General features: G+C 59.7%; 56 protein-coding genes (2 of these 56 only partly in view). 29 read left to right on the top strand and 27 right to left on the bottom strand.

Translation table 11 applies throughout. From position 1 onward, the window contains the following. A protein-coding gene (locus tag BM254_RS08025; protein ID WP_092001406.1) for a DUF3750 domain-containing protein crosses the window boundary here: on the bottom strand, positions 1 to 642 show its 5' portion. It extends 195 nt beyond the left edge of the window; the window shows 642 of its 837 coding nt (coding positions 1–642); its start codon is at positions 640 to 642; the stop codon falls past the left edge of the window. A gap of 86 nt (positions 643 to 728) precedes the next feature. Here BM254_RS08025 and BM254_RS08020 point away from each other — a divergent pair, with 86 nt between their 5' ends. From BM254_RS08020 to BM254_RS08010, 3 genes are read left to right on the top strand one after another with little or no spacing between them, the layout of a single operon-like run. After that, positions 729 to 944, top strand: a complete 216-nt coding sequence (locus tag BM254_RS08020; RefSeq protein WP_092001404.1) for a dodecin — start codon at positions 729 to 731, stop codon at positions 942 to 944. A gap of 53 nt (positions 945 to 997) precedes the next feature. Beyond that, positions 998 to 1,546 (top strand): isochorismatase family protein, encoded by a 549-nt coding sequence (locus BM254_RS08015; protein WP_092001401.1) that lies wholly within the window; start codon positions 998 to 1,000, stop codon positions 1,544 to 1,546. A 17-nt stretch (positions 1,547 to 1,563) separates the two neighbouring features. Further along, entirely contained in the window at positions 1,564 to 2,901 is a 1,338-nt protein-coding gene (locus tag BM254_RS08010) for a nicotinate phosphoribosyltransferase (protein WP_175497222.1), read from the top strand. 18 nt (positions 2,902 to 2,919) lie between these two features. On the opposite strand, the gene BM254_RS08005 is transcribed toward BM254_RS08010, so the two are convergent. From BM254_RS08005 to BM254_RS07995, 3 genes are read right to left on the bottom strand one after another with little or no spacing between them, the layout of a single operon-like run. Beyond that, positions 2,920 to 3,585: a hypothetical protein gene (locus BM254_RS08005; protein ID WP_092001395.1), complete on the bottom strand. Its 666-nt coding sequence runs from the start codon at positions 3,583 to 3,585 to the stop codon at positions 2,920 to 2,922. A gap of 55 nt (positions 3,586 to 3,640) precedes the next feature. Continuing rightward, positions 3,641 to 4,801: a GNAT family N-acetyltransferase gene (locus BM254_RS08000; RefSeq protein WP_092002194.1), complete on the bottom strand. Its 1,161-nt coding sequence runs from the start codon at positions 4,799 to 4,801 to the stop codon at positions 3,641 to 3,643. A 57-nt stretch (positions 4,802 to 4,858) separates the two neighbouring features. Further along, entirely contained in the window at positions 4,859 to 5,281 is a 423-nt protein-coding gene (locus BM254_RS07995; protein WP_245777397.1) for a hypothetical protein, read from the bottom strand. 124 nt (positions 5,282 to 5,405) lie between these two features. Between BM254_RS07995 and BM254_RS07990 the strand changes: the two genes are divergently transcribed. The 8 genes from BM254_RS07990 to BM254_RS07955 all read left to right on the top strand — a co-directional run bounded on the left by BM254_RS07990 (position 5,406) and on the right by BM254_RS07955 (position 13,868). Continuing rightward, on the top strand, positions 5,406 to 6,092 hold the full coding sequence (locus BM254_RS07990; protein ID WP_092001392.1) for a response regulator transcription factor: 687 nt from the start codon (positions 5,406 to 5,408) through the stop codon (positions 6,090 to 6,092). A gap of 8 nt (positions 6,093 to 6,100) precedes the next feature. Further along, positions 6,101 to 7,414 (top strand): sensor histidine kinase, encoded by a 1,314-nt coding sequence (locus tag BM254_RS07985; protein ID WP_245777396.1) that lies wholly within the window; start codon positions 6,101 to 6,103, stop codon positions 7,412 to 7,414. 13 nt (positions 7,415 to 7,427) lie between these two features. After that, positions 7,428 to 8,033: a YigZ family protein gene (locus BM254_RS07980; protein ID WP_092001385.1), complete on the top strand. Its 606-nt coding sequence runs from the start codon at positions 7,428 to 7,430 to the stop codon at positions 8,031 to 8,033. Between the two features lie 86 nt (positions 8,034 to 8,119). Next, positions 8,120 to 8,647 (top strand): DUF4136 domain-containing protein, encoded by a 528-nt coding sequence (locus BM254_RS07975; RefSeq protein ID WP_175497238.1) that lies wholly within the window; start codon positions 8,120 to 8,122, stop codon positions 8,645 to 8,647. Between the two features lie 24 nt (positions 8,648 to 8,671). Then, the gene (locus BM254_RS07970) at positions 8,672 to 9,025 is read left to right on the top strand and encodes a translation initiation factor Sui1 (RefSeq protein WP_092001380.1); all 354 of its coding nucleotides are present in this window, start codon (positions 8,672 to 8,674) and stop codon (positions 9,023 to 9,025) included. A 135-nt stretch (positions 9,026 to 9,160) separates the two neighbouring features. Beyond that, positions 9,161 to 10,414 carry a D-amino acid dehydrogenase gene (locus BM254_RS07965; RefSeq protein ID WP_092001377.1) on the top strand — a complete coding sequence of 418 codons (1,254 nt, stop codon included), beginning with the start codon at positions 9,161 to 9,163 and terminating at the stop codon, positions 10,412 to 10,414. Positions 10,415 to 10,694: 280 nt separating this feature from the next. Continuing rightward, positions 10,695 to 12,425 (top strand): alkaline phosphatase D family protein, encoded by a 1,731-nt coding sequence (locus BM254_RS07960; RefSeq protein ID WP_092001374.1) that lies wholly within the window; start codon positions 10,695 to 10,697, stop codon positions 12,423 to 12,425. Positions 12,426 to 12,437: 12 nt separating this feature from the next. Further along, a complete protein-coding gene (locus BM254_RS07955) occupies positions 12,438 to 13,868 on the top strand; it encodes an alkaline phosphatase PhoX (RefSeq protein WP_092001372.1) in 1,431 nt (476 codons plus the stop codon). Positions 13,869 to 14,051: 183 nt separating this feature from the next. On the opposite strand, the gene BM254_RS07950 is transcribed toward BM254_RS07955, so the two are convergent. From BM254_RS07950 to BM254_RS07915, 8 genes are all read right to left on the bottom strand, one after another. Further along, positions 14,052 to 15,695, bottom strand: coding sequence for a fatty acid--CoA ligase (locus BM254_RS07950; protein ID WP_092001369.1), 1,644 nt, complete (start codon positions 15,693 to 15,695; stop codon positions 14,052 to 14,054). A gap of 153 nt (positions 15,696 to 15,848) precedes the next feature. After that, a complete protein-coding gene (gene ppnP, locus BM254_RS07945; protein ID WP_092001367.1) occupies positions 15,849 to 16,130 on the bottom strand; it encodes a pyrimidine/purine nucleoside phosphorylase in 282 nt (93 codons plus the stop codon). Positions 16,131 to 16,221: 91 nt separating this feature from the next. Next, positions 16,222 to 16,554, bottom strand: a complete 333-nt coding sequence (locus BM254_RS07940) for a Na+/H+ antiporter subunit G (protein ID WP_092001364.1) — start codon at positions 16,552 to 16,554, stop codon at positions 16,222 to 16,224. Positions 16,555 to 16,563: 9 nt separating this feature from the next. Then, positions 16,564 to 16,833 (bottom strand): K+/H+ antiporter subunit F, encoded by a 270-nt coding sequence (locus BM254_RS07935; RefSeq protein ID WP_092001360.1) that lies wholly within the window; start codon positions 16,831 to 16,833, stop codon positions 16,564 to 16,566. Continuing rightward, positions 16,830 to 17,318: a Na+/H+ antiporter subunit E gene (locus BM254_RS07930; RefSeq protein ID WP_092001357.1), complete on the bottom strand. Its 489-nt coding sequence runs from the start codon at positions 17,316 to 17,318 to the stop codon at positions 16,830 to 16,832. The genes BM254_RS07935 and BM254_RS07930 overlap by 4 nt, the downstream gene beginning before the upstream one ends. Beyond that, the gene (locus BM254_RS07925) at positions 17,318 to 18,835 is read right to left on the bottom strand and encodes a monovalent cation/H+ antiporter subunit D (protein ID WP_092001355.1); all 1,518 of its coding nucleotides are present in this window, start codon (positions 18,833 to 18,835) and stop codon (positions 17,318 to 17,320) included. The genes BM254_RS07930 and BM254_RS07925 overlap by 1 nt, the downstream gene beginning before the upstream one ends. Beyond that, complete coding sequence (locus BM254_RS07920; protein ID WP_092001352.1) at positions 18,832 to 19,203, bottom strand: Na+/H+ antiporter subunit C; 372 nt, start codon at positions 19,201 to 19,203, stop codon at positions 18,832 to 18,834. Before BM254_RS07920 ends, BM254_RS07925 begins: the two co-directional genes overlap by 4 nt. Beyond that, a complete protein-coding gene (locus BM254_RS07915; RefSeq protein ID WP_092001349.1) occupies positions 19,203 to 22,004 on the bottom strand; it encodes a monovalent cation/H+ antiporter subunit A in 2,802 nt (933 codons plus the stop codon). The genes BM254_RS07920 and BM254_RS07915 overlap by 1 nt, the downstream gene beginning before the upstream one ends. 403 nt (positions 22,005 to 22,407) lie before the next feature. Here BM254_RS07915 and BM254_RS07910 point away from each other — a divergent pair, with 403 nt between their 5' ends. Further along, positions 22,408 to 23,427 (top strand): CNNM domain-containing protein, encoded by a 1,020-nt coding sequence (locus tag BM254_RS07910; RefSeq protein ID WP_092001346.1) that lies wholly within the window; start codon positions 22,408 to 22,410, stop codon positions 23,425 to 23,427. A gap of 18 nt (positions 23,428 to 23,445) precedes the next feature. On the opposite strand, the gene BM254_RS17755 is transcribed toward BM254_RS07910, so the two are convergent. Next, the gene (locus BM254_RS17755) at positions 23,446 to 23,610 is read right to left on the bottom strand and encodes a hypothetical protein (protein ID WP_175497221.1); all 165 of its coding nucleotides are present in this window, start codon (positions 23,608 to 23,610) and stop codon (positions 23,446 to 23,448) included. Positions 23,611 to 23,724: 114 nt separating this feature from the next. After that, the gene (locus BM254_RS07905) at positions 23,725 to 24,717 is read right to left on the bottom strand and encodes a GlxA family transcriptional regulator (RefSeq protein WP_092001343.1); all 993 of its coding nucleotides are present in this window, start codon (positions 24,715 to 24,717) and stop codon (positions 23,725 to 23,727) included. A 239-nt stretch (positions 24,718 to 24,956) separates the two neighbouring features. Between BM254_RS07905 and BM254_RS07900 the strand changes: the two genes are divergently transcribed. Continuing rightward, positions 24,957 to 26,762 carry an acyl-CoA dehydrogenase gene (locus tag BM254_RS07900; protein ID WP_092001339.1) on the top strand — a complete coding sequence of 602 codons (1,806 nt, stop codon included), beginning with the start codon at positions 24,957 to 24,959 and terminating at the stop codon, positions 26,760 to 26,762. A gap of 195 nt (positions 26,763 to 26,957) precedes the next feature. On the opposite strand, the gene BM254_RS07895 is transcribed toward BM254_RS07900, so the two are convergent. Next, complete coding sequence (locus BM254_RS07895; RefSeq protein ID WP_092001335.1) at positions 26,958 to 28,226, bottom strand: alkane 1-monooxygenase; 1,269 nt, start codon at positions 28,224 to 28,226, stop codon at positions 26,958 to 26,960. Between the two features lie 200 nt (positions 28,227 to 28,426). Here BM254_RS07895 and BM254_RS07890 point away from each other — a divergent pair, with 200 nt between their 5' ends. From BM254_RS07890 to BM254_RS07875, 4 genes are all read left to right on the top strand, one after another. Next, positions 28,427 to 28,684 carry a hypothetical protein gene (locus BM254_RS07890; RefSeq protein ID WP_092001332.1) on the top strand — a complete coding sequence of 86 codons (258 nt, stop codon included), beginning with the start codon at positions 28,427 to 28,429 and terminating at the stop codon, positions 28,682 to 28,684. A gap of 90 nt (positions 28,685 to 28,774) precedes the next feature. Beyond that, positions 28,775 to 29,080 (top strand): hypothetical protein, encoded by a 306-nt coding sequence (locus BM254_RS07885; RefSeq protein WP_092001328.1) that lies wholly within the window; start codon positions 28,775 to 28,777, stop codon positions 29,078 to 29,080. A gap of 154 nt (positions 29,081 to 29,234) precedes the next feature. Further along, positions 29,235 to 31,274 carry a PhoX family protein gene (locus BM254_RS07880; RefSeq protein ID WP_092001324.1) on the top strand — a complete coding sequence of 680 codons (2,040 nt, stop codon included), beginning with the start codon at positions 29,235 to 29,237 and terminating at the stop codon, positions 31,272 to 31,274. Between the two features lie 154 nt (positions 31,275 to 31,428). After that, on the top strand, positions 31,429 to 31,791 hold the full coding sequence (locus BM254_RS07875) for a DUF4870 family protein (RefSeq protein WP_092001321.1): 363 nt from the start codon (positions 31,429 to 31,431) through the stop codon (positions 31,789 to 31,791). 8 nt (positions 31,792 to 31,799) lie between these two features. Here BM254_RS07875 and BM254_RS07870 read toward each other — a convergent pair whose 3' ends face one another. After that, positions 31,800 to 32,180, bottom strand: a complete 381-nt coding sequence (locus BM254_RS07870) for a DUF6316 family protein (protein WP_139227043.1) — start codon at positions 32,178 to 32,180, stop codon at positions 31,800 to 31,802. Positions 32,181 to 32,601: 421 nt separating this feature from the next. On the opposite strand from BM254_RS07870, the gene BM254_RS07865 reads away from it, so the two are divergent. Further along, the gene (locus BM254_RS07865) at positions 32,602 to 33,660 is read left to right on the top strand and encodes an OmpA family protein (protein ID WP_092001315.1); all 1,059 of its coding nucleotides are present in this window, start codon (positions 32,602 to 32,604) and stop codon (positions 33,658 to 33,660) included. A 20-nt stretch (positions 33,661 to 33,680) separates the two neighbouring features. Next, positions 33,681 to 34,760: a thrombospondin type 3 repeat-containing protein gene (locus BM254_RS07860; RefSeq protein ID WP_217647744.1), complete on the top strand. Its 1,080-nt coding sequence runs from the start codon at positions 33,681 to 33,683 to the stop codon at positions 34,758 to 34,760. A 626-nt stretch (positions 34,761 to 35,386) separates the two neighbouring features. On the opposite strand, the gene BM254_RS07855 is transcribed toward BM254_RS07860, so the two are convergent. Together BM254_RS07855 and BM254_RS07850 are read right to left on the bottom strand one after the other, a co-directional pair. Further along, complete coding sequence (locus tag BM254_RS07855; RefSeq protein WP_092001309.1) at positions 35,387 to 35,677, bottom strand: hypothetical protein; 291 nt, start codon at positions 35,675 to 35,677, stop codon at positions 35,387 to 35,389. 130 nt (positions 35,678 to 35,807) lie between these two features. Next, the gene (locus BM254_RS07850) at positions 35,808 to 37,121 is read right to left on the bottom strand and encodes an MFS transporter (protein WP_092001307.1); all 1,314 of its coding nucleotides are present in this window, start codon (positions 37,119 to 37,121) and stop codon (positions 35,808 to 35,810) included. 171 nt (positions 37,122 to 37,292) lie between these two features. Between BM254_RS07850 and BM254_RS07845 the strand changes: the two genes are divergently transcribed. Genes BM254_RS07845 through BM254_RS07835 form a run of 3 tightly spaced genes read left to right on the top strand, consistent with a single transcriptional unit; the run spans position 37,293 to position 40,236 of the window. Further along, the gene (locus tag BM254_RS07845; RefSeq protein ID WP_092001305.1) at positions 37,293 to 38,129 is read left to right on the top strand and encodes a 23S rRNA (adenine(2030)-N(6))-methyltransferase RlmJ; all 837 of its coding nucleotides are present in this window, start codon (positions 37,293 to 37,295) and stop codon (positions 38,127 to 38,129) included. Between the two features lie 31 nt (positions 38,130 to 38,160). Further along, positions 38,161 to 39,417 carry a hypothetical protein gene (locus tag BM254_RS07840; protein ID WP_092001302.1) on the top strand — a complete coding sequence of 419 codons (1,257 nt, stop codon included), beginning with the start codon at positions 38,161 to 38,163 and terminating at the stop codon, positions 39,415 to 39,417. Positions 39,418 to 39,426: 9 nt separating this feature from the next. Next, the gene (locus tag BM254_RS07835; RefSeq protein WP_092001299.1) at positions 39,427 to 40,236 is read left to right on the top strand and encodes a mechanosensitive ion channel family protein; all 810 of its coding nucleotides are present in this window, start codon (positions 39,427 to 39,429) and stop codon (positions 40,234 to 40,236) included. Here BM254_RS07835 and dctP read toward each other — a convergent pair. Next, positions 40,210 to 41,304, bottom strand: a complete 1,095-nt coding sequence (dctP, locus tag BM254_RS07830; RefSeq protein ID WP_092002188.1) for a TRAP transporter substrate-binding protein DctP — start codon at positions 41,302 to 41,304, stop codon at positions 40,210 to 40,212. The genes BM254_RS07835 and dctP overlap by 27 nt on opposite strands. A 97-nt stretch (positions 41,305 to 41,401) precedes the next feature. On the opposite strand from dctP, the gene BM254_RS07825 reads away from it, so the two are divergent. Beyond that, the gene (locus BM254_RS07825; RefSeq protein WP_092001296.1) at positions 41,402 to 42,310 is read left to right on the top strand and encodes a DMT family transporter; all 909 of its coding nucleotides are present in this window, start codon (positions 41,402 to 41,404) and stop codon (positions 42,308 to 42,310) included. After that, positions 42,300 to 42,578 (top strand): GIY-YIG nuclease family protein, encoded by a 279-nt coding sequence (locus BM254_RS07820; RefSeq protein WP_092001293.1) that lies wholly within the window; start codon positions 42,300 to 42,302, stop codon positions 42,576 to 42,578. The genes BM254_RS07825 and BM254_RS07820 overlap by 11 nt, the downstream gene beginning before the upstream one ends. On the opposite strand, the gene BM254_RS07815 is transcribed toward BM254_RS07820, so the two are convergent. After that, positions 42,556 to 43,449: an alpha/beta hydrolase gene (locus tag BM254_RS07815; RefSeq protein ID WP_092001290.1), complete on the bottom strand. Its 894-nt coding sequence runs from the start codon at positions 43,447 to 43,449 to the stop codon at positions 42,556 to 42,558. The two genes, BM254_RS07820 and BM254_RS07815, sit on opposite strands and share 23 nt — an antisense overlap. 102 nt (positions 43,450 to 43,551) lie before the next feature. On the opposite strand from BM254_RS07815, the gene BM254_RS07810 reads away from it, so the two are divergent. Together BM254_RS07810 and BM254_RS07805 are read left to right on the top strand one after the other, a co-directional pair. After that, on the top strand, positions 43,552 to 44,550 hold the full coding sequence (locus BM254_RS07810; protein WP_092001287.1) for an alpha/beta hydrolase: 999 nt from the start codon (positions 43,552 to 43,554) through the stop codon (positions 44,548 to 44,550). 54 nt (positions 44,551 to 44,604) lie between these two features. After that, positions 44,605 to 45,261 (top strand): YiaD family glycine zipper/OmpA-like lipoprotein, encoded by a 657-nt coding sequence (locus BM254_RS07805; protein WP_092002186.1) that lies wholly within the window; start codon positions 44,605 to 44,607, stop codon positions 45,259 to 45,261. Between the two features lie 61 nt (positions 45,262 to 45,322). Here BM254_RS07805 and BM254_RS07800 read toward each other — a convergent pair whose 3' ends face one another. Next, entirely contained in the window at positions 45,323 to 45,607 is a 285-nt protein-coding gene (locus BM254_RS07800; RefSeq protein WP_092001284.1) for a sll1863 family stress response protein, read from the bottom strand. A gap of 233 nt (positions 45,608 to 45,840) precedes the next feature. On the opposite strand from BM254_RS07800, the gene BM254_RS07795 reads away from it, so the two are divergent. Then, positions 45,841 to 47,121, top strand: a complete 1,281-nt coding sequence (locus BM254_RS07795; RefSeq protein ID WP_175497220.1) for a S8 family peptidase — start codon at positions 45,841 to 45,843, stop codon at positions 47,119 to 47,121. A 68-nt stretch (positions 47,122 to 47,189) separates the two neighbouring features. On the opposite strand, the gene serA is transcribed toward BM254_RS07795, so the two are convergent. Continuing rightward, complete coding sequence (gene serA, locus BM254_RS07790; RefSeq protein WP_092001281.1) at positions 47,190 to 48,419, bottom strand: phosphoglycerate dehydrogenase; 1,230 nt, start codon at positions 48,417 to 48,419, stop codon at positions 47,190 to 47,192. Positions 48,420 to 48,608: 189 nt separating this feature from the next. Here serA and BM254_RS07785 point away from each other — a divergent pair, with 189 nt between their 5' ends. Together BM254_RS07785 and BM254_RS07780 are read left to right on the top strand one after the other, a co-directional pair. Then, positions 48,609 to 50,012, top strand: a complete 1,404-nt coding sequence (locus tag BM254_RS07785) for an FAD-binding oxidoreductase (RefSeq protein ID WP_092001278.1) — start codon at positions 48,609 to 48,611, stop codon at positions 50,010 to 50,012. Then, positions 50,012 to 50,698, top strand: a complete 687-nt coding sequence (locus tag BM254_RS07780) for an SIR2 family NAD-dependent protein deacylase (protein ID WP_092001275.1) — start codon at positions 50,012 to 50,014, stop codon at positions 50,696 to 50,698. Before BM254_RS07785 ends, BM254_RS07780 begins: the two co-directional genes overlap by 1 nt. 129 nt (positions 50,699 to 50,827) lie before the next feature. Here the strand turns inward: BM254_RS07780 and BM254_RS07775 are convergent, their stop codons facing one another. The 5 genes from BM254_RS07775 to BM254_RS07755 all read right to left on the bottom strand — a co-directional run. Beyond that, a complete protein-coding gene (locus tag BM254_RS07775; protein ID WP_092001272.1) occupies positions 50,828 to 52,165 on the bottom strand; it encodes an ABC1 kinase family protein in 1,338 nt (445 codons plus the stop codon). Positions 52,166 to 52,226: 61 nt separating this feature from the next. Further along, a complete protein-coding gene (locus BM254_RS07770; RefSeq protein WP_092001269.1) occupies positions 52,227 to 52,889 on the bottom strand; it encodes a fumarylacetoacetate hydrolase family protein in 663 nt (220 codons plus the stop codon). 23 nt (positions 52,890 to 52,912) lie between these two features. Next, positions 52,913 to 53,455, bottom strand: a complete 543-nt coding sequence (locus tag BM254_RS07765) for an adenine phosphoribosyltransferase (RefSeq protein WP_092001266.1) — start codon at positions 53,453 to 53,455, stop codon at positions 52,913 to 52,915. A 30-nt stretch (positions 53,456 to 53,485) separates the two neighbouring features. Beyond that, positions 53,486 to 54,784, bottom strand: a complete 1,299-nt coding sequence (locus BM254_RS07760; RefSeq protein ID WP_092001263.1) for an NCS2 family permease — start codon at positions 54,782 to 54,784, stop codon at positions 53,486 to 53,488. Positions 54,785 to 54,935: 151 nt separating this feature from the next. Beyond that, a protein-coding gene (locus BM254_RS07755; RefSeq protein WP_092001259.1) for a trimeric intracellular cation channel family protein crosses the window boundary here: on the bottom strand, positions 54,936 to 55,418 show its 3' portion. The gene runs 135 nt beyond the window's last position; the window shows 483 of its 618 coding nt (coding positions 136–618); its start codon lies beyond the right edge, outside the window; it ends in the stop codon at positions 54,936 to 54,938.

The following is a 55,418-nucleotide window of genomic DNA, read 5'->3' as shown; positions in this document are numbered from 1 at the left end:
GCGAACACCGGCCAGCACGCCGAAGTAGCCGCCCAGGGACAACTGGTAGCCGGTCCCGCCAGGGACCTCCGCCACGACACCGTTGCCCAGGTAATCCTTGCCAATGGCATGGTTGGGCAGGGCGACATCCAGCCCCGGTACCTGCCGGATCACCCAGGCCGTGAAGGTATTGCTGTTCGGCCCGGGCCAGGCGCCATATTCCATAGGGTAGGGATAGTCCTCGACGGCCCGGTAAATCTGTGGAATCAGCTCGGCGGCCTTATCGCCACGGATATCGGCATAGAGTTCCGGCTCCGCCCCGTACCACCGGCGGTCGGGTATGGACGGGCGCGAGTTCACTACGTACCGACGCCAGCCGGTAACTTCATGAACCCGGTACTGACTGGCACCGGCTTCCTTGGTGGCGATCCAGGTGTGCACGGCAAAATACCCACGCCAGCTCCAGGCACGGGCACCGTAGACCTGGACGATAGCCCCTTCGTGCTGCTCGGGCTTCGGGGCAATCCCGGTGCTGTCCCGGCTGGCGGTCTGCCAGCTTTCCGCGCCCTGGAGCGAACCGCTGGCGGCCATGAGGGCCGGTCCTGCCAGCAAGGTGAGCAGGCTGGCGAAAATCCAGGCGGCACTGTGTTTCAGTCTTCTCATACGGGTCATTCTCCGGCCGTCATTTGCTGGCCTCGGGCTTGTCTTCTAATCTCAAAGTACAACGTTTATGTACTGGGAGATAGCCAATGTCCGATCACCATGTCTACAAAAAAGTGGAAATAGTCGGCTCCTCGAAGAAAAGCATCGAGGATGCGATCGAGAATGCCCTGGCCGAGTGTGGCAAGAGTGTCCGCAACATGGAGTGGTTCGAGGTAACTGAAACCCGCGGCCACATCGTGGACGGCAAGGTTGGCCATTACCAGGTGGCGCTGAAGATCGGCTTCCGGATTGCCGGGAGCTGATCCTCTTCTGAATCGCCCACACACTCTGGTGAGCGTGGCAGGAGGTGAGTGATATGACCACTGAAAACACAGCTCTGTTGTTGGTGGATATCCAGAATGACTTCTGTGAAGGCGGGTCACTGGCCGTAGAGGGCGCCAGTAACATCCTCCCGGTGGTGAACCGGATGATCTCGGAGGCGGAACAGGGCCGCCTGCTGATCATCGCCAGCCGGGACTGGCACACGGTGGATCACTGCAGTTTCCAGGACCGTGGCGGTCCCTGGCCGCCGCACTGCATCCAGGATACCCGGGGCGCGGCCTTCCATCCGGACATGGCGCTGCCGGACACTGCCGTTCGGGTCAGCAAGGGCACGGGATTTGATACCGATGCCTATTCCGCATTTGACGGAACCCAGCTGGAGAGCTTCCTCAGGCGCCACGATATAACCACGCTACGCATCGCCGGCCTGGCCCTGGATGTGTGCGTCCGGGCAACGGTGCTGGATGCGCTGAAACACGGCTTTCAGGTGGAGCTGGTGAGCGACGGCTGCAGGGCCGTGGATCAACAGAAGGCGCCGGAGGTGCTGGACGAACTGCGGGCTGCCGGCGCGACCATTTCATGATACCAGGAGGCCATTCATTGATTCGGGAACAGGATCTGCCCCTGCTGGTTGATCTTTACGAACTGGCCATGGCCCAGGCCTACTGGTCCGAAGGCATGCAGGAACGGGCCGTGTTCAGTCTGTTTTTCCGCGACATGCCCGAGCACCGCAATTTTGTACTCGCCTGTGGCCAGCGCAATATCTGCGAGGTGCTGGAAAACCTCCGGTTCACCGATGATCACATCTCCCGGCTAAGACAACTGAACCGGTTCCAGGAGGGATTTCTGGAATGGCTGAGAGGCTTCCGTTTCAGTGGCACCGTGCGTGCAATGCCGGAGGGCACACCGGTGTTCCCCCAGGAACCGCTGCTTGAAATCGAAGCCCCCATCGCCGAGGCGCAGCTGCTGGAAAGCCTGGTGATGAACTATGTACACCTGGAGTCCGTGCTGGCCTCCAAGGCGGTGCGGGTGGCGCTGGCAGCCCGGGGCCGCTCGGTGGCGGACTTCGGGTTGCGCCGGATGCATGGTGTCGATGCCGGGCACCGGAGTGCCCGCGCCTATCGCCTGGCAGGGCTGTCAGCCACCAGCAATGTCCTGGCAGGCCTGGATTTCGGCCTGGAAGTGACCGGCACCATGGCCCACAGCTTCGTACAGGCCTATCCACGGGAGCTTGAGGCCTTCCAGGTCTACGCCACGCTCTACCCGGGCACAACATTGCTGGTGGATACCTACGACAGCCGGCGGGCGGTCCGGCGTATTGTGGAATGGCTCAAAAGCGATCCTGATGCCCGTGTCGGAGCGATTCGCCTGGACTCCGGAGACCTGGGCGCCGAAGCGAAGGACTGCCGTAAAATCCTCGATGACGCCGGCTATCAGGACATCAAGATCGTCGCCAGCGGTGGCCTGGATGAGTACGGCATCGCCCGGTTACTGGAAGAGGGCGCCCCCATTGATGCCTTCGGCGTCGGCACCTCCATCGGCGTCGCCGTGGATGCCCCATCCCTGGAACTGGCCTACAAACTCACGCAGTACGCCGGGGAACCTAAGATGAAAAGCTCGTCGGGCAAGGTGTCCTACCCCGGTGCCAAACAGGTATTCCGACAGTTCGACAGCAGTGGTCGGGTCAGCGGAGACATTGTGGCCCTGAGTCATGAACAGCACGACGGCAAGCCGCTTCTGGAGGTGGTGATGGAAAATGGCCGGACAGTGGCAGGCGCGGTTCCGCCCCTCGACGAACAGGTCCGGCAAGCGGATGCCCGGTTGAAAGCCCTTCCGGAACGCCTGCTCGGAATCGAGCGGGCAGAACCGCTCAGAGTGACCATCAGCGAGGAGCTCAAGACGCTCCAGGCCGAGACACTCGCCCGGGTTTCAGTCTAGGTTTCAGGCCCCTGACGGTTAGCCGTTATTCAGGGTTCGTTTGCGGATGACCTGGACCAGCTGGGTCATCAATTCCCGCGCCTCGTGGTCGTGCAGGGCACTGCACTTATCCCTCATCACCCGGCGGTCATGGTCAGAGGGATGGCCTCCGGCGTCTTTCAGGTCATCCAGATATTGGCACGCGGTCAGGTGGGCCTTGATTTCCACATCAATCAGCTGGGTGATCAGGTGCTCGGCGGTATCGCAGCAGAAAGGGCGGTTGTTGTTGAGCCGCGCCCGGGCATCCAGGGCGGCATTGCGGGCATCAAGCCGCAGCTCGCCTGGCGGGTCTCCGGCTTCCACGGCCCGCAGGAAGGCGCCAACGCGGTCATACAGGTGCCAGATCTGTGGCCAGAGTCGGTCATAGGCCGCTTTTTCGGTGCGGTAGCGCGCGTCGCTGTTCTGTCCTTCGGGGCTTTCTGTCAGTACCGGTGGCTCGCTGTCGAACCCGGTCACTCTCATTTCATCCACTTCCCGCCAGAGGGTTGAGGTTTTCTCTTCCAGCAGTTCCACCCTTTCCTGGTAGGCATTCCGGATCCGGCCCGCCTGGAATACCGCGATAACCGCGATTACCAGGGCGGCCAGGGCGATAATCATCAGGCTGCTTTGCGAAAGGAGAATGTCAGGCAGGAGCTCACGAATCATGGCAGTGCATCCCGTTCAGACCCGAAAGTTGATTTAGTTCACACCAGTATAGAAGTTAATCCGACTCTTGTTGGCGATAGGGGAGGAGAGTGAGTGCTTCCCGGTAATAGGCCTGTACCTGCGCAGCTTCGTCTTCGGTAAATTCCTGGATGGCCTCCCGAAAACCGGGATGGGCGATACCGTGCCAGGAGTGGGTGAGGGTTGGTTCGAACCCTCTGACCAGCTTGTGCTCGCCCTGGGCACCGGCGTCAAAACGCCTGAGCCCGAGTTCTATGGCCAGTTCTATGCCCTGGTAGTAGCAGGTTTCGAAATGCAGGTGGTTGTACTCCTCCAGGCAGCCCCAGTAGCGGCCGTACAGGGTGTCCGCGCCACTGAGGAACAGCGCACCGGCGATCATCTGGCCATCCCGCACCGCCATGATGATGTGCAGATGTTCCGGCAGGCGCTCGCGCAGCAGGGTGAAGAAGGTTTTGTTCAGGTACGGGCGCTGGCCTCGTTTGAGGTAGGTGGCCTGGTAGAACACATAGAAGGCGGACAGCACGTGGTCGGGAATACCGGTTCCTGAAAATCGTTCGAAGCGGATGCCTTGTTCGGCCACCTGGCGCCGTTCCTTGCGGATGGATTTGCGTTTGCGGGAGGTGAGTTCGGCCAGGAAGTCGTCAAACTCCGAATAGTCCCGGTTGTGCCAGTGAAACTGGCAGCCGATCCGGTGCAGCTGGTCCGGGTGGCTGAGCAACGCCTGATCCCGCTCATCGGGAAACAGCAGGTGCCAGGAATGGGCTCCGAGTTGACCGATAAGACCGTCCAGTAACTCCGCCATGGTGCCGCCCGACAGGTTGACCCTGAGACTGTCCTCGAGCAACAGGCGAGGCCCCCGGGAAGGGGTAAACGGGACGGCAATCAGTAGCTTGGGGTAGTAGTCCTGGCCATAACGCTGATAGGCATCCGCCCAGGCCCAGTCAAACACATACTCACCCATGGAATGGCTTTTGAGGTAGCCGGGGGCAACGCCAACGATGACGCTGCCTCGCCGGAATACCAGGTGGCACGGTTGCCAGCCGGTTTCTGCGGTGGTGCATCCGGATTCTTCCAGGCTCTGGAAGAATTCATAACGCAGGAACGGATTGGTGCGACCTGCCAGGCGTTCCCAGTCTTCCTGAGGAATGTCGGTGATGCTTGTGCAGGTCTGCAGGGTCAGCGGTGCGGATTCGGCCATGGTTCGGATACATTGTTGATGCGTACCCGATACCATACGCCAGAACCCGCCGACTGATCACTCCTGTTTGGCGGCGCAGCGCTCTGCCATTTTCTCCTGCCACCTGGCGGCACGCTGTTCGTGTTTCTCACGACGCTCCTGACGGATCTCGTCCCAGACCTTTCGCTGCTCCCCGGTCAGTTCGAGCCGGTCAGCCATGGCCGCGTGGCGCTTGTCGGCCTCGGCGCGGCGCTCTTCCATCCGGGCCTTCCGGTTCTCGGGGCTGAATTTTCCCTTGCCCTCACGGAACTGCTCGCACAGTTCGGTCATATCGCCCTTGCCGTTGTAGTCCTTGCCGTGGTTACCGGCAAAAGCCTGGGGGCTGGAGGCCAGAAGGGCCGTTGCCAGGGCGCTGGCGGCAATCAGGGATACTCTGGATTTTTTCATGTTGGATCCTCTTCGTTTCAGCCGGGTATCGGCCAGTCGTTCAGTGATTGCCATGGTAAGGCCCCCTCGCGTCAACCGGTGTCAGGGCTCTGTAAAGGTTATGCAAAGGAATTTCCGCCAAATCAGCGCATTCCGGAGGCCGTGTTAGACTTCTTGCAGTTCAGTGGGAGGTACAGGAATGCAGAACAGGGTTTTGCTGGTTGAAGACGATCAGGAGCTGAGAGAGCTTCTCGCCCGCTACCTGGCCAATCAGGGCTTTACCGTGCGTGAGGCCGCCAATGGCCGCGACGGTCTTGCCCTGGCCCTCGGCCAGGATTGTGACATCGTGGTACTGGATATCATGCTGCCGGATATCAGCGGGCTGGATGTGTTGCGGGAGCTGCGCGCCCAGACCCACCTTCCAGTGGTGTTGCTCACTGCCCGGGGGGATGAGACCGATCGCATTGTCGGCTTCGAGGTCGGCGCGGATGATTACATTCCCAAGCCCTGCAACCCGAGGGAACTGGTGGCCCGACTGCAGGCCCTGCTCCGGCGCATCGCCTGGGACCAGAAGGCGGAGGTCAACGACAACCGGAAATATGGCGACCTGAGGGTGGAGCCCGCCCACCGTCGCATCTATCAGAACGACGAGCCTCTGGACCTGACGGCAACCGAATACGAGGTGCTTCAGGTCCTGCTGGCCCATGCCGGAAGTGTGGTACGCAAGACCGATCTCATGCAGTGGGCCCTCGGGCGTCGGCTTGAGGCCTATGACCGGACCCTCGACATGCACATCAGTAACCTTCGCAAGAAACTGGGTAATGACGACCCACCACGGATCGAAACCGTGCGCGGGCTTGGCTACAGCTATCGGGTGCCCGTGTGAAGAAACCCATGACGTTTCCGCTGTTCTGGCGGATTTTCCTGTCCATCTGGCTGGCCATGGCGGTCACCGTCGTTGCCAGTAACCTGGCCACCCGCTTCCTGCTGGATCGCGAGCGACAGGCCATTGAGCGCCAGGTGGGCCTTCGGGACCTGGGCATGGAAGCCATCGACATCCGGGAGCGCGAGGGCCGGGGCGATGCCTGGCGCTTCCTTCGCAGCCAGGGCGAGCGGCTGGATCTTCACCTTATCCTGATCGAACGGGATGAACAGGATGATCGTCTGCCTGAACCGATCCGGGAACGGATGCGGTCGAGCTGGAACCCCCAGAAACCGGCGGTGATCGATGTTTCCGAAAGCTATCGTCTGGTGGCCTGGCCCAGGGTCAGCGGGGAGGGGTGGCTGGATCCGGGGTTCTTCAAGTTCATAGAGTTTGCGCTGGCCGCGGTCCTGATAACGCTGGCCTGCTGGTGGATCGCCCGCCTGGTGTCCCGCCCGCTCAAACACATGGAAACCACGGCGCAGGCCATTGCGGCGGGCAAGAACTCGCTCCGGGTGAATGCAGACATTGCCGGTCGCCGTGATGAGGTGGGCCAGCTGGCAACCGCCTTCAATGCCATGACCGATCAATTGTGCAACCTGCTGGATCGCCAGACCCAGCTGCTCCGGGATATCTCCCACGACCTGCGCACGCCGCTGGCACGCCAGCGGGTGGCCATCGAGCTGGCCAGTGAAAGCGGTGCGGATGCGCCCCTGATGGCCAGCATCCTGCGCCAGAACGAGCGCCTGGAGGCCATGACCGGGCAGATCCTGACCCTTTACCGGATCACCGAACAGGGTGAGGAAATTGACCGGTTGCCGGTGGACCCGCTGCCGCTGGTAAACCGCGTTCTGGAAGATGCCGCCGACTACGCCAGGCACCGGCAGGTGGACTGCAAACTGGTTGCGGCTCCCGACGTTGCCAATGTCCGGATGCTCGGTGATGCGGGATTACTGCAGCGGGCAGTGGACAACATCCTGCAGAATGCGTTGGATCATACCCCCGGGGGCAAGTCGGTTCACTTGAGCCTCACAAAGTCTGCAAAACAGCTGGTTCTGGAAATTCGGGATGAGGGGCCCGGGGTACCGGAGGAAATGCTGGGCCAGTTATTTGAACCGTTCTTCCGGGCCGACAAGTCCCGGGGTGGCAAGGGCTGGGGCCTGGGGCTGGCCATTGCCCGGGATATCGTTGCGGCTCACGGTGGTACCATCTCCGCCGGCAACAGCGACGAGGGAGGTCTGAAAGTCACGATCCTCCTTCCTGCCCAGACGCCCGGAAAAGGATGAAACAGGATTCTGCATGAACAAAGATTACCCGGTACCCGCAGGCTATCTTGAGCGGGAGACCGAAGTTAAGAAGAGCCGATTCATAGCCCGTGTCGCCCCGGTGAGTTCCCGGGAAGAGGTCCATCAGTGGCTGGAACAGGCTCACAAGGACCACCCGGATGCCCGGCACATCTGCTGGGCTTACCAGATCGGGCGCCCCGGGTCGGCGGCGGAAGCGGCCATGAATGACGACGGTGAGCCCTCAGGCACGGCCGGCAAGCCCATCCTGAACGTGATACAGCACAAGGATATGGGCGATATACTGGTGATGGTGATCCGCTATTTCGGCGGCATCAAGCTCGGTGCCGGCGGCCTGGTGCGGGCCTATGCCGGGGCGGCGGAGAGCGTGTTGTCGGCGGTCGACCGGGTTGTCCAGCAGCCGGTGACTCCGGCCCGGGTAACCATGTCCTTTGCCGATGAGCAGCCGCTTCGGCATTGGTGCGAGGTGCATGGTGCCAGTGTCGATGGCATCGATTATGGAACCTCCGTTCTGGCCAGGCTGTCTGTGCCCATGGACAAGCTGGAGGCGTTTACGCAGTTCTGCAATGCCCAGAAGCTGGATTACGTTCTGGAAACCTGAGGATCGAAACGGCATCGGCATGCGTGTAGCAGGCGTATACTTAACTCAGTCACACTCCATACGAGCTGTGTAAGGAGCCAATCATGATGCGTTTTCTGACAATAGCGTTCACCGGGCTGCTGCTGGCCGGTTGCGCCGCCAATGTGGTCACCGATTACGATGATGCGGTGGTTTTCGGCAATTATTCCAGCTGGGCCTTTGCACCGAGTGCGGGTAATTCCTCCTTCGTCTCCCTGGATGGCAACCGGGTGCGCCAGGCGGTTGAGCGGGAGCTGAACCGAAAGGCCATGCGCCAGGTGGCCGAAGCCGAGGCCGATTTACTGGTCAGCTGGCAGATTGTCGAGGAGGAGCGCCTGGAACAGAGCGGTGTTGGCCTGGGATTTGGCTTTGGCACCGGTCATTTCGGCTGGGCGCTGGCGGCTCCGCCCCCCGTGCGTGAAATCCAGGAAGGCAAGCTGGTCATCGAGCTGGTGGATAACGAAACAGACCAGGTGGTCTGGCGCGCCGCCAGCCGTCGCTATCTCCGGGAGAGCCAGTCGCCGGAAACCCGCAGCGAGCTGATTGATGAGGTGGTGTCCGAGATGTTTTCGAAGTACCCTCCGGGCCTTGAGTAAACGGAGGAATCTCTCGGAGGCACCATGAAGAATCGGTCTGGCGGTCTGGTCTATTCCACAGAGCAGGGCAAGATGTGCCCGGAATGCCGGAATCCGGTCGATCAGTGTACCTGCGGCCAGCCCTCGCGACCGGCGGGTGACGGGGTTGTCCGGGTCAGTCGCGAAACCAAGGGGCGTAAAGGCAAAGGGGTGACCCTGATAACCGGCATTCCCCTCGATGACAAGGAACTGAAAGCTTTTGCCAAGGTTCTCAAGGCCAAATGCGGCACCGGCGGTACCATCAAGGATGGTGTGGTGGAGATCCAGGGGGATCACCGTGACCTTCTGGTACCCCTGCTGCAGCAGAAGGGGTGGACCGTCAAGAAAGCCGGTGGCTGATCGTCTGATACGCAATCTTTTTTCGCTCACGTTACAATAGTGCGTGATACAGCGTTTCCCCGAATTCTGAGCAATCAACGAAATCCCTCACTCCCGTAGCCGGGGGCTGAGGGATTTCTGTGACCGGAGGCAAGCATGCATATACTGGTTCTGGGTGCAGGTGTGGTGGGCACAACCACCGCCTGGTTTCTGCAAAAACAGGGACACCAGGTTACGGTGGTGGACCGGCAGAGTAGCGCCGGCCTGGAAACCAGTTATGCCAACGGCGGCCAGATTTCAGTATCCCATGCCGAACCCTGGGCCAATCCGTCGGCACCGCTGAAGGTTCTGAAATGGCTGTTCCAGTCCGATGCGCCGTTGCTGTTCCGGCCTCGGCTTGATCCGGCCCAGTGGCGCTGGGCGCTGGCCTTCCTGGCCGAGTGCACCTCCGCCAGGGCGGCCCATAACATCCGCCAGATGGTTAATCTCGGTACCTACAGCCGCAGCCAACTCCAGGCGTTGCGGAGAGAGCTGGGCCTGGATTACGACCAGCTGGAAAAGGGCATTCTCCACTTCTACACCAATCCCGAGGAATTCGATGGCGCTCTTGAGCCTACCCGCATCATGCAGGATCTGGGCTGTGATCGTCAGATCATCGACGCCAACCGGGCGGTGGAGCTGGAGCCTGCGCTGGCGCCGATCAAGGATCGCATTGCCGGTGCGACCTATACTTCCGAGGACGAGTCCGGAGACGCGCGCAAATTCACCCAGGCGCTGGCCAAACGGTGCGAAGAGGCCGGCGTCGAGTTCCGGTATGGCACCGATATTCTCGGCTTTGACCAGGCCGGCGACCGGATTCTCGGTGTCCAGACCCTGAGGGATGGCCACCACGAAACCCTGCGCGCCGACAGCTATGTGCTGTGCCTGGGAAGCTACAGTGCCATCCTGGCGCGGCAATTGGGTATCACCCTGAATATCTATCCGGCCAAGGGCTATTCCATCACGGTGCCGGTAAAGAACGAGGAAGCGGCGTTCAAGGTCAGCCTGACTGATGACGAATACAAACTGGTCTACTCCCGCCTGGGCGACCGGCTCCGGGTTGCCGGCACCGCTGAGCTCAGTGGCTACAGCCGAAAGCTTAATCTTACCCGCTGCCGCGCCATCGTCCGGCGCACCGCCGAAGTCATGCCGGAGGCGGGTGACTGGGACCGCGCCGAATTCTGGACCGGCCTGCGCCCGGCCACGCCTTCCAACGTTCCCTACATCGGCAAGAGCCACTTCGCTAACCTCTACCTCAACACCGGCCACGGCACCCTGGGCTGGACCCACTCCTGCGGCTCGGCCGCGGCGTTGGCGGATATCATTGCCCGCCGAAGGCCGGAGGTGGATTTCAGCTTCGCCGGCATGTGAAAACGGGGTCAGAAGAAAGCTTTCTTCTGACCCCAATCTCGTTCCCCCTGGGGTCTGATGAACGCCTTCATCTGACCCCGAGTTTGCCTTGATGTTCAGCCTAAAAAGGGGTCAGAAGAAGGCTTTCTTCTGACCCCAACTTAGACCCTATCTCCTCCCTTATGGCCCGAAATGCCGGGCAACTGTCACCAACTGGCAATAAACTCCTCCCAATCTGTGACCTCCTCACAACATCCGGCCGGTCTGGTTCCGGCCCAGGCAAACAACAACGGAGAGCAGAATGGACAGGCAACGTCGTGCGGTCGTCAAAGGGCTCGCTGCTACGTCTTTCACTGCACTGACCGCCTGTGGCGGCAGTAGCTCAAGTTCCTCGCCTTCAGCCGGTGAATCCGATTCCGGAGTCGTGAACGGTGACTCCGTCAGGGTCCCGGCGGTGGCTTTCAACCATGGCGTTGCCTCGGGAGATCCTCTCCCGGATCGCGTCATTCTCTGGACCCGTGTCACGCCCACCGATGCCTTGGCCCGGGACGTCGAAAACGTGCCGGTGCGGGTGACCGTTGCCCGGGACCGGGACATGCGGGAGCCGGTTGGCCAGATCAATACCTCCACCGGCCCTGACCGGGATTTCTGCGTCAAGGTGGACGTGACCGGGCTCCGGCCGGATACCTGGTACTACTACCAGTTCACCGTGGGCAACGCGAAATCGGGGGTCGGACGCACCAGGACCTTCCCGAACACCACGATGCCGGCGGAGCGTGCCCGGTTTGCCGTGGTGTCCTGCTCAAACTACGCCTACGGCCTGTTCTCCGTGTATAAGGCGGTCAGCGAACAGGCGGATCTGGATTTCATCCTGCATCTCGGTGATTACATCTACGAATACGGTCCCGGTGAGTACGGTGATTTCCCGGGGCGGGATCCGCTGCCTGCCTATGAAATCATCGAGCTGTCCGATTACCGTCAGCGTCATGCCCAGTACAAGACCGATGCCAACCTACAGGCGGTGCATCAGCAGTTTCCCATGATCTGTATCTGGGATGACCACGAGTCGGCCAATGACAGTTACCGTGACGGTGCCGAGAACCACGACGAGGCTACCGAGGGTGGCTGGAGTGAGCGCCGGGCAGCGGCAGTACAGGCCTATTTCGAATGGCTGCCCATACGGGAAATCGGTACCGAACGCGGACGGGTCTGGCGGAAATTCCAGTTCGGCAAACTGATCGATCTGTTCATGCTCGACACCCGTCTCGAGGGACGGGATATGCAGGTTTCATCGCCGGCGGATCCCGGCCGTTTTGATGACCAGCGACGGATCATGAGCGAAGAGCAGATGAGCTGGCTCACCCGGGGGCTGTCCGATTCCAGCGCCACCTGGCGGATGATCGGTCAGCAGGTGATGTTTGCCGAGCTGAACATTGTCCGCACCCTGGACGCAGCCCGTACTCTGGGCATGGAAGATACCTCCGCCTTCAACGGTCAGCTGCTGTCCCTGAACATGGACCAGTGGGACGGGTATGTGGCGGACCGGGAGAACATTCTCCAGACCCTGGCCGGAGAGCGCATCGGCAACACGGTGATCTTTACCGGTGATATCCATACCTCCTGGGCCAACGAGGTCTACGCGGACTCCGGCAACCTGCTGGAGAACAGCCTTACCGCGCCCCTGGCGGCAGAGTTTGTGACGCCGTCAGTCACCTCTCCGGGGTTCCCCGAACAAATAGCCGGAATCGCCGAGGCCGCGGTTCAGCTGGCCAACCCGCACATGAAGTATGTCGAACTAAAGTCTCCGGGTTTCATTCTCGTGGATGTGACCATGGAGCGCACCCAGGCCGAGTTCCTCTATGTGCAAAGTATTTCAAGTGCCGACAACCTGGGAATGATCAATCCGGACATGACCAAGGTTGTCGGTGTCGACAGCGGTAATAGCCGGATCTACGAGGATCGGCCGAGATCCGAGCCCCGGGCGGTTCGTACCGCGCTGTTTCATCCGCCAGTGCGCCAGGTTGTGAGTTAAGGAGGCCAATCGATGACACAATCACTGATCCCGGAGGGAAACCGTTGGAAACGGCGGGATGTTCTGCGGACCCTGTTCTTCACCGCCGGCGCGGTGGGCTCCGCCACCTGGCTGACCGGCTGCGGTGGATCAGGCTCCGATGGTGCCGTTCCACCGGTTGTAGCCGGTGACACGCCCGAGACCGGCGACCTCCCTGAAACGGTGGAAAAGCTGGTGGGCCGGTTCGCGGATATCGGGCCGTTGCGCGCCCCGGACGTTCACGCGGTCCGTACCCCGGAGGGCTTTGCCACCCGCGTTGTTGCGATCAATGGGGAGCTGCCTCAGCCACAGGGCATGGCAGTCAGTGGCCCCCAGACCGGTGGTATCGGTAATCGCCCCTGGCACATTTTTCCGGATGGCGCCGGCGTGGTGGCCAGGGACAACGGAGGCTGGATCTACATCAGTAACAGTGAGGTTCCGGGCGTTGGCAGTATCGGATTTACCTATCCGGAGCTGGCCGGGCTGACCAATATCGTCGAGGAGTTCACGCCGGGACTTGCCCAGGTGGGGACACTGGTGTTTGATCCTGATGGCACCATTGTCGATTCCTACACCATTCTCAGCGGCACCACCTTCAACTGCGCCGGTTGTGTGACACCCTGGAAAACCTGGCTTTCCTGTGAGGAATTCCCCAACGGCCAGGTCTGGGAGTGTGACCCCTTCCAGCCCGGCGAGGGACTGGCCAGGCCAACCCTTGGCTTTTTTTCCCATGAGGCCATTGCCATCGATCCGGGTGAACGCCTGCTGTACCTGACCGAGGATATGCCGGATGGCCGGTTCTACCGGTGGGTGCCAGACCCCTCTGACTGGCCCGAGGGCAGTGAGCGGGCCGCTTTGCAGTCCGGCCGGCTGCAGGTCCTGGCGGTCGGCGGTGATGGTGTCGAAGCGGCACTGGATTCGCCCCAGCCGATCGAATGGCTGGATGTTCAGAACCCCCATGAGCCCCAGCATGAAAACCGGTTGCCGGAATCGACGGTGTTCGACGGCGGCGAGGGCGTCTGGTTCTTCAACGGTATTGTCTACTTTGCCACCAAGGGCGACGACCGGATCTGGGCAGTGGACACCCTGGCCCAGACCATCGAGGTCATCTACGATCGCGCCACCGCGGTAGCTCCGAATGACACCCTCTCCGGCGTGGACAACCTGTTTGTGACCGATCAGGGGGACATTCTCGTGGCGGAAGATGGCGGTGATATGCAGGTGGTGGTGATTCTGCCGGACCGCACCCTGAAGCCGTTACTCCAGATAGTCGGGCAGGACATCTCCGAGATAGCCGGGATTGCGTTCTCGCCGGACGGGCGGAGGATGTACTTTACGTCGGATCGTGGGGGCAGGGATGGTTTTGGCGGGTTTACCAATGGATTGGGGATGGTTTATGAGCTGATCCTGCCGGAGGGGTTGTGAATGAAAACGGGGTCAGAAGAAGGCGTTCTTCTGACCCCAAGGTCAATCCCCGGGGATCTGATGCGCTCCCCAGGGGTCTGATGAAAGCCTTCATCTGACCCCAGGTTCGCCTTGAGTTAGCTTGAAAAAGGGGTCAGAAGAAAGCTTTCTTCTGACCCCGGCTTCACCTGACCCCGGGTCCACTTACTTCAACTGATCCCGGATCAGCTTCTTGTTGATCTTGCCAACACTGGTCTTGGGAATGTCATCCACAAAGTCCATCTGCTCCGGGATGGCCCACTTGTTGATGTCGCCACTGTCGACAAACTGTTGCAGATGCTTCTGGATGTCCTCCTGGCTGGCGGTTTCACCGGGCTTGAGGGTGACCAGTGCATAGGGGCGCTCGCCCCATTTCTCGTCGGGCACACCGACCACAGCGGCGCCGGCGACGGCCGGGTGCTGGCTGATCAGGTTTTCCAGGTCCAGGGAAGAGAGCCATTCGCCACCGGTCTTGATCACATCCTTGATACGGTCCTTGATGGTCAGGGTGTTGTCCGGCTCCATGCTGGCGACATCACCGGTGTGCAGCCAGCCGCCTTGCCAGAGTTCCTCGCCTTTCTCCGGTTCCTTGAAATAGCTCTGGGTCAGCCAGGGCGCGCGGGTAACCACTTCGCCCTTGGCCTCGCCATCGTGGGGAACCGGCTTGCCAGCAGGATCAACAATCTCGATCTCAACCATGGGCACAGCGATACCGGTCTTGACCCGTTTTTCGGTCTGCTGCTCCAGCGGGAGTTCCAGATCCTCGGGGTTGAGATGGGTCGCACTCAGCAGCGGGCAGGTCTCGGACATGCCGTAACCGGTGTACATGCGAATGCCGAGCTTGGCGCCGGCATCGCACAGGCCCTTGGTCAGGGCGCTGCCGCCGATCAGCACATGCCAGTTGCTCAGATCCGCGGTCTTGATGGATTCGGTGGCCATCATCATCTGCATGATGGTGGGAACACAGTGGGAGAAGGTGACCTTGTGCTCCTTGAGCAGGTCCACCAGCAGTTCCGGCTCATAGCGACCCGGGTAAACCTGCTTGATACCCATCATGGTGGCGGCATAGGGCACACCCCAGGCATGCACGTGGAACATGGGGGTGACCGGCATGTACACGGAGCTGGAACGCAGCAGCGGCATCTCATCGTAGGCTGCCAGGGAACCGGTCATGGCCAGGGTATGCAGAACCAGCTGTCGGTGGCTGAAATACACGCCTTTCGGGTTACCGGTGGTGCCGGTGGTGTAGAAAGTAGTGGCAACGCTGTTCTCGTCGAAATCCGGGAAATCGAACTCGGTTCCCGCCTGACTGAGCAGGGCCTCGTATTCACCGGCGGTGTCCAGGCTGGTGTCGGCGGCGGAGTCTGAGTCGGTCAGCTGGATGTAGGTCTTGACCGTCTCGATCTCGTTCTTCACGCCCTCGAGAATGGGCAGGAAGTCGTCGTGTACCAGCACCACGTCGTCTTCGGCGTGGTTCATGGTGTAGACAATCTGTTCTGGAGAGAGGCGTACGTTGATGGTGTGCAGGACAGCACCAATCATCGGGATGGCAAAGAAGCACTCCAGGTAACGGGGAGTATCCCAGTCCATGACTGCCACGGTGTCACCGGGCTTCACCCCGGCGTCGGTCAGGGCATTGGCCAGCCGGTGAATGCGCTCCACCAGGGTGGTGTAGGTGTACTTGCTGCGGTTGGCGTAATGGATTTCCTGGTCCGGGTTATAACGGGGGCCCGAGAGCAGGAGCTGTTTGATAAGCAGGGGGTACTGATAGGCGTTCTTGGCCGGAGACAGAATTCGGGTCTGTGCCATCTTGTGTTCCTCTTTCTCTGCTTGTGCTTGTTTTTACGATGAGAAAGATAAATCTGACACAGTTTGGGAAAAACGGGAACCGGTGAAAGTGAAAAAATTGCAGAACGTACGCGTCAATTTTGGTGCAACGGGTACGCTCTGCGAATCTGGATGTTACTGATAGGTGCAAAGATAGGCGGTATCGATATCGGCTTTCGCCTTGAAGCTGGCCTGGCCGGCCACGTCAAAGCTCTCGCCCGCGCCGTAGGTCATCCACTCTTCCATGCCCGGGAGCAGCACGGTCAGGGCACCGCTGATCACTGTCATGGTTTCCTTCTTGGTGGTACCAAACTCGTACTCACCGGGGCTGATCACGCCAACCGTCGCCGGCAGGGTGGCCGTCTGGAAGGCAATGGACTTGGCTTTGCCGTCGAAATACTCGTTTACTTTAAGCATACGCTGGCCTCCTGAAATGGATTGGGCCGACTACTATACGGCAAAACGTTACAACTCCAATGACATTTTTGAGGCTGTGAGGGAGGGCCAGTCACTGCTCCCAGGGCTTCCCCTCGGTGCCATCCATGGTCTTCACCCCGATATGCATCGCCGCCTTGGCCAGGATATTGGCGCTCACCGGCGCCGTCATGAACAGGAACACGGTAATCAGCACTTCGGAAATGCCGATCCCGTCCCCCCTTGCGGTGAAATAGATCACCGAGCTGAGCATAATGGCGCCCACTCCCAGGGTGGTGGCCTTGGTGGGGCCGTGCAGCCGGGTGAAGAAATCCGGCAGGCGGGCCAGGCCGATGGCGCCGATCAGGGTAAAGGCGCCCCCGAGCAGGAGCAGGAAAGCAATGGCGTATTCGGCAAACGGATTCATAAGGCTCTCCTATTCGATCACGCTGCCGCGCTTGAGGTACTTGGCCATGGCGACGGTACCGACGAAGCCCATGACCGCGATCAGCAGGGCCGACTCGAGATACATGCGGGTGCCCAGGGTAATGCCCAGCAGGATGATCAGCGCGATCGCATTGATGTAGAGGGTATCCAGCGCCAATACGCGGTCGGGCGCATCCGGCCCCCTGATCAGGCGATACACGTTCAGCAGGGCCGCCAGGGTAACCATGGCAATGGTGATGTAGAGGGCAATGGTGATCATTTGAACATCTCCAGCAGAGGCTGTTCATAGCGTTTTCGGATGGTGCTGATCACTTCCTGTTCATCCTCGGTGTCCAGGGCGTGAATCAGCAACAGGCGCTGGTCGTCACTGACGTCGGCACTGACCGTACCGGGCGTCAGGGAAATGGTGCTGGCCAGTATGGAAATGGCCAGGGGATGCTCCAGTTCCAGCGGGTAGCAGACGAACGCCGGGCGCGGCTTGCGCGGACTGATGATCAGTGCCGCAACCTCGAAGCTGGCAATGACAATGTCCTTGAGCACACGGGCCAGGTATTTCGGCATCAGCCAGAATCGCATGAACGAAGGACGTTCGGGCCAGAATCCCTGGGTCATCTGCGGGATGGCCCACGCCAGAATCAGGCCGAGCACGAGGCTGCCGCCGCTGATACCGTCACTCAGGAACTGCCAGGTGACAAACAGGATCAGGCTGAGCCAGGGCTGGGGAAAACTCAGTCGGTCAAGCATCAGTTCTCCTCCCCGACCATCGGAGTCTGCAGGATTTCCAGATAAGCCGCGCGGTTCTGCAGTTGCGCAGCAGTCGCGTCGGTGTATTCGTTGATCGGGCCGGCGAAGGCAACGATCACCAGGCTCAGGCCAATCAGGGCGCCGGTAGCAGCTCGCAGATTACCCCCGAGCGGCTTTGGCTCCTCGATATGGCCGTCAACGGTCCGCCAGAAGACAATGCTGCCGGCACGGCTGTAGGCGATGATGGTAAAGAAGCTGCCAATGATCAGCACTGACCAGAGCCACGCCATTTCGGGGCCCGAGGTCACGGAGTTGAGGATCAGCAGCTTGCCAAAGAAACCACTCAGGGGAGGCAGACCCGCGGCGGCCACTGCGCCGATAAGGAACAACACACTGATCAGTGTGCGGTTACGCATACGTGGCGCCGTCACAATCTTGTCCAGGGCACTGCCGCGTTGACTGGCCACCAGCTCCGCCACCAGGAAGAGCCCGGCGACGGTCCAGGTGGTGCTGAGCAGGTAGAACAGCGCGGCGGAGATGCCTTCCTCGGAACCCAGGGCAATGGGCGCCAGAAGGGTGCCGACGGAGATAATCACCTGCCAGGCCACCAGGGTCTTCAGGCTCTGGGCGCCCAGAGAACCCACTACGCCCATGGTCAGGGTGATCAGGGCCAGCGGGAACAGCCAGTCCATGCCCAGATTGGCCAGGGCCCCGGCATCGTCACCGAATATCAGCAGATAAACCCGGAGGATGGCGTAGATACCGACCTTGGTCATGACCGCAAACAGCGCCGCCACCGGTGCCGTGGCACGGGCGTAGGCTTTGGGGAGCCAGAAGCAGAGGGGCAGGAGCGCGGCCTTGAGGGCGAATACCACCAGCAGCATCATGCCGCCGGCCTTGACCAGTTCCAGTTCCTCACCGGAGAGCAACAGCACCCGGACGGCCAGATCGGCCATATTGAGCGTACCGGTAACACTGTAGATCATGCCGACACTGATCAGGAAGACGGCCGAACCCACCAGGTTGAGCACCACGTAATGCAGGCCCGGAACCGTCCGGGCAGTGCCGCCGCCGTGCATCAAGAGGCCGTAGGAGGCAATCAGCAACACCTCGAAGGCCACAAAGAGGTTGAACAGGTCCCCGGTCATGAAGGCGATATTCAGCCCCATCAGCTGGAACAGGAACAGGCCATGGAACTGACGGTTGCCCTCATCGGCACCACCGATGGAGAACAGGTGGGCGAACAGGGCCAGGACGGCCGTCATGACCAGCATCAACGCCGCCAACCGGTCCAGGACCAGGACAATACCGAACGGAGGCTCCCAGTTACCAAATGCGTACAGGCGATAGCTGCCATCATCGGCCATCACCAGCAGCACGATGGTGGAAACCAGCAGGAGTACCGTGGTGCCAAGCGCCAGGGTGCGCCGCAGGCTGATCGGGGCATAGCCCATGAACGCCTGCAGGACGCCCCCGAGCAGGGGAATCAGAATCGGAGCGATAAGCCAGTGGTTCATTGACTGCGTTCCTCCTCGCTCTTCTGCTCCGGTTTTTCCGGTCGTTCGCCCTGGCGGCCGTCCACGTGATCGTCCTCGTTATCCGCCAGGTTTCTCAGGGACAGCACAACCACAAAGGCGGTCATGGCAAAGCCGATCACGATAGCGGTCAGCACCAGTGCCTGGGGCAGGGGGTCGGAGTAGCTTTCCGTGCTGCCCAGGATGGGCTGTCCGCCGGTTGCCAGCCGTCCGCTGGAGAACAGGAACAGGTTGACGCCATAGGAGATCAGCGTCAGCCCCACCACCACCGGGAATGTGCGGGCCCGCAGCAACAGGTATACGCCCGAGGAGGTCAGGGCGCCGATGACAAGCGCGAAGACAAGCTCCATTACACACCCTCCTTCTTGGGCTTGATGGCGGAGTGGGGTGATAGCCGGCCAATGCTGACCAGGGCCAGCAGTGTGGCGCCGATAACCGTCAGGTAGACGCCCAGGTCAAACACCAGCGCCGAGGCCACCTCGAACTTGCCCACTACCGGCCAGGTGATGTAACCGAAGGTTGAGGTCAGGAACGGATAGCTGAAGGCCAGGCTGCCGGCACCGGCAATGATTGCGAACAACAGGCCCAGGCCGATCACGTTGTGGTACTTGATTCCGATCCGCTCCTGGGTCCAGACCATGCCACTGGCAATGTACTGGAGAATCAGGGCCACGGAGGTAATCAGGCCGGCGATAAAGCCACCACCCGGCAGGTTGTGGCCTCGCAGGAAGATGAACGCCGAAATCATCAGTGCCAGCGGCAGCATTGGCCGGGCAATCTGCCTGAGCATCATCGGATGCGCATCGCGGGTCCAGGGGTGGCCCATGCCATCACCCGGAGGCGGTGTCAGGGCAGTATCCTTGAGCATGGCGTAGATCCCCAGGGCGGCAATCGCCAGTACTGTGATCTCACCCAGGGTATCGAAGCCCCGGAAGTCCACCAGGATGACGTTCACCACGTTGGTGCCGCCCCCGCCGGTTTTGCTGTTTTCCAGGAAGAAGTCGGAAATCGAACTGAACGGCTGGGTCAGCATGGCCAGGGTGACCAGGGTCATGCCGACACCGGCAACCAGGGCAATCAGCGCGTCCCGGCCTCGCTGGCCGCGAGTGCTCTCCAGTGGCGTCCAGGATGGCATATAGAACAGTGCCAGCATGAGCAGCACGATGGTGACCACCTCCACGGACAACTGGGTCATGGCCAGATCCGGCGCCGAGAAACGGGCGAAGGCCAGAGCCACGATCAGACCCACTACGCTGAGCAGCACCAGGGCGTAGAAGCGCTCCCGGTGCAGGAATGCGGTCAGCAGCGCGCATACAATCAGTACTCCCGCCGCGATCGCGGTGGGAAGGTCAACGGGGCTCAGCCCCAGCTCGCCGACAAAGATGCCCACGTTCATCAGGGGCGCTGCGGCCACGGCAATGACGCTCAGTACCAGCAACAGGGCATAGCGTTGCAGGGAGCCGTTCTCGATACGGCCGGTCAGGTCGTGGGAGAAGGTCGCAAGCCGAGACACCACCGCTTCGAACACGGCTTTCTCATCAATTTCCTTGAACCGGGCATGGAAGTCGAAGAAGCGCTGACGCTGTGTGTACATCAGCAGGCCACCGAAGAAGGCGACAAAGCTCATCAGCAGCGGCAGGTTCAGGCCATGAACCACGGCGAGCTTGTAGTCGGGCACATCACCACCGAGGGTGGCTGAGGCTGCGGAATAGAGCAGCGGACCGACGGAAATCGCCGGGAACATGCCCACCATGACACAGGCAAACACCAGGATTTCCACCGGAATCTTCATGTAGCGGGGTGGTTCATGGGGTGGATACACGGGCAGGTCCACCGGCTTGCCATTGAAGAAGACGTCGTGGATGAAGCGCGCCGAATAGGCCACCGCGAAGATACCGGCCAGGGTCGCCACGATCGGGGGCAACCAGGCCCAGAGCCCGGGCAGGTTCAGCTCCAGCGACTCGGCAAAGAACATCTCCTTGCTCAGGAAGCCGTTCAGCAGCGGAACACCGGCCATCGAGGAGGCTGCCACCATGGCCAGGGTCGCGGTGTGGGGCATATAGCGCCAGAGCCCGTTGATCCTGCGCATGTCCCGGGTGCCGGTTTCATGGTCGATGATACCGGCCGCCATGAACAGCGAGGCCTTGAAAGTGGCGTGGTTGATTACGTGGAAGACCGCGGCTACGGCTGCCAGTTGGGTGCCCATGCCAAACAGCAGGGTGATCAGGCCCAGATGACTGACCGTGGAATAGGCCAGCAGACCCTTGAGATCGTGCTTGAACATGGCGATATAGGCACCGATCAGCAGGGTTGCCATCCCGGTGAAGCTCACCATGTAGAACCACTGTTCGGTACCCGCCAGCGCCGGGTACAACCGGGCCAACAGGAACACGCCTGCCTTTACCATGGTGGCCGAATGCAGGTACGCGGAGACCGGTGTCGGTGCCTGCATGGCGTGAGGCAGCCAGAAGTGGAACGGGAACTGGGCCGACTTGGTGAAGGCGCCAAGCAGCACCAGCGTCAGCGCCACCGGATACATGGCGTGGGCCTTGATCTGGTCGCCGGCAGCAAGAACGTCATCGAGCTCGAAGCTGCCGACGATGTTGCCGATGATCAGGATGCCGGCCAGCAGCGCCAGACCACCGCCCCCGGTAACCGCCAGAGCCATCCGGGCGCCGCGACGGGCGTCCTGCTTGTGGGTCCAGTAACTGATCAGAAGGAACGAGACCAGACTGGTGATCTCCCAGAAAATCAGCATCAGCAACAGGTTGCTCGACATCACGATGCCCAGCATCGAGCCCTTGAAGCAGAGCAGCAGCGCGTAGAACTTGGCGATGTTCTCCTTCGGCTTCAGGTAATAGCGGGCATACAAGATGATCAGCAGCCCGATGACCAGAATCAGCAAGGCAAACAGCAGCGCGAGGCCGTCCAGGCGAAAGCTGAGCGAGATGCCAAGGGCCGGCAGCCATTCCTGGTGGTACAGAACGTAGCCACCGTCGGCTAACACCTGCCAGTTCGGGTAGAGGGCGGCCAATGCGATCAGGGCCGGAACGGAAGAGGCAATGGCAATTGCCGTTCGCCCCCCCTGGGCGAACAGGGGCGCGGCAATCGCCCCCAGGAAAGGCAGTAAAACAACCAGCGGTAGCGACATCGCAACCTCGTTATCGGTTTTTTCTTCTAGTATGGAAAAAGGCGTGTGTGCAGAAGTCTAGCCTCCGGACGCGGACCCTGCATGGCATAAAAGGCAGCAGGAATACGGAGGAAGCCCGGGATCAGATGAAGGGCGGATCCGGGAAATAGGGCAGACGACCGCGATGGCGGGCGATATCAGCCGTTACAGGCGGGCGAATGGTCTGTTTGCAGCCGAAGGACCTTTCGGTCATTGGTTGCTCCGTCAGTCTAACTTGGAATCCGATGATACGTGCCCGAGGGGCTAGGTCAAGTCACATTGTGATTAATCAATTCTATTGATCCGTTCAGGTGGCCGATAAAGGTTGATGGAAAAATGGCTGCCTCGCTAGAATGTCGGTTCTGCATCTCTTTCCTGAGGTTCTATGACACTGCTGATCGCGTTTGCGGTTCTTTCCATCAGTTTTTCCTTTCTCTGTTCCATACTCGAGGCCTCATTGCTGTCGGTCACACCGAGCTACATAGCTTCACTGAAAAAGGACAATCACGCGCTTTTCCTGAAGCTTAGGAAACTCAAGAGCGATATCGACGATCCGCTGGCGGCCATACTCACGCTCAACACCATCGCCCATACTGCCGGTGCAACAGGTGTCGGTGCCCAGGTGGCGGTGGTTTTCGGAGAGGCCTGGCTCGGGGCGGCATCCGCTCTGATGACCCTTGCCATCCTGATCCTGTCCGAAATCATCCCGAAAACCATTGGTGCCAAATACTGGCGTGCCCTGGCGCCCAGGCTCCCGGCGGTACTCGGATTCCTGATGACCTCACTCAAGCCGTTCATCTGGCTGTCGAAGATGATCACCCGCCGCATCGCGGCGGGTGAAGATGACACCGACATTCGTGGTGAAATCAGCGCCCTGGCCGAGATTGGCCGGGACCAGCAGGCCCTGGATGAAGACGAGCGCCGGATCATCCAGAACGTACTGCGCTTCCATGAAATCAAGGTCAGTGGCGTCATGACGCCGCGGACGGTGTGCAAATTCATCTCACCGGAGACGACGGTGCCGGAATTCCGGGAGCAGGTGCGCAAATCCCCGTTCTCCCGTTACCCGGTCATCGACGAGGAAGGCGAAGCGCTGGGATACCTGCACCGATCCGACCTGATTTCACTTCCGGATGATGCCGACCTGATGGAGCACCTCCGTTCCATCAAGCGGGTCAAGGGCAATACCAATATCGAATATCTGTTCTCCGACATGCTGCGGGAGCGGCAGCACATTGCCATTGTTTACGACGAGCTGGGAACCTGGCTGGGAATAGTGACGCTGGAGGACATATTGGAGACGCTTTTGGGCACCGAGATCATGGACGAAACCGACAACGTCTCCAACCTTCGCCGGTATGCCAAGCAGCGCTGGAGCCGGCGATTGCGCAAAATGGGATCCTGAGGGACCCGCCGACCGGCGTCAGCGGATCGACTTCAGCGCCGAGAAGATCGCCTCGGCCTCGGCTTCAAGTACCTGACAGCGCAAGGGATTGCCCTGTTGCAGCGCCCGGGCGAGCTGCTTCTGTTTCATGTCATAGAGCCGGCTGAGGACATCTGCCCGACCCGGCTTGGCTGGTGCGTTCATGGAATGCTACCTCCCCACGTGAACACCCTGTGTCAATAATCTTTACGTTCTCCAATGCCTGATGGCCTTCACACAGACTAGATGCATAACACGGGCCAGTGTTACACCTGCCGCTCAACGTCCGAACCGTGCCCGGTAGGCCCCGGGCGCCAATCCGGTATGCTTCCGGAACAATCGGCTGAAAGAGCTGACATCCTCGTAGCCAACGCGCCGCACAACGCTCTCCACCGTCTCCCGGGAAGACTCCAGCAGCTCCCTGGCATTCTCGATCCGCAGAACCTGCAGATAACCGACCGGCGTCTCCCCGGTCGCCGCCTTGAAACGCCGCATCAGAGACCGCTCCGTCAGCCCCGCCCTGTTCGCCATTTCCTGCATTGTGATCATTTGATGAAAATGCCCGTCCAGCCAGTCCTGTAATTTCAGAATAGCCCCATCCGAATGATAACGCCGGGCCTGCAAAGCTCCGTACGGCGCCTGACTCGTCCTGCCAGCATCAATCACAAACGACTTCGCCAACTCCCGCGCCACCTGCGCCCCGGCAAAACGCTCGACCAGATACACCCCCAGATCCCACCAGGCCATTCCACCCCCGGCACAGGCTACCGGACCATCCACCGTCACCAGCTTCTCCGGATCCAGACCCACCCCGGGATACCGCTCACGAAACTTTCGACTGAACCCCCAATGCGTCGTCGCCTCCCGCCCCTCCAGAAGCCCGGCCTCGGCCAGAAAAAACGCACCGGTACAGTTGCTGGCAATACTGACCGTGCCCGAATCCCTGTCCCGGAACTGGCCAAGCCAGCTAATCAAAGCGGGGTTATCGGCCAGCACTTTCTCAATGGGGGCACCAATGGTAGGGATAATGACCAGATCGCTACCAATCGATGATGACCGATCATTCCAGGCGCCATCGCTGAGCAGGGTGAGGCCGTTAATGCATTTGCAGGGATCACCGTCGAAGGTCAGCAGTCGGGTTTTGAAGTAATGGTTGGGTTTTTCGCCATGAATTCGCGCCCAGGTTACGCCGGCCAAGCGGAACAAATCGATGACACCCGTAATTGCGCTGGCAAGCGCTCCGTCAAATCCGACTATAGAAACAGTTTGCATTCGGCCTCCGATGGAGGGGCTCGGTGGAAGGATCTCTCCTGAAACTGTGTGCAGCAAGGATGCTGCACTCAAGCCTACAGGGACGTATTCACGGCGTGTTTCAGGAGAGATCCTTCCAGCGAGACCCGAGCGGTCTTATAAGGCAGTTGGCGGTATTCGCCAAGAATATGTCAGAAATGCCGGTTCCAACACAACCACCGGTTATGCGAATCTAGGCAGCAATAAACAGGAGACCCAGAATGACCGACACCCTGATTGACCGCCGAGACCTGGCATTCCAACTCTACGAAGTACTCGACACCGAAAACCTGATCACCCGCGAGCGCTTCAGCGAACACAACAAAGACACCTTCGACGCCGTCATCGAAACCGCCGACAAGATGGCCCGCGAACAGTTCGCCACCCACAACAGCGCCGCCGACAAGAATGAACCCCGCTTCGAAGACGGCCAGGTCAAAATGCTGCCCCAGGTCAAACAGGCCTTCGACGCCTACGCCGAAGCCGGCTTCATCGCGGGCCGATACGATTACGAGCTTGGCGGCATGCAACTGCCCGAATCCGTCATGGCCGCCTGCAACGGCTTCTTCACCGCCGCCAATCCCGGCACCGCCGGCTACCCGTTCCTGACCACCGCGGCCGCCAACCTGATCCGCATCTTCGGAAACGACCAGCAGAAAACCACCTATCTGCCCCACATGCTCTCCGGCCGCTTCTCCGGCACCATGGCCCTGACCGAGCCACACGCCGGCTCAAGCCTCGCGGACATTCGCACCTCCGCCAGCCCGACCGACGAAGGTCACTACCTGATCAAAGGGGCCAAGATCTACATCTCCGGCGGCGAGCAGTCCATCACCGACAACATCGTCCACATGGTCCTGGCCAAGATCAAAGGCGCACCGGCAGGGGTGAAAGGCATCTCCCTGTTTATCGTGCCCAAGTTCCGGGTCGATGCCGAAGGCAACCCGGGCGAACGCAACGGCGTCAGCCTCGCCGGCCTGATCCACAAGCTTGGCTATCGCGGCACCACTTCCACAGCCCTGAGCTTTGGCGACGACGCCCCTTGCCACGGCTACCTGGTCGGCGAACCCCACCAGGGCCTCAAATACATGTTCCAGATGATGAACGAAGCCCGCCTGGGTGTGGGATTCGGTGCGGCAGTCATCGGCTACCGGGGCTACATGCACAGCCTCGAATACGCCAAGGACCGACTGCAGGGCCGCAAACCCTCCGAAAAGAACCTGGAAAGCCCGCAGGTACCCATCATCGAACACGCCGATGTACGCCGTATGCTGCTGGCGCAAAAAGCTTACAGCGAAGGCGGCCTGGCCCTGTGCCTCTATGGCGCCCGCCTGGTGGACGACCAAAACACCCATCCGGACGAGCAGAAACGCCTGGAAGCCGGCAAACTGCTCGACCTGCTGACCCCGGTCATGAAAGCCTGGCCGTCCGAATACGGCCCCAAGGCCAACGACCTGGCAATCCAGGTATACGGCGGCGCCGGCTACACCCGCGAATACCCGGTGGAGCAATGCTGGCGGGACAACCGCCTCAACCCCATCCACGAGGGCACCAACGGCATCCAGGCCCTGGACCTGCTTGGCCGCAAGATCTGGCAGGACCAGAGCCACGGCCTCCAGCTGCTGATGCAGGAAATGCAGACCGACCTCGAAGCTGCCACCACCGACCGTTGCCAGCAGTGGGCCCTGTCCCTGAGTGAAACTCTGCAGCAGGCCGTCAAAGTCACCCAGAGCCTGGGCAAAGCCCTGATGGGTGGCGGCAAGCCCGATAACGTCCTCGCCAACGCGGCCTGCTATCTGCACCTGTTCGGCCACATCACCGTGGCCTGGATGTGGCTGCGCCAGGCCAATGCCGCCGCCCATGCCCTAGGTTCGGCCAACAGCGATGACGAGCGCAACTTCTACCAGGGTAAGCTCCAGGCCGCCCAGTACTTCTTCCACTGGGAACTGCCCACCGTCGCCCAGGACCTGGTCCTGCTGCGCAACCAGGATGACACCTGCCTGAATATGAAAACGGAGTGGTTCTGAGGGAAGGGATTCAGTCTTTAATGGAGAGAAGATAGGCTGTTTTCAATGGAGGATAACCCCGCGTTCTGAGCGGGCGGCTGGCCCCTTCGCACGGGACTGTGTGCAGCAGGGATGCTGCACACAAGCCTACAGGGACGTATTCACGGCGTGTCCCGGGCGAAGGGGCCAGCCGTCCGCCGGCACCCAAGCCGATCCTCAGGCGGCTTCCTCCGAATCCGAGGACTCCCGCCGCGCCTTGACCTCAGCCGCCACCCTGGCAGCATAATCCGCATACTTGGCGGTCAATTCTTCCTTCCGATCCGGATCCCAGTTGATCTTGCTCAGATCGCCCTCGTAATGGTCAATCACCCGCTTGTCCATCTCCTCGTACCACCAGTTCGGCACGTAAGCAGGCAACAGCATTGACGCATAGCCACCCGGCAATTGTGGCGCCTTCTCGAAGTGACGCAGCGCCTGGAAACTCCGGGCCGGATGGGCATGATGATCAGAGTGCCGCTGCAGCTGATACAGGAACAGGTTGGTCACAATGTGATTGCTGTTCCAGCTGTGCTCCGGCTTCGTCCGCTCGTACTTGCCATTCTTGTCCTTCTGCCGCAGCAGACCATAGTGCTCGATGTAATTCACGCTCTCCAGCAGACTGGCGCCATACACCGCCTGCGCCGCCAGGAACGGAACCGCCCGTGGGCCACACACCAGTGTGGTAGCACCAAAGAACCCGGCACTCATGGCCCAGCCCTGCAGTAACTCGTTATCCAGGCTCCAGAAACTCTTACCCTTGCGAGCCAGACGCGCCTTCTCGATCTTGACCGACGACTTGATGCCCCCGATCACCGTGCGGGGCAGGAACTTCCAGAAACTTTCACCCATACGGCTGCTGGCCGGATCCTCCGGCGTGGCCACCCGCTTGTGATGACCGAAATTGTGTTCCACCACAAAGTGGGTGTACCCGGTGGGTGCCAGTGCCGCCATGGCCAGGATCTTGTTCAGCTTGTTGGACTTGTGCCCCAGCTCATGGGCCGTGTTGATGCCCACGCCGTTGATAGCACCGACCGTCAGGGTCAGCCCGATCTTGTCCTCGATGGGGGTCTTCTTCCGGCTGGCCAGCCAGGCACCCATGAAGGTCATCGCATACTGCGTCGGGATGAACGCCTTTACGATGCGATCGTAGTACTTGTCCTGCTCCAGGGTTCTGACCGCGGATTCCGGCGGGTTGCTCTGATCCTCACCGATGGCCCGGTCCAGGGCGGGGATGATTCCGTGTACCAGCGCCGGACCGGTCCAGGCCAGGGCTTTCAGCTTCTTCGGTGCGATGGCGTACCCGGTCAGGGCAGCCAGGCCGATGCCGGGCAGGGCGGGGCCCAGGAGCCACAGGTAACGTTTCGGATCTTTCCAGTCCTGGCCATTCTGAAGGGATGTATCCTTCTCTTCGTGCTTCTGTACCGCGTCGTTGACCTTGGCATTCATATCCGGATCTCCGTGTTGTTCATTGTTTGATCCAATTTATGTCGGACAATCTGGCAATTCAACAATTGTCGGACAATTTTGTCGGGTTGGCATGAAATGACAAGCAAAGAGGGGGTGGCGAATTTCCGGCAACTGAACCAAACTTTGTGCAAACAACAACAATCAGCTCGGCCGAACAGAGCGACAGGGATGATTCAGCCATGACACCTCAAGATACCCAGGGCGCCGTTGCCCATTGGTCCGTTCAGGATATGCTCCGGGAATACCTCACCACAGGCAGAATGGCAGAAGTCGTGTACCGGGATGGAGCCGGCCAGGTCTGTATTGCCCACGATATTATTCGCGACGTTTTCAGTCGCGCAGGCAAGGACTTTATCCTTCTCGGCAGGGGCGAGATGGTGGGTGTTGATCACGTCATCACTATCGATGGCAAGTTTCCCACCGTAAGTTGCTGCTAACCAAAGGGTAATGCCCCAGTAATTGTGTTATCCGAGGCCATGGGCGTAATCTCCTCCCCGTTGCGAATGATCTTCAACGGAGGGAACGTTATGAAAAAGCAAATGCTCGTAGCTATGGCACTGGCTGCTTCACTGGGCCTGGTTGCCTGCAGCTCAGAGGAAGAGGAAGCCAACCAGGGCGTGGACTTTGAACAGGCGGCTGACAACGCCGGTGATATGGTCGAAGAGGCCGGCGAATCCGCCCAGGACACCTACGAGGAAGCCACAGGCCAGGCTGATAGTGCCTGGGAAGAGACCAAGGACACGGCTAAAGAAGCCGGTGATGAAGTGAAAGATGCCGCAGAGGAAACTGCGGAAGCGGTAGAAGAGGGGTACAACGACGCGACCCAGCAGTAATAACGCCCGCGCCAGCCTCGCAAACGAGGCTGGCGTTTGCCTGTCAATAAACAGTCATGAACTTGTCTTCAAACAGTTCCCGTCCTGTCATATTTCCTGCCGAAACTGACCTCTCCAAAACAACTTCCCCTGACCGTTGTGAGAGAGGCAAGAAATGGCGAAGCACGATCTTGATCCGAACTACCTGGATCCGAACTACGAGCCGGTAGTCAACCATTCCGAAAACACCCCGTTCCACCAAGTTCTGGCTGCCCGCATGCAGCGCCGTACCGTTATGAAGGGCACCGTGGGTGCCGCGCTGGCCAGTGTTATGGGGCTGGGCCTGGCGGGTTGTGGTGGTGACAGCGACAGCAGCTCCACCACAAACACCAGTGATACTCCCGATGCGGATGTCCCGACCACAGAGCTGGGCTTTAAAGCCGTTCCGGTTTCAACCGCCAACGAGATCAAGGTTCCGGAGGGTTACTCCTCTCAGGCCTTCCTGCCCTGGGGCACCCCGATCACCGGTTCGTATCCCGAGTACAAGCCGGATGGCACTAACACTGGTGCTGACCAGGAGCAGCAGGTAGGCATGCACCATGATGGCATGCATTTCTTCCCGATCGATCTGAAGGCCGGTGGCAACAGCTCCACCGAAGGCCTGCTGGTGATGAACCACGAGTACATCAACCAGGGTGCTCTGCATGCCAGCGGTGCTACCTATAACAGTAACGGCAACCGTCCTACCGATGAAGTCCGGAAGGAAATCGCAGCTCATGGCGTTTCCGTCGTTCATATCAAACAGGACAGCAACGGAACCTGGGATATCGTATTCGGTAGTCCCTTCAACCGCCGCATTACCGGTGGTACCGAGATGGAAATCCGCGGCCCTGCTCGCGGTTACCACAAACTGTTCACCAAGTTCAGCCCGAACGGCAACCGCACCCGAGGCACCCTGAACAACTGTGCCATGGGGCCGACTCCGTGGGGCACTTATCTCGCAGCCGAGGAAAACTGGCATGGCTACTTCAAGACCAGTGCTGCCGAACGTCCCCGCGAGCAGGTTCGTCATGGTGTTGACGGTACCTCCCGCTATGATTGGGAGCTTGCCGAGAACCAGGCCGACGCATACGTGCGCTTTGACGTAACGCCTGGCGAAGGTTCAGCAACCGATGACTACCGGAATGAGGCCAATACCTTCGGCTACATGGTCGAGATTGACCCGTTCAACCCGGAAAGTGCTCCCCAGAAGCGCACAGCGCTGGGCCGTTTTGGCCACGAGGGTGTGATCTTTGCGCCGGTGAAAGAAGGTCAGCCAGTGGTCTGCTACTCAGGTGACGATTCTCGTTTTGAATACATCTACAAGTTTGTCTCGTCCAAGCCTTACTACGCTGCAACAGCTGGCGGCTATCTGCTGGACGAGGGCACTCTCTACGTGGCGCGGTTCAACGAGGACGGCACGGGCGAATGGTTGCCGCTGAATCTGAATGACGCTGATTTTGCTGCGAAAGTGGCACAGGCCGTCACGGATGGGGTTGTAGGCAGTATCCCGTTTGATGGCTTCGAGAATCAGGCAGACGTGCTGGTGAACACCCGACTGGCCGCAGACATCGCCGGCGCCACCACCATGGACCGTCCTGAGTGGGGCGCAGTGGACCCGAACAGCGGAGAAGTCTATTTCACTCTCACCAACAACTCCAATCGTGGCAAAGAAGGGTACGATGACGTAAACGCTGCCAACCCGATCGTTGAGAACCGGACAGGACATATCATCCGTTGGACGGAGGCAGGTAACGATCATACCGCTACTGCTTTCGAATGGGATATTTTCGTGTTCGCGGGCGAGCAGGGCACTGAAACCGTTGTCGATGATGAAGTGATTGTGTCTCTCACTGACGACAACATTTTCAACAGCCCGGACGGCCTTTGGTTCGATTACAACGGTCGTCTCTGGATCCAGACCGATGGCTCTGATGCTGCTCCGTACCAGAACAACATGATGCTGGCCGCCAACCCGGAAACCCGAGAGATCAAGCGTTTCTTCGTTGGCCCCGTCGGTTGTGAGGTAACCGGTGTTGTGACCACGCCGGACAGCAAGACCATGTTCGTCAATATCCAGCACCCGGACGGTAACTGGCCGGACTCCTCCGATCCGCGTCCCCGTGACGCAACCGTCATCGTCACCCGCGACGACGATGGTGTCATCGGCGCCTGATAGACTCAAATCAGGAATAAGCTGAATGAAAGGCCGGCTCCGGTTATTCGGGGTCGGCCTTTTCTTTTATTGCGCGGGTCCGCGAAAACCACGGGTCGGCTCCGGGAAAGGCTGTGTTAGACTTCGGAAAAACCGATTGTAAGGAGTAGTTACCTTGCCCGAACCGGAATACATTCCCGCAAACGACGACCCCATGCAGCGCCGCTCGGACTCCGGACGCAACCTGGCTGTGGCCGTCTACATCCTTCAGGCACTCTCGTTCTTCCTGGGCGGGATCACCGGTCTGGTGGGCGTGATTATCAATTACGTGAAACTGGATGATGTCCGAAACACCTGGATCGAGCGTCACTTCCGGTGGCAGATTCGGACCTTCTGGATCGGTTTGCTGTGGACGGTGATCGGCATTGTGACCACACCCCTGATCATCGGCTGGTTCATCCTGCTCGGCATCTCGATCTGGATCATCTACCGGATTGTGAAGGGCGCTCTGGCCCTGAACGAAGGCAAGGTGGTCTGATGCAAGTATCAGCCGGTCTGGCCTGACCGGGCCCAATAGCGAATCTCGGCGCAGAGTGCGCAGTGCTGTTTCTGGCAGGTTTCTTCGTCGTGGATCTGTATGCCGTGGAGCTGTAATGGCTGGTAGCGGCGCAGGGAATGTTTGTTGCCATGGCGCTTGAGGTAATCATCCAGGGCAGCACGGGCCTCTGCCTCTGATTCGAAGGGGCCCAGGTCCCGCGCCTCTCGCGTTCTCACGAACCAGCCCGCGGGCGTTTTCAGAAACCGGTTGCTCTTGACCGGACCATCCTCGATATGACCGGGATCTTCCGCCACCGATTCTACAAGTCCCTCGACTCTCTCCTTTTGTCGTGCCTGTTTTGACAGGCGCTTCAGTCCCTTTCTGATCATTCTGGTTCTCTCGTCGTTCCAAGCGTCGCCGGGCTCGAAGTAGCCCGGTGCAAAATATATCAGCTTTCGAAGTGGTTTGTGACGCAGTTCACAAAAAAGTCTAACCGCCAATAGGAAGACGGGGCAAAAGTGCGTTCAGAGGCGCTGTTTTTGTAAAAACCTGTAAAAAAACAGGGCAGATTGAGGGATGCACTTGTTGCCGGGTATTCATCAGCTGTATCTAAGTTTATGGTTCTAAAGATATATCGAGCGTGTCACAAAAAAGAACATTCCTGACAATTTGAATTGGTAAATTTGACGCAGGGCAATGCGGGTTAAGGCCAAGTAATGTTTTCCCCGTTTGGCCCAAACTGCCAATGTCGAAAAAACGATCACTGGTGTGGTCACAAGGAAAAATCCTACAAGAGAAAGGAGTGGTTGCATGATGAGATGGCGAGCATTGACCTCTGTAATTGCCGCAAGCAGCCTCGCGCTGGCCGCGCAGGTTGCCCAGGCTGAGACGGTCAAGCATGAGACCGAAGTATCACTGCTGGGCACCTACATTGAGCCCGACAGTGACCGCACCGATGAATACGGCTCTGCGGTGCGGGGCATGTTCAGTATCCGGATGGGCAAGCACTGGTGGGTGGAGCCTCAGTTCTACACGGGTGTCATCGAGACCGGCGTAGATGGCGGCACCGACTACTACCAGCAGGGCCTTGGTGCCGACCTCAGTTACCGCCTGTGGGAGAGCGATTCCTTCACGCCCTACGGCTCGCTCGGTGGTGGCGTCTCACGCAATGACGTGGCCAACAACTCAGCGAGCGAATTTGGCGGCTACGCCAACGCGGCGCTCGGCCTCATCAGCAGTCCCTTCACGCAGTCCGGTCTCAGGGTGCGTGCAGATGCCCGTTATGTTTATGACTCCTATGACGATGGCTTCTCTGACCTGCATTTCAGCCTGGGCGTAACCGTACCTATTGGCGCAACCCGTACCCGCATTGTCGAGAAAACCACCGTCATCGAGAAACCCGTGGTGGTTGAAAAAGACTTCGCCGACTCCGACAAGGACGGCGTGGTGGATGGTGTCGACCAGTGCCCGAACACCCTCGAGGGCCTGGAAGTCAATTCCGTGGGCTGTGTCGAGACCGATAAAGCCCAATCCGTGGTTCTCCAGGGCGTGACCTTCGAGTTCAACTCCGACCGCCTGACTGCCAACGCCCGGGACATCCTTATTCCGGCCGCTGACGCCCTTAAGGGACAGCCGGACCTGAAAGTGGAACTGGCCGGCCACACCGACAGCGTAGGCTCCGAAGCATACAACCAGCAGCTTTCGCAACGCCGTGCGGACTCGGTGCGCAATTACCTGCTGGATCTCGGTGTTGATCCCGACCAGCTGACCGCTGTCGGCTATGGCGAATCCAAACCGATTCGCAGCAACGACACCGAGGAAGGCCGCGAACGGAATCGTCGCGTTGAATTCAATGTTGTCTCCGAATGAGATGTAGAGGGAGTTTGAATATGAATCTCAAAAACTTTAACTGGCCCTTGATACTGCTGGTTACCGCGCTGCTTTCGCTGGCGGGGTGTAAGTCTGACAGTATGGTTGTCAGTGATGGTGGTGCAGTTGGCGGTGATCTTGCGCTGGCTGACGCCGATGGTGACGGCGTTCTGAATGGGGAAGATAACTGCCCCCTCGCACCGAACCCTGATCAATCTGACATCGACGGGGATGGCAAGGGTGACGCCTGCGATTCCGACATTGACGGTGATGGAACTGACAACTCGGTAGACCCCTGTCCGACTGACCCGAACAACGCGCCAAACTGCGAAACCAGTGCGGATTCGGATGGTGATGGTATACGTGATCTGGACGACAACTGCCCAACGGTCGCGAATCCCGGACAGGAAGACGCTGACGACGACGGAATTGGTGATGCCTGTGACAGCAATATCGATTCCGATGGTGATGGCGTTCAGGATGACGTAGATAATTGTCCAAATACTCCCAACCCGAATCAGGGTGACAGCGATAATGATGGCATTGGCAACGTCTGTGACCCGGTGCCCGATAGCGACCCAGAGACAGCCTATGCATGCGGGACTGCTACAAGCGCGACTTACAAGCCACTGCTGGAGCCTGCTGCAACGGCTATTGGTGATGATTCAACATGGTGCACACTTGGTTGTGTAACTAATCCCGAAAACGTTGTTGACAGTAACTTGCTTAACTCTGCCTCAATTCAGGTTCCGATTGGGCTTGGAACCCCGGTAAGTCTGACAGTTACGGATACGGTGAATAACTATCCGGGTACCAACAAGTTGGGTATTGCGATTGCAGACGCAGATCAACTGCTCAACGTGTCGCTATTGGGCAACATCTCCGTGCAAACAGCTCTGGATGGTGAGGCCAGGGAGACATTTGACTCAATTGAGCTGGCTGATCTTGATCTGCTTGGTGCACTGAATAGTGAGGAGGTGGGTTATCTGGTTTTCGATACCACTCAGGACTTTGATCAGGTGACAATAAGCGTTGGCGGAATCAACGTGCTCACTCAGGTTAATGTTTTGGCAGTTTGCGCAGAGCCAGCAAATAATTGAAATTGAGTAGTTCTCTGATGCAAAGAAAAGGGGTCGGTAAATACCGGCCCCTTTTTTTGAATTCAATCTTGTAGTGCTGAATAAGATCTTACGAGTTGACCAATGGATTACCTAGTGTTGGGACTGAAGGCGCGAGACTTGTCCGCTGAGTTAGCCGTTTGCTCATAGGGCGAAGCACTCCCCACCCAACTAACCGAAGCCAGCCCGGCGACAAATACCAGCACCGCAATTATCACCCGCTTACGTCGATGCCTTGGAACAAGGCTGGTCTCAACAGCGCTACCTTCAGTCATACCACTCATAACGACAACCTCACGAGCCTGGCGAAGGGTGCGAAGGATTGAACGGAATGTCGGTGGGAAGATTTCTTTGCGGAGTCGGGAGTTCCACCCGCGAGCGTTTGCTGGCCAGGGGGTAAGTCGGAAAAGCACCGGGCTTGTAACAGCTGCCCTTTTGTGTCGATTCGCATATTCAATCCTTCTTCGGGATCGGAAAACAACTACACGAAATGACACATCCCTGTCGGATCGGATCCATTGGATTGACTGTAGACCATCTGGTTGGTGTCAGTATAAAAACATATGAAATATGCGAATTTAATCTGAATCCACCACTCAAACCCCGGATCATGCGATGGCCTGAAAGCCTGCAAATGCCAGTGCCTCGGCACATCTCCCGCAGTTGTTCTTTGCACAGTTTTCCGGATCATGAACGGTGAACCCCGAATAGCGATCTTCAGGGTTGCGCCGATTAAGGCCTTTATGAAGCCGGATGTGATCCACCAGTGCGTTGGAGGCCTGTGATTTCGTCGGGAAGGGGCCCAGGTCGGAGGGCTCCCGGGTCAGGGCGTACCAGCCGAAGGGGGTGTGCACGAAGCGCGCGGGGTCGAACTGCGGGCCTGCTGTATCGGTTCTCATGTGCCATTCTCCAAGGCTCATACCGTCACGAAAAAAGCACATCCCTGTTCAGTAGCTTCCAAGCATTTAATTTATACCATTCAGGCGCAGACTGAATTGATGTTTGTGACGCAGTTCAAGGTTACTTGGGTCAGTCCTCCGTCACTTCCTTCAACCGAATCGCACTGAACATTCCTGCCAGCCCCATCAAACCCAGCACGATGATGACGGCCACCTCGGAGAACACCGAGATCGCGGCGGTCAGGCCACCGGTGACCAGTAACAGCACCCCGATCACGGTATTGCTCACAGCGGTGTAGTCGGTACGCTTGTTGCCACCGGCCATATCCACCAGGTAAGTCTTCCGACCGAGACGGACGCCGGCGTGGGCGATGCTGAGGGCAAAGAAGGCAACCGGGTAGAACCAGACACTGCCGATATCGGTACCAACAATCAGTGCGGTAATACCGACGGCCAGGCACACGAAGCTGGCCATGGCAGCGCCGCGGATCATCACCCGGCGGCTGGAGGTATCCGCCGCCCAGCCCCAGAAACTGGCGCTCAGGGAGCTGGCAAGACTGCTGGCGAGAAGGAAAACGCCGAGCATCCAGCCGATGTCGGATTCCTTCTGGGCCAGTACCACAAAGTAGGGTGAGGCAAGGGCAGAGCACAACAGCAGCGCCCGGGTGATCACGAAATGCCTGAACGGCGCATCGTCCCGCAGCAGCGAGAGGCTGTGAATGGCTTCGGTCAGGGCGTTACCGCCGCCGCCGGTTTCACCGGCGTATTCCTCGACATTGGCGAACAGGAAGCCGGCAATCACCCACAGTACTGCCGCCAATAGCAGAAGTGCCGTGTAGAAGGCCAGGGTGGGATCGCCACGGTCCCAGAACAGCAGGGCGGTCATGATAACGGTGGCGGTGCCGCCGATGGTTGTGGCCAGCCCGGACAGACGCCCCCGTCGGGTCTTGGGAATGCATTTGCCCTGTACATCCTTCATGGAGACGGAGCAGAAGCCCCGGGCCAGGGAGAACACAATCAGTGCTGCCACGATGCCTCCACCGGCGGCGTAGCCTTCCAGGAACCAGACGCTCGCGGCCATTGCGGCCACGCTGACGGCCTGGCCAAAACTGCCAAGGGTCCAGAACCATTTGCGCACCGCCTTGCGGCGAACCCAGGCAGCAATCACCATCTGCGGCACCATGGAGCCGGATTCCCGGATCGGCACCAGCCAGGCCACCAGCGCCGGGGCGCCCACCGCACTCATTAGCCAGGCCAGCACCGTCTTGGGGCTGATCAGCAGGTCGCCCAGTTTGGTGAGCACGTTGCTGGCGAGGATCAGGAAGAAATTGCGGGGTACCTCCCGGCAGGCTTCCTCGGGGATGTCCTTGCAGACCCGTGCGTCTTCCTCGTTGGCAATCAGGCTGTACAGCTGGTCGATGGTGTCCTGCTTGTTGGCTGGCAAGTGGCCGTCCTCCGGAAGAAATTTGGCAAGAGGATACCAGTATCGGCGGTATCTCTTAAGGGCGGAGTACGGCGGATGCCGTTAAACGGACCAGATGATGGCCCCAGCGCAGATCTTGCACATCCGGCGCCTGCTCGGGCTTAATGGGCGGCAAACCATGGAGCTTTATTGATGCTGAGCTATCTGCACGCCTTTCACGCCGGCAACTTTGCCGATATCCAGAAACACGCCGCGCTGACTCTCGTTTTATCCATGATGCACTCCAAGCCCTCGGGGATCGCCTGTTTCGATACCCATGCCGGCAGTGCCGTTTACGATCTGGGCAGCGAGCGGGCACGGAAAACCGGTGAGGCGGATGCCGGGGTGCAGAAGCTGTGGCAGTTGCGGGATAGCCTGAAATCACCTGACTGGCAGCCGGTACTGGAGCTGCTGGGCAGGCTGAATGCCGGAGATGGTCACCTGACTACCTACCCGGGTTCTCCGTTCTGGTTCCGCCAGTTTCTCCGGGCCGATGACGCACTGACGACATTCGAGCTGCACCCCTCCGAAAGTGAACAGCTGGCGGGCTGGGCTGGCCAGAAGGTCCGGGTGCTGCGGGAAGACGGGCTGAAGGGGCTGCTCGGGCAGCTGCCGCCGAAACAGCCCCGCCTGCTGGTGCTGATTGATCCTTCCTACGAAATCAAGGCGGATTACGGTGCGGTCGCCAAAACCCTGCAAAAGGCGTGGCAGAAGTGCCGCCATGGCGTCTATCTTATCTGGTACCCGGTGTTGACCTCCGGCCTGGAGAAGCAGCTCGCCGACGCCCTGCGTTCCGGGCCGCTCCGGAAAATTCTCCGCAGCGAGATACACCTCAACCATCCCCCGGAAAGAGGGATGACCGGTTCGGGCATGCTGGTGGTCAATCCGCCCTGGGGTTTTGATGAGCGCCTTGGTGCAATGATGGATGAGGTCGCCGGCGCCGACGGACTCGATGTCCGGCATGAGCTGGGCTGGCTCGTTCCGGAGTAGATTCCGGTCACAGATTGCAGGAGCTGTCTTTTTGAAGGAAGAAAACACGACCGAGCATTCTCCCTCGCTTCCCGGCGGTCTCATTTCAGTGGACCAGTGGAAACAGCCGGAAATGTCCGTGCAGCGGACACTCAAGGATGCCATTCGTCACCTTACTGCCCAGCTTCGTGCGGGCATGTCATCGGATGAGGAGCCTTTCCAGAGCCTGGATGATCTGCCCTCGCTGACTGACAAACAGATCCAGCATATTGCGCCCCATCCGGATTTTACCGCGCTGGCCGGAGCCCTTCTGGATTCCCTTGCAGAACTCAGGGAATCAGAAACCTTGCGCCGAGAGGTGGCGGTGGTGGCCGCACCGCCATTCTCCGGTGTCAGGGAGGCATTGGTCCGGCTTCCCGGCCTCGGGGCCGTGTCGGCGGATGCCGAATCCTGGCACCTGGTCGCCCCTCCGGACAACCTGCTGATGAATCGGCAAGATGCCTGCCGATGGTGGGATGAGCAGGACCTGACCGGGCCCTGGGTGATTCCCGAGCTGGCGGATTTCTGGCTTCGTCATACCTCCGGTTTTGCCCTGATCAGCGAGTTGTTTCAGCGTATGGTTTCTGGCCGGGTCGGGCCGGGGCTGGTGGGCTGTTCCAGCTGGTGCTGGCAATTCTGGGAGAGTTACCTGCCGGATGCCCACCTGGGCCCACTGACACCGGCTCCCCTGGATGCCGAGCGTCTGGGTCAGTGGCTGGAATATCTCGCCGCTTCCCGGGATGGTCGGGCGATCACCGCCCGAATGACAGACGATGGCCTTTACGTGTTGCCGGTGGAAAATCCCCCGGACGCGGAGAAACGCAAACATTCGGGCTTTCTGAGGGACCTTGCCACGGCCTCCCGGGGCATTCCCGGAGTCGCGCTTGCGATCTGGCAGCGCTCCCTGCGGGCACGGCCGGAGGACGAAATGGAAGAGGACCCGGATAGCCAGACACGGGGCCCCGGTGGCCGGAGCTGCTGGGTGGTTCCTCTGGATCAGCTCAGCCTGCCCTCCATGCCCCAGAGCAGCGACCGGTCTATCGGTTTTATCCTTCACGCCCTCCTGCTCCACGACGGCCTGGATGAAGAGCGGATTGCACTGGTAACGGGGGTTGGCGAGCCGGAACTGCAGCTGGCGCTGTCGCGGCTCGCCCGTGCAGACGTCGTGTATGAAGGTGAGGCGTCCGGGCGCTGGCATGTCACGCCTCTGGGGTACCCCACAGTGCGTCGGCATCTGCAAAGCTGGGGTTATCCGGTAGACGGATTCTGAGGAGGCGTTATGGGAGACATGGGGCAGGGATTGCAGCAGGCGTTTTCAGCCATCACCTGGGTCGCCCTGGTGGAGGCCGCCCTGGTGGTGGCCGCGGCGGTGCTGCTGATATTCGTTATCCAGAAACTGGTACCAGGGCTTGCCGGTAAGCTCGGTGGCAAGGCTCGCCTCTATTTGTTGGCTTCGGTGCCGTTGGCGCGACTGTTGATCATTGTCGTCACCATCATCGTGGTGGTGCCGATACTGGTGGAGCCGTCCTTCGAGAACATGGTCGCCATTTTCGGCGCCCTGGGCCTGGCGCTGGGTTTCGCGTTCAAGGACTACGCCAACAGCCTGATTGCCGGGATCGTAACCCTTTATGAAATGCCCTATCGGCCCGGTGACTGGATAGAGGTCGATGGCAAGTACGGAGAGGTGCGATCAATCGGGACCCGTGCCGCGGAGATCGTTACGCCGGATGATACCGTTATCATCATTCCCCATGGCAGGCTGTGGAACACACTCATTGCCAACGGTAACGACGGTTCCGACAACCTTATGTGCGTGGCGGAGTTCCACCTGGCCCCGAACCATGATGTCCGCCGGGTGATGGCGCTGCTGCGGGATGTGGGTTTTGCCTCGCCCTACACCAAGACCATGAAGCCGGTGGTGGTTGTGGTCGCCAACAAAACCTGGGGCATGACCTACCGCCTGAAGGCCTATCCCCTCGAGCCGAGGGACCAGTTCCGGTTCATCAGTGATCTGACCGCACGGGGATCGGAAGTGCTGGCCGCAGATGGGGTGCAGTTTGTGTCAGTCCCCGTTGCTGCCAGTGTTTGAGGCCTGCTGGTGTTCCAGATCCGTAATGATGTTGCGGAGTGACTCCAGGATCCGCTGGCCCCGCTCGCCGGTTTGCCGGAGGTAGAATTCCAGCGCAGGCTTGCTCGCCTCGCGAAATGCAGCGCGCTCCTGTTGGGACAGCCTGGTCACCGCGAGCTGGCCTTCCTCGAGCATGGTCTCCAGTCTGGTCTGGTTCAGTTCCTCCTGGATATCCCAGGCTTCCTTGCCAACCTCAATCAATGCCACTGCCAGCCAGTCCTGCTGCTGCTCCGGTAACTGGGCATACCATTCAGGGTTGGCCACAACGGATGAAACAAAATGGGCGGCCCGGGGCATGGTCAGGGTGTCTTGTACCTCATAGAAGTTCATTTCCTCGATGGCGAAGACCGGGTTGGTCTGGCCGTCAATCTGTTTCAACTGCAGATCGCTGTAGACCTGTGAGTAAGGTGTCTGGCGGGGATCGGCACCATAGCTCCGGAAGGCCTCCGCTGACATTTGTGAAGTCATGGTCCGGATTCTGAGGCCTTCAAAATCGGCGGGTGTCTTCAGTGGCTTGTTGGCCGTCCAGGCCATCCATCCTTCGGGCACAAACCCCAGGAGCGTCAGATGCTTTTCGTTATAAGCGGCGGAGAACAGCCGGGTCAGTTCGTTCCGGGCAAACAGGGCCCGGGTGACGTCTTCGTCGTCCGGCAAGACGTAGTGCAGCGTGAAAATCCCGGTTTCCGGAATAAGGTCGGCCAGGTGCCCGGGGGAGGCGAAGGCAAGATCAACAGAGCCGTTGCGTACCAGTTCTGTCAGTTGGGAAGATGTGCCCAGGGAACCGTAGGGAAAAATATCCAGCTCGACCTTCCCGTCAGAAGCCTCTTCAATACTGCTCTTTAGCGCCTCGGCATAGGCGTGTTGTACACTGCCCTCAATTTCTTCCAGGGCGAACCGCCAGGTGACGGGATATTCCGGTGGTGCCTGCTCGGATGAGTCGCTGGTCCTGGTGCTCTCGGTCTCCGAGCAACCTGTCATGATGAGGACCAGGCTGGTAACCAGGAACAACCAGAGGCGGTGTGCGCGCATGTCCATTTCTCCAGACCCTGAATTCGAAAATAACGGAATATTTCTAAGCTAACACATTCGGCAGGGTGCTTCCTGCCAGCGACAGGAGTCATTGTTCATGACCAACCAGAAACAGGCCATGATGTACGGCCTTGCCACGGTTCTGCTGTGGTCCACCGTTGCCACCGCGTTCAAGCTGGCGCTGCGGGATCTGGCACCGATGCAGATGCTGCTGATTGCCTGCATGGCTTCGATAGTTGTGATGGCGATTATTCTGAAACTCCAGGGGCGCTGGCATCTGGTGTTTTCCCTGTCTCGCCGTCAGTACGTGCAGTCCGTGGGGATGGGGCTGGTCAATCCCTGCCTGTATTATTTCGTGCTGTTCGGTGCCTTTGACCGGCTGCCTGCCCAGGAGGCTCAGCCTCTCAACTACACCTGGGCGCTGGTGCTCGCCTACCTGTCCGTGCCCTTTCTGGGCCAGCGGCTTCGGAAAGTTGATATCCTGGCCGGGCTGGTCTGCTATGCCGGCGTGGTCGTGATCGCCACCCGGGGGCAGGTCACCTCGCTGACCTTCTCTGATCCGCTGGGGGTCGGCTTCGCGCTGGGCAGTACCCTGGTCTGGGCGTCCTACTGGATCATTGCTACCCGCGATGAGCGCGATCCGGTGGTAGGCCTGTTCCTGAATTTCCTGTTCGGGTTGCCGGTGATTGCGGTGATCTGCGGGCTCACCGAGGGCTTCGATATGCCGTCCGGAACCTCCCTGGCCGCGGCCATTTACGTGGGGGTATTCGAGATGGGGGTGGCGTTTGTGCTTTGGTCCTACGCCATGAAGAAGGCGGAAAACACCTCGAAAGTCAGCAACCTGATCTTCATCTCGCCGTTTCTGTCACTGGTGTTCATCTATTTCATCCTGGGCGAGGTCATCCTGCCATCCACCTATATTGGCCTGGTGCTGATCATGGGTGGCTTGTGGCTGCAGCAGCTCAAGGTCAAGGCCCGGGAGGCGGAACTGGCCCGTGAGCAATGACTGGCATCTGTACCTGGTGCGAACCGCTTCCGGCGCACTGTATACCGGCATCTCCACGGATGTGGAGCGGCGCTTTGCCGAGCATCAGGCCGGTGCGCCAAAGGGCGCGCGCAGTCTGCGCGGCAAGGGCCCTCTGGAGCTGGTCTTCCGGGCGCAGGCAGGAGATCGCAGCCGGGCTTCCCGGCTTGAGTGGTACATCAAGCGCTGGTCGCGCTCGCGCAAGGAAGCATTGATCCGGGGCGAAATCAGTCTGTCAGATGTGCCCTGATATGATCGCCAGCGGTTCGTACTGCTTCGGTCGCCCGGCGCAGCTGGCCGCTGTGGACCTGGAACACGTGCCAGAGGCTGTTGTAGATCTCCAGGTCGACGGATACCTGGTCCCGTTTCGCCGCCTGAGCCAGGCGTTCTGCGTCGTTGAGCAGAATCTCGTCGCTGCCGACCTGGATCAGTAGCGGCGGCAGGCCTTTGAGATCGCCGAATACCGGTGATATCAGCGGGTTCTTGAGGGCCTCGTCGCCGGCATAGTGTTTTGCTGCCTTGGCGGTCCAGGCCGGTTGCAATACCGGTTCGGACTCGGGCTGATAGAGCTGCTCCTGGGTCAGGTCGGTCCAGGGCGAGAACAGTGTCAGCGATGAGGGCAACGGCTGTTGGTTGTCCCGCAGGCGCATGGCCAGGGATACGCACAGGCCGCCTCCGGCGGAATCGCCGGCCAGGGCGATCTGCCCGGGGTCGTAGCCTTCGGCCAGCAACTGCAGATAGGTGGCTTCGGCATCGTCGAGGGCCGCCGGGAAGGGATGCTCCGGCGCCAGCCGGTAATCCGGTGTCACCACCAGGCATTTACTGGCTTTTGCCAGGTGGCCGGCAATGCCGCGGTGGGTATCGGCTGAACCAATGATGAAGCCGCCGCCATGCAGGTAAAGGATGACGCCATCCTGCTGTTTGCCACAGCTGGTACGGACCACCGGCACTCCGGCCAGGGTGCCATGGCTGAACCGGCAGCCACGGGGTGGAATCGAGCTGCGATAGGCCTGACGGATCAGGGCGCGCTGAACCCTGATCGGCACCGCTGGTGACAGTATGGGGCGCACCAGGCGATTCATGGTTTGCCGAAGACCGGCCTCAAGAAGAGGTTGCAGCATCTGTGTTCTACTCCCGCTATGCGATAGGATGGCAGTCGATCAAGGAGCCTCTGATTAACTCCTTAATCTTATTCCTGAATCATGACAGGCGTTTAACTCTACGTGTACTGGAAAACGGATACCATAGAAATACCCGATTGGGACAGGCACTCGCTGTTGGAGCGGCTTGAGCCCTTCAACCCCCAGGGCCCGCGTGAGCTGGCCGAGGAGATGGTTGCCTACTGCCGGTTCTACGGTCTGGATCTCTGGGTGGAGCATCCGGAAGTGCATTACCATCAGGGCTATGTCCATGCCGGTGAGCATGAAGTCATGGTGCACTATTACCGGCTGCCGGAATCCCGGGGCACGGTCTTTATTCTGCACGGCTACTTCGATCATGTCGGGTTGTACAGTCAACTGATCGACCGTTGCCTGGGGGCCGGCCTGGATGTCCTGGCCTACGACCAGCCGGGGCACGGTCTCTCCAGCGGCACACCGGCGGCGATCGGCAGTTTCCTGGAGTACCAGCAGGTGCTGACGGCGGTGATGGATCAGGCCCGGGGCAAGGTGCGCGAGCCCTGGTTTGCCGTAGGGCAGAGTACCGGCGGCGCGATACTGATTGATTACCTGCTCTCGAACCAGCACTCGACCGAAACCTCCGACTTCAAGGAGGTGGTACTGCTGGCGCCCCTGGTGCGGCCCATGGGCTGGCTTGGTGCGAAAGTCCTGCACACGCTGGTCAGGCCGTTCATCAGCCGCTGGCGTCGGGTCTTTGCGGAGAACAGTGGTGATACCCGGTTCCTCCGCTTCCTGAAAGACCATGACCCGCTGCAGGCAAGGGCGGTGCATGTGGACTGGGTCACGGCATTGCGGCAATGGGTGCCGCATATTGAGTCCGCCCGGCCGATCAACTTTTCGGTTACGGTGGTGCAGGGCGAGAAGGATCTGACCGTGGACTGGCAACACAATCTGCGGATTATTCGCAATAAATTTTCCTCAGTAGAGGAACTGAGAATCCCGGATGGACGTCATCATCTAGTGAACGAAGCCCAGGATTTGCAGGCAACGGTATTCAATACCATCATTGATACATTCACCAGGAAGGCGGTGAATGCGGCCTGAACCGGTCGCACACGACAAACACCGCCGGGTTTTATAATGGCGCAGGAGAAAGCTGTGAAAAAAACGATTCTTGCATTTGCAGTAGCGACCGTGGGTCTGGGTGGCTGCATGACCTACGATCCATACACCGGCGAAGAGAAGACCTCGAGCGCAACCAAGGGCAGCATCATTGGTGCGATCGGCGGTGCTGCAGTGGGTGCGGCAACTTCCAGTAGCAGCGACCGGGGCAAGGGCGCCCTCATCGGCGCGGCCAGTGGTGCTGCTATCGGTGGCGGTATCGGTTACTACATGGACAAGCAGGAAGCCGAGCTTCGCCGGAAGCTGGAAGGCACCGGTGTGCGAGTGGTCCGCAACGGTGACCAGATTGAACTGGTCATGCCGGGCAACATCACCTTTGACCTGAACCAGTCCTCTATCAAGCCGTCCTTCACCGGCACTCTGGAGTCTGTTGGGCTGGTCCTCAAGGAATACGACAAGACCGTCATCCAGATCGAAGGCCACACCGACAGCTCCGGCTCCGACAGCTACAACCAGCTGCTGAGTGAGCAGCGTGCCGGTTCAGTACGGGACTTCCTGCTGAATCAGGGCATCGAGCCCAATCGTACCCGTGCTGTGGGTTATGGCGAGCGCTACCCCATCGCTTCCAACGACACTGCCGCCGGGCGTGAGCAGAACCGTCGGGTTGAGCTGACCCTGGTGCCGATGCAATAAGGTTCAGGGAAAACGAAAAGGCTCCGGGTGTGAAAACTCCGGAGCCTTTTTTGTGTCTGGCTCAGTTGGTGTTGCTGGGCAGCCACTCGTCGATACGTTGCTTGAGGTTGTCCAGCTGATCCTCGCCTGATTCCTTCAGCTCACCGAGCTTGGTCCTGGCGGTTTCTATCTGGTCCTCCAGGGACTGGATCTTCTCCGAAAACTCCTTCTGGATTTCCGCTTCCGCCTTGTCATCCTCGGCCTTGGCCATCTTGGCGTCCGCCTCTGCCCGTAACTGGTCGATCTGCCTGCTCCAGTGTTCGGTCTGGGTCTGCAGCTTGTTCAACAGGGACTCCCTGAGTGACATCGATTTTCTCCTGTCGCGGTATGAATGGGCTGGTCGGAACCAGGCTGTACTTTAACCATGGCTCGTATCCCCGCTTTCTCAAGGGATAATCCGGAAATTTTCATTAAATCTCTGAAAACCGGCGCTGTATTGGCCCCTTCTGCATGGACTTCGTCGCTCTGTGACGCAACCTTGTGCAGGTTGTTCCCGTTCTGGTCAGAACAACAAATCCACGAAGGAAAGGAGCCGATACCATGATAAGAACAACCCTGACCGCCACCTGTCTCAGCGTTGCCCTGGTGGCAGCCATGCCTGCCCAGGCAGGATTGCTGGATGGTGAAACTGAACAGACCGGCAGCGAAGCGACACTACAGGCCGGTGACATCGTGCCGGGACGTTACATTCTTCGCCTGGATCCGGAACTTCCGAACCTGCTCGGGGTGGCAGACCTCGAGGCCGGTGTGAATGCCATCCTGGTGGCCGTTGGCGGAGGTGAGCTCCTCCATCTGTACCAGACCGCTCTCACCGGTGCGGCGGTTGAGCTGAGCGAGACCCAGGCAGCCTTGCTCGAGTCCATGCCGGGTGTGCTGGCAGTGGAGCCGGACACCGTCGTCATGGCCAGTGCCACCCAGGCCGGTGCCACCTGGGGCCTGGACCGTGTGGACCAGCCGTACCTCCCGCTGGATGAAACCTACCAGTACCCGGATCAGGCCGGCGGAGGGGTGAATGTGTATGTCATCGATACCGGGCTCAGGGCTTCCCACCAGGAATTAACGGGCCGGGTCATTGAAGGGCGCAACTTCGCCGTCAACGACACCGGTCTGTTGGGCCTCGGAGGGCTGCCGATAGTTGGTTCCCTGCTTAACGTTGGCGGTGAGACTGACCCATCGGATACTTCCGACTGTAACGGCCATGGTACCCATGTCGCCAGCACGGCTGTTGGCAGCACCTATGGTGTCGCCAAGCAGGCGTCGGTGGCTGCGGTGAGGGTGCTGGATTGCTCGGGCGCGGGCAGTAACGCCGACGTGATTGCCGGCGTTGACTGGGTGGCGGCAAATCACCAGGCCCCCGCGGTGGCGAACATGTCCCTTGGTGGCGGCAATTCAGATGCGCTTGACGAGGCTGTGCGCGGAGCGGTCGAACAGGGCGTGACCTTTGTGGTGGCGGCTGGCAACAGCGATGCTGACGCCTGCAGCGGTTCCCCGAACCGGGTGCCCGAGGCCATTACCGTCGGCAGTACCACCCGCGAGGACCAGCGTTCTTCGTTCTCCAACTTCGGGACCTGCCTGGACCTGTTCGCACCGGGCTCCGACATTACCGCTGCCTGGTACCAGAGCGATACGGAAACCAACACCATCAGCGGAACCTCCATGGCCTCGCCCCATGTGGCCGGCGCTGCGGCCCTTTTGCTGGGGTCAGATCCGGGACTGACACCCAATCAGGTTGATGCGGCGCTGGATGAGCTGGCGGCGGCCAATGTGCTTGGAGATATCAACAGCGGCTCGCCCAACCTGTTGCTTCAGGTTCCGCGCTGATCTGCTGATACAAAAAAGCCCGGGCATTGGCCCGGGCTTTTAAGTTACTGCAATCGTTGCCTGGTGGCTTAGAACAGCACGCGGCAGCGGATGGTGCCCTTGACCTGGCGCAGCTTCTCGAGGGCCAGCTCGCTGTAGGCCTTGTCCACATCAATCACCACGTAACCGATGTCTTCCTTGGTCTGCAGGTACTGACCACAAACGTTGATCTCGTTCTCGGAGAACACCTGGTTGATCTCGGACATCACACCTGGCACGTTCTCGTGGATGTGCAGCAGGCGGTGCTGGTTCGGATGCGAGGGCAGGGCCACTTCCGGGAAGTTCACGGAAGAGACGGAGGTGCCGTTATCGCTGTACATGGCCAGCTTCTCCGCCACTTCGCGGCCGATGTTCTCCTGGGCTTCCATGGTGGAGCCACCCACGTGCGGGGTCAGGATGACGTTGTCGAACTCGCGCAGCGGAGAAACGAATTCCTCGTTGTTGGACTTGGGTTCAACCGGGAACACGTCAATGGCAGCGCCCAGCAGCTTGCCGGAGCTCAGGGCATCGGCGAGAGCGTCGATGTCCACCACGGTGCCGCGGGAGGCGTTCATCAGGATGCTGCCCGGCTTCATCTGGGCAAACTGCTCGGCCTTGAACATGTACTTGGTGGCCGGGGTTTCCGGTACGTGCAGGGAAACCACATCTGCGATGTTGAGCAGCTCCTGCATGGTGCCGACCTGGGTGGCGTTGCCGATCGACAGCTTGGAGACCACATCGTAGAAGTACACATCCATGCCCAGGCCTTCGGCCAGGACGCTGAACTGGGTGCCGATGTTGCCATAGCCGATGATGCCCAGTTTCTTGCCACGGATCTCATAGCTGTTCTTGGCGGACTTCAGCCATTCGCCGCGATGGGCCTTGGCATTCTTTTCCGGTACGCCGCGCAGCAGCAGGATGGCCTGGGCCAGCACCAGTTCCGCCACCGAACGGGTGTTGGAGAAGGGCGCGTTGAAGACCGCGATACCACGGCGGGTGGCGGCCTTGAGGTCCACCTGGTTGGTGCCGATACAGAAGCAACCTACCGCCACCAGTTTCTGGGCGGCTTCAAATACTTTCTCGGTCAGCTGGGTGCGCGAGCGGATACCGATAAAATGCGCGTCGGCGATTTTCTCGATCAGCTCTTCTTCGCCCAGTGAGTGAGTCAGATACTCGATGTTGGTGTAACCCGCGGCATTCAGGGTATCAATAGCAGATTGATGCACGCCTTCCAGCAGCAGGATCCGGATTTTGCTCTTTTCGAGAGACGTATTTGACATTGGCTTGCTTCCGAACCTTTCGTCACATGAAATGACCTGGAGCCAGAGATCGTCGGGCTGGCTCACAGAACAGGGGCGGTATGATACCATAAACGGAGATTTTCACAGCGCGCCGGTTTGCCTGAATCAATTCCCTGTGAATGGCGTATCAACAGGCTCCGGACCAACCCTGACGAGACTGACGCACTCATGAGTTCTGAACAGATCATTGCCTCCATCAAAGAGCTGATTGCCACTGGCGATACCCCGGGCAAGGTGTTGACCGACCCCGCGGACCTGGACACCTACGGCAAGGACTGGACCAAGATTTACCCACCCAAGCCCCTGGCCATCGCGCTGCCGAAGACCACGGAGCAGGTGCAGGCGCTGGTGAAGTTCGCCAACGAGAACCAGGTGGCCCTGGTGCCGTCAGGCGGTCGTACCGGCCTGAGTGCCGGAGCGGTTGCAGCCAATGGTGAGGTGGTGGTTGCGTTCGACAACATGAACCAGATCCTCGACTTCAACGCCAGTGACCGCACCGTCCGGTGCCAGGCCGGCGTCGTGACCGAGCAGCTGCAGAACTTTGCCGAAGAGAATGACCTCTATTACCCGGTAGATTTCGCGTCCGCCGGCTCCAGCCAGCTCGGCGGCAACCTGTCCACCAATGCCGGCGGCATCAAGGTGATCCGCTACGGCATGAGCCGGGACTGGGTTGCGGGTCTGAAAGTGGTGACCGGCAAGGGCGATATCCTGGACCTCAACAAGGATCTGGCCAAGAACAACACCGGCTACGACCTGCGACACCTGTTTATTGGCGCCGAAGGTACCCTGGGCTTCATCACCGAAGCCACCATGAAGCTGACCCGCAAGCCGGATGACCTGACCGTGCTGGTGTTGGGCCTGAATGACCTCACCAACACCATGGACGTGCTCAAGGCGTTCCAGAAGAAGCTCGACCTGACCGCCTACGAGTTCTTCTCCCACCAGGCCATGCAGCATGTACTGGCCCACGGCCAGGTGCAGGCACCGTTCGAGACCGAAGCACCTTACTACGCGCTGCTGGAATTCGAGGCGGTGTCCGACCAGGTCATGGACGATGCCATGACGCTGTTCGAGCAGTGTGTCGAGGAAGGCTGGGTGCTGGACGGCGTGATCAGCCAGAGCGAAACCCAGGCCCAGAACCTGTGGCAGCTGCGGGAGCGCATCTCCGAGTCCATCGCGCCCCGGATTCCCTACAAGAACGACATCTCTGTGGTGGTTTCCAGGGTGCCGGGGTTCCTGGAGGAAATTGACAATGTGGTGGCCGAGCACTATCCGGATTTCGAGATCATCTGGTTCGGTCACATCGGTGACGGCAACCTGCACCTGAACATTCTCAAACCCGAGGACATGGCCAAGGAAGACTTCTTCGAGAAGTGCCAGCAGGTCAACAAGTGGGTGTTCGAGATTGTCCAGCGTTACGAGGGCAGTGTCTCCGCCGAACACGGCGTGGGCATGACCAAGAAGCCGTACCTGCAGTACACCCGCAGTGAGGCGGAGATCGCCTACCTGAAGGGCATCAAGCAGGTGTTCGACCCCAATGGCATCATGAACCCGGGCAAGATCTTCGACTGATGCAGGACCATATCGTCGTACTCACCGGCGCTGGCATCAGCGCCGAAAGCGGCCTCTCCACCTTCCGTGACAACGGCGGCTTGTGGGAGCAGCACAGCGTGTACGACGTGGCCACGCCCGAGGCCTTCGAACGCAACCGGGACCTGGTGCTGCGCTTCTACAACGAGCGCCGGCGCCAGCTGAAGGATGCCCAGCCCAATCAGGCCCACCGCCTGCTGGCGGAGCTGGAGAAACGTTACCGGGTGACCATCGTCACCCAGAACGTGGACGACCTGCACGAGCGGGGTGGTTCTTCCAGCGTGATCCATCTCCACGGAGAACTTACCAAGGCCCGCAGTTCGGTGTATCCGGAGCCGGTGTATGACATCGGCTACAACGACATCAATCCGGGCGACTGCTGCGACCGCGGCGAACAGCTCCGGCCGCACATTGTCTGGTTCGGTGAGGAGGTGCCGATGCTGGAGAAAGCCGCCGAGGTGGTGCGCACCGCCGATTACCTGCTGATCGTGGGCACTTCGTTGCAGGTCTACCCCGCAGCGGGGCTGGTGTATGAGGTGGATACGGATGTGCCGATCACCGTGATCGACCCCGGCGAGCCGGCTTCTGTTTCCCGCGCGAATGTCATTCGCAAGGGCGCCGGTGAGGGGGTTGCCGAGTGGGTGTCTCGGCTTGCGGGTAACCGGTAGGTGAAAATGGGGTCAGAAGAAGGCTTTCTTCAGACCCCGACCTGGCGCCCAGCTCTATGCTTTGCTCCAGGGTCGGTGAAAATGGGGTCAGATGAAAGCTTTCATCTGACCCCGACTTAACGCTCAGTCTTACTCAGGGGTCAGATGAACGCCTTCATCTGACCCCATCTTCAGATACCTCTCCAACTCCACTCGAAACGCCGCCTGAACCCCGAGCCGCTTCAGCATCCAGTAATGCCCGGCAATCATCCGGTCGATGAAGATGCTCTCCACCGGCGGCTTGAAATAATCCAGGTACTTGAACACCGTGCTGGTCTTTGCCGCCACGTGCTTGTGAATGTCAGCCTCGGCGAAATCGTAGGGTTCGTCGCCCTGGAACGGAACGATAAGAATATCCCGCCACATGGCGTAATAGGCTTCATCCACCGCCGGCTGGCTGCCCACTCTCGCTCCCAGGTCGATCAGGTGCCGGTCCAGGGCCTCGTAGTCTTCCTGCAGGGCGGCGATCAGGGCCTTGCGGTAGGCTTCGACAATCCCGGGCTTCAGCTTCTTCACGCAGCCGAAATCATAGAGGACGATGCTGCCATCCGGGCGATAGGCAAAGTTCCCGGCGTGGGGATCGCCGTGGATGCATTGGAACCGGAACAGCTGGTCCGCCATGATCATGAAAATCCGGTGGCCGATCAGATTGATGGTGTCCTGGTCGTAGCGGTCCGGGGTTACCTTGCTGACGTGATCGCCCTCCACCAGTTCCAGGGTCAGCACCCGGCGGGTGGAATGGCTGTCGATCACCGCCGGGATCAGCACCCAGGGCTGGTCCTGGTGGAAGTCCCGGAACAGCTTTATGTTCCGGGCCTCGTTCTCGTAATCCAGCTCTTCGTGGAGGCGTTCCCGGATCTCGGCGAACAGCTGGTCCACCGATTCCTTCGGCATTTTCAGCAGGCCGCCGAGGCGCAGGGTCATTCGCAGCTGCTTGAGGTCCGAGTCGCAGGACTCATCCACACCCGGATACTGGACCTTGACGATGACATCGGTGCCGTCATGGAGGCGGGCCCGGTGTACCTGCCCGATGCTCGCGGAGGCATAGGGCGTTTCCTGTACGTATTCGTAGAGTTCCCCCAGGGGTTTGCCAAGCTCCGATTCGATCTGCTCGACAATCACCTCAAAGGGCATGGGTGGGGCTTCTTTCTGAAGCTTCTCCAGCGCCTCGGAGAATTCCCGGGGCAGGAAATCCTGGGTCTGGGACGCGATCTGGCCAACCTTCATCACCGCACCCTTGAGCTCGCCGAGGGTGTCCGCGATCTGTCCGGCCATGCGGGTATAGCTTTCGCTCTGGGCGCCTTCGTCGTTCTCACTGCGGAACACACGCCTCGCCCGTTGGCCGGCGTATTGCCCGGCCACCGAAGCGGTCATGCCTGCGAGTTTGAAGAAGCGCCCTGTTCGGGAGGTAACCGGTTTTCTTGCCATGCCACTTATACGTCCGTTATCGGGAGAGGGATCGTCACTGGCAACGGGCAGTCACGACCGTTCAGGTTACCTTTGTTTGCAAGAACAGCAAGTCCTCCAGTTCCAGAGTCAGGGTCTGGCCGGATCGCAGCGGGCCAACGCCTTTCGGGGTGCCGGTCAGCACCACATCGCCGGGCATCAGGGAGAAGTGGCTGCTGATATGGGCGATCAGGGGCACTATAGGGTTGAGCATGTCCCGGGTGTCGCCGGTCTGGCGGCGTTCGCCGTCGATGTCCATGGTGAAGTGGATATTGTCCCGAGGCAATTTGTCGGCAGCGACAAAGGGTGAAAGGGGACAAGCACCGTCAAAGGCCTTTGCCCGCTCCCAGGGCTGACCCTTTTCCTTCAGTTTGCTCTGGATATCCCGAAGGGTAAGGTCCAACGCCAGGCCGTAGCCAAGGATGGCCGATTCGGCCTCGCTGGCGGAAGCGTTGGTCAGGGGGCGACCAATCAGCACCGCCAGTTCGGTTTCAAAATGAACCTCGCCAAGATCCTTGGGGATGTCCAGGGGGCGGGTTATGTGAACCGCCGCTGTGGAGGGCTTGATGAACAGCAGCGGTTCGTCCGGAACCGGGTTGTTCAGTTCCTTGGCGTGTTCGGCATAGTTGCGGCCAATGCAGACGATCTTGCCGAGGGGCAGATGGACCGGTGTGCCATCCTTCCAGTGGTGTTGGTAATCGGGCATGGCCGCCTCCTGTGTGATGTTGGTCAGTCTCCTTCGAACGAACACACAGTATAGACCTGAAGACCTTCCTCCTGCAGCTTCCGGGAGCCGCCCAGGTCCGGCAGGTCAATCATCGCTGCTACTTCCACGATCTCGGCGCCAATGCGTCGGATCAGGCGGGAGGCTGCAAGCATGGTGCCGCCGGTGGCGATCAGATCGTCCACCAGAACCACCTTGTCGCCGGACTTGAACGCATCCTTGTGCAGCTCTACCGAGGCGGTGCCGTATTCCAGCTCGTAGTCTTCCACCAGGGTATCGAAGGGCAGCTTGCCTTTCTTGCGCACCAGCACCAACGAAGCGTTGAGCTCATAGGCCAGGGCCGAACCGATGATGAAGCCCCGGGCGTCGACGGCGGCTACGGCATCGATTTTTTCGCCATGGTAACGGTGCACGAAGGCGTCGATCAGCTTCCGGAACGCGGTCTTGTCCTGCAGGACAGTGGTGATGTCGCGGAAGGTCACGCCCGGTTTCGGCCAGTCCGGAACGGTGCGGATGGCCTGTTTGATGCTCTCTGAGAAGTAATCCATGGGGTATCCGGTAACAGGTCAGGATGCCGCTCAGGCGACATCCAGGAACATGAATTTCAGGACGAAGACAACTGCAATGGTTACGACGCTGGCATTGAGATCAGACCAGCGGCCGGACAACGCCTTGATCACCGCGTAAGTAATGAAGCCCAGGGCAATGCCGTTGGCGATGGAGAAAGTCAGCGGCATGGTCAGTGCGGTGACAATCGCCGGTGCTGCGTCGGTAATGTCGTCCCAGTCTACCAGTTTCAGACCGCTGGCCATCAGCACGGCTACGTACAAAAGTGCCGGCGCAGTTGCATACGGGGGAATGATGCTGGCAATCGGTGACAGCAGCAGACACGCCAGGAAAAGCACCGCGACTACCACCGCGGTCAGGCCGGTGCGGCCACCGGCGGAAATACCGGCAGTGGACTCAATGTAGCTGGTGGTGGTTGAGGTACCGAGCGCCGCGCCGGACATGGTGGCAACGGAGTCAGACATCAGGGCACGGCCCAGGCGTGGCAGCTTGCCGTCCTTGTCCAGCAGGCCGCCGCGCTGGGCGGCGCCGATCAGGGTGCCGGAGGTATCAAACAGGTCCACGAACAGGAAGGCAAAGATCACACTGATCATGCCGACATTGAAGGCACCGGCCAGATCCAGCTGCATGAACGTCGGGGCCAGGCTTGGTGGCGCGGAGACAAAGCCCTTGTACTCGACCATGCCCAGCATCATGGCAACCACAGTGATGGCCAGAATACCGATCATCACGGCGCCGGTAATCTTGCGGAAGGACAGGGCACAGATCAGCACGAAGCCACTAAAGAACAGCAGACTCTCAGCCACCTTGATGTCACCCATGCCCACCAGAGTGGCGGGGTGATCGACCACGATACCGGCGTTTTTCAGGGCAATCAGGGCCAGGAAGAAGCCGATACCGGCGGAAATGCCGAAGCGCAGGGACATCGGGATGCTGTTGATCAGCCACTCCCTGACTTTCACCACGCTCAGGATGAAGAAGATGAAGCCGGACAGGAACACCGCGCCCAGGGCCACTTCCCAGCTGTAGCCCATGCTGCCGACCACCGTGAACGAGAAGAACGCGTTCAGGCCCATGCCCGGAGCCAGGGCAATCGGGTAGTTGGCCCACAGACCCATGATCAGGGTGCCAATGGTGGCTGCCAGACAGGTGGCCACGAAGACCGCTCCGAAATCCATGCCGGTGGACGACAGGATGCTAGGATTGACCACGATGATGTAGGCCATGGTCAGGAAGGTGGTGATGCCCGCAACCACTTCTTTACGAACGGTGGTGCCGTGGGCCTGGAGTTGGAACAGTCGTTCAAGCATGACGGATGTCTGCCTCACAGGATGCTGGAAGTTGGAGTTTGGGCCCGGTTGGAGCCGAACGGTTTTGAATTGCGTGAAAAAACGGCAATGTTACCGTCTGAGCTTTCTCAGGCCAAGGGATGATTGACAGTTCAGGATTACAGAAATATGCCTATTGCTGGCTCGGGTCCCTTTGCAGGCGAATATCGAAGCGGACAGCCAGCATCCGGACGATCACGATGAACAGCAGCCCGATGGTCAGTGCCAGGGCCTCGCTCTCCAGCGACCATTGGCAGACAAAGTACAGCCAGCACCCCGCGAACGAGATAGAAGCGTAGATCTGGTCCTTCCGGAAAATGTACGGCACCTCGTTGCACAGGGTATCCCGCAGGGCGCCACCGAAGGTTCCGGTCATCACTCCGAGCAGGGAAGCAACGAACCAGGAGTGGCCCAGGTCCAGCGCCAGTTGCGCCCCCAGGATGGAAAAAATCCCCAGCCCGATGGCATCCGGAAACACAATGCGGGACTCCCGCAGGCTGTGGGCACGGCTCCAGTAACTGAACACGATGGCCATGGCGAGGATCAGGATGGGTTGCTCTTCGTGCTTGATCCAGTACAGCGGGTGGTTGTCCATGATCAGATCACGCAGGGTGCC

Origin of the sequence: Marinobacter pelagius (genome assembly GCF_900114925.1) — a bacterium.
In the GTDB taxonomy this organism is placed as follows: Bacteria; Pseudomonadota; Gammaproteobacteria; order Pseudomonadales; family Oleiphilaceae; genus Marinobacter; species Marinobacter pelagius.
The sequence above is the reverse complement of the archived record's forward strand: the minus strand, read 5'-3'. Positions and strand labels throughout refer to the sequence as shown.

What these genes read in the sequence shown, in the direction of transcription:
- BM254_RS08020 (WP_092001404.1), top strand. Translation starts at nt 729, where the DNA reads ATGTCCGATCACCATGTCTACAAAAAAGTGGAAATAGTCGGCTCCTCG.
- BM254_RS08015 (WP_092001401.1), top strand. Translation starts at nt 998, where the DNA reads ATGACCACTGAAAACACAGCTCTGTTGTTGGTGGATATCCAGAATGAC.
- BM254_RS08005 (WP_092001395.1), bottom strand. Translation starts at nt 3,585, where the DNA reads ATGATTCGTGAGCTCCTGCCTGACATTCTCCTTTCGCAAAGCAGCCTG.
- BM254_RS08000 (WP_092002194.1), bottom strand. Translation starts at nt 4,801, where the DNA reads ATGGCCGAATCCGCACCGCTGACCCTGCAGACCTGCACAAGCATCACC.
- BM254_RS07995 (WP_245777397.1), bottom strand. Translation starts at nt 5,281, where the DNA reads ATGGCAATCACTGAACGACTGGCCGATACCCGGCTGAAACGAAGAGGA.
- BM254_RS07990 (WP_092001392.1), top strand. Translation starts at nt 5,406, where the DNA reads ATGCAGAACAGGGTTTTGCTGGTTGAAGACGATCAGGAGCTGAGAGAG.
- BM254_RS07985 (WP_245777396.1), top strand. Translation starts at nt 6,101, where the DNA reads ATGACGTTTCCGCTGTTCTGGCGGATTTTCCTGTCCATCTGGCTGGCC.
- BM254_RS07980 (WP_092001385.1), top strand. Translation starts at nt 7,428, where the DNA reads ATGAACAAAGATTACCCGGTACCCGCAGGCTATCTTGAGCGGGAGACC.
- BM254_RS07975 (WP_175497238.1), top strand. Translation starts at nt 8,120, where the DNA reads ATGCGTTTTCTGACAATAGCGTTCACCGGGCTGCTGCTGGCCGGTTGC.
- BM254_RS07970 (WP_092001380.1), top strand. Translation starts at nt 8,672, where the DNA reads ATGAAGAATCGGTCTGGCGGTCTGGTCTATTCCACAGAGCAGGGCAAG.
- BM254_RS07965 (WP_092001377.1), top strand. Translation starts at nt 9,161, where the DNA reads ATGCATATACTGGTTCTGGGTGCAGGTGTGGTGGGCACAACCACCGCC.
- BM254_RS07960 (WP_092001374.1), top strand. Translation starts at nt 10,695, where the DNA reads ATGGACAGGCAACGTCGTGCGGTCGTCAAAGGGCTCGCTGCTACGTCT.
- BM254_RS07955 (WP_092001372.1), top strand. Translation starts at nt 12,438, where the DNA reads ATGACACAATCACTGATCCCGGAGGGAAACCGTTGGAAACGGCGGGAT.
- BM254_RS07950 (WP_092001369.1), bottom strand. Translation starts at nt 15,695, where the DNA reads ATGGCACAGACCCGAATTCTGTCTCCGGCCAAGAACGCCTATCAGTAC.
- ppnP (WP_092001367.1), bottom strand. Translation starts at nt 16,130, where the DNA reads ATGCTTAAAGTAAACGAGTATTTCGACGGCAAAGCCAAGTCCATTGCC.
- BM254_RS07940 (WP_092001364.1), bottom strand. Translation starts at nt 16,554, where the DNA reads ATGAATCCGTTTGCCGAATACGCCATTGCTTTCCTGCTCCTGCTCGGG.
- BM254_RS07935 (WP_092001360.1), bottom strand. Translation starts at nt 16,833, where the DNA reads ATGATCACCATTGCCCTCTACATCACCATTGCCATGGTTACCCTGGCG.
- BM254_RS07930 (WP_092001357.1), bottom strand. Translation starts at nt 17,318, where the DNA reads ATGCTTGACCGACTGAGTTTTCCCCAGCCCTGGCTCAGCCTGATCCTG.
- BM254_RS07925 (WP_092001355.1), bottom strand. Translation starts at nt 18,835, where the DNA reads ATGAACCACTGGCTTATCGCTCCGATTCTGATTCCCCTGCTCGGGGGC.
- BM254_RS07920 (WP_092001352.1), bottom strand. Translation starts at nt 19,203, where the DNA reads ATGGAGCTTGTCTTCGCGCTTGTCATCGGCGCCCTGACCTCCTCGGGC.
- BM254_RS07915 (WP_092001349.1), bottom strand. Translation starts at nt 22,004, where the DNA reads ATGTCGCTACCGCTGGTTGTTTTACTGCCTTTCCTGGGGGCGATTGCC.
- BM254_RS07910 (WP_092001346.1), top strand. Translation starts at nt 22,408, where the DNA reads ATGACACTGCTGATCGCGTTTGCGGTTCTTTCCATCAGTTTTTCCTTT.
- BM254_RS17755 (WP_175497221.1), bottom strand. Translation starts at nt 23,610, where the DNA reads ATGAACGCACCAGCCAAGCCGGGTCGGGCAGATGTCCTCAGCCGGCTC.
- BM254_RS07905 (WP_092001343.1), bottom strand. Translation starts at nt 24,717, where the DNA reads ATGCAAACTGTTTCTATAGTCGGATTTGACGGAGCGCTTGCCAGCGCA.
- BM254_RS07900 (WP_092001339.1), top strand. Translation starts at nt 24,957, where the DNA reads ATGACCGACACCCTGATTGACCGCCGAGACCTGGCATTCCAACTCTAC.
- BM254_RS07895 (WP_092001335.1), bottom strand. Translation starts at nt 28,226, where the DNA reads ATGAATGCCAAGGTCAACGACGCGGTACAGAAGCACGAAGAGAAGGAT.
- BM254_RS07890 (WP_092001332.1), top strand. Translation starts at nt 28,427, where the DNA reads ATGACACCTCAAGATACCCAGGGCGCCGTTGCCCATTGGTCCGTTCAG.
- BM254_RS07885 (WP_092001328.1), top strand. Translation starts at nt 28,775, where the DNA reads ATGAAAAAGCAAATGCTCGTAGCTATGGCACTGGCTGCTTCACTGGGC.
- BM254_RS07880 (WP_092001324.1), top strand. Translation starts at nt 29,235, where the DNA reads ATGGCGAAGCACGATCTTGATCCGAACTACCTGGATCCGAACTACGAG.
- BM254_RS07870 (WP_139227043.1), bottom strand. Translation starts at nt 32,180, where the DNA reads ATGATCAGAAAGGGACTGAAGCGCCTGTCAAAACAGGCACGACAAAAG.
- BM254_RS07865 (WP_092001315.1), top strand. Translation starts at nt 32,602, where the DNA reads ATGATGAGATGGCGAGCATTGACCTCTGTAATTGCCGCAAGCAGCCTC.
- BM254_RS07860 (WP_217647744.1), top strand. Translation starts at nt 33,681, where the DNA reads ATGAATCTCAAAAACTTTAACTGGCCCTTGATACTGCTGGTTACCGCG.
- BM254_RS07855 (WP_092001309.1), bottom strand. Translation starts at nt 35,677, where the DNA reads ATGAGAACCGATACAGCAGGCCCGCAGTTCGACCCCGCGCGCTTCGTG.
- BM254_RS07845 (WP_092001305.1), top strand. Translation starts at nt 37,293, where the DNA reads ATGCTGAGCTATCTGCACGCCTTTCACGCCGGCAACTTTGCCGATATC.
- BM254_RS07835 (WP_092001299.1), top strand. Translation starts at nt 39,427, where the DNA reads ATGGGAGACATGGGGCAGGGATTGCAGCAGGCGTTTTCAGCCATCACC.
- dctP (WP_092002188.1), bottom strand. Translation starts at nt 41,304, where the DNA reads ATGCGCGCACACCGCCTCTGGTTGTTCCTGGTTACCAGCCTGGTCCTC.
- BM254_RS07825 (WP_092001296.1), top strand. Translation starts at nt 41,402, where the DNA reads ATGACCAACCAGAAACAGGCCATGATGTACGGCCTTGCCACGGTTCTG.
- BM254_RS07815 (WP_092001290.1), bottom strand. Translation starts at nt 43,449, where the DNA reads ATGCTGCAACCTCTTCTTGAGGCCGGTCTTCGGCAAACCATGAATCGC.
- BM254_RS07800 (WP_092001284.1), bottom strand. Translation starts at nt 45,607, where the DNA reads ATGTCACTCAGGGAGTCCCTGTTGAACAAGCTGCAGACCCAGACCGAA.
- BM254_RS07795 (WP_175497220.1), top strand. Translation starts at nt 45,841, where the DNA reads ATGATAAGAACAACCCTGACCGCCACCTGTCTCAGCGTTGCCCTGGTG.
- serA (WP_092001281.1), bottom strand. Translation starts at nt 48,419, where the DNA reads ATGTCAAATACGTCTCTCGAAAAGAGCAAAATCCGGATCCTGCTGCTG.
- BM254_RS07785 (WP_092001278.1), top strand. Translation starts at nt 48,609, where the DNA reads ATGAGTTCTGAACAGATCATTGCCTCCATCAAAGAGCTGATTGCCACT.
- BM254_RS07780 (WP_092001275.1), top strand. Translation starts at nt 50,012, where the DNA reads ATGCAGGACCATATCGTCGTACTCACCGGCGCTGGCATCAGCGCCGAA.
- BM254_RS07775 (WP_092001272.1), bottom strand. Translation starts at nt 52,165, where the DNA reads ATGGCAAGAAAACCGGTTACCTCCCGAACAGGGCGCTTCTTCAAACTC.
- BM254_RS07770 (WP_092001269.1), bottom strand. Translation starts at nt 52,889, where the DNA reads ATGCCCGATTACCAACACCACTGGAAGGATGGCACACCGGTCCATCTG.
- BM254_RS07765 (WP_092001266.1), bottom strand. Translation starts at nt 53,455, where the DNA reads ATGGATTACTTCTCAGAGAGCATCAAACAGGCCATCCGCACCGTTCCG.
- BM254_RS07760 (WP_092001263.1), bottom strand. Translation starts at nt 54,784, where the DNA reads ATGCTTGAACGACTGTTCCAACTCCAGGCCCACGGCACCACCGTTCGT.